Genomic DNA, 55166 nt, shown 5'->3' on the forward strand with positions numbered 1-55166 from the left:
AGAGCGTCCTGCGACAAATCTGTAGCACCGTGATTGCTCTGGAAAGCCCTGTGGCGAGACGCGGCGCGCAGCGCGGGCTGGTTGCCCCGTGCAAGCGACGCAACGCTGACACGGGGCTTTCCAGAGCAACCCCTTCGGGGCGGGCCGCTTTTGGCCCATTGCTACGTCGAGATGGCTTGAGCCAAAGGCCAGCGCAGCTAAATATTCCCGATATTCCTGCGCCATCCCTCCTTGCACTGGGCCAAAATCGGCTCCGTCACGGTGCTACAGATTTATCGCAGGACGCTCTAGGACCGCTTGGGGCAGCCTGGTGCTCAGGCGGCGACTGAGGGGACCATTACCAGATTGCCCGATCCGGGCGGTGTGGCCAGTCGCAGCGCGTCGGAAATTTCGATGATCGTCTGGATCGCGCGCGCCTCGTCATCATTCAGCCCTTCAAAATCGGGCAGGAACGCGCGGCAGGCCTGCAACAGGTTGCCCGGTGACCGCTGCAACTCGCCGCGATATACCTCCACACTGGTGCAGCCATCGATGTCCGCCCAGCGCAATCCGCTGGGAGCGGGGCGCTCGTGAAACGCCCACAGCGCGGCGACCGCGCGTTCAACCGCATCGCGCGTGCGATCGGCCAGCGCATCGCCTGACGCACGCGCCTTGAGTTTTTGACGGTAACGGCGTTGCCGTTCGGCATTGGACATGGCCATGGCGCAAACGATGCGCCGATGGGGCGGGCCCGGCAATCCGGGACAACCCGGTTACGTAACCATCCTTATCCGCCGCGCCTGGGACGATCGACGGCCATCAGTTGGATGTGTCGCTGACTGCCAGCAGCGCGAGTTCGGTGCGGTTGTCGATGCCCAGTTTCTGATAGATCGCATGAAGGTAGACTTTGACCGTGCCTTCACCGATGTTGAGTTCTGCGCCGATGTCGCGATTGCGCATGCCGCGTGCGACCAGCCGGGCGATGCGGCGTTCGCGCGGATTGAGTCGATCGAGTGGCCCGGCCGCTTCGGGATTGAGCGACAGGTCGAGCGCGCGTTGCAACAGCGAGGGCGGGATGGCCCGCTCACCCGAGGTAACTTTTTCAAGCGCATCGAGCAGTTCATCGCCCGCGCCATCCTTGGCAACGATCCCCTCGACGCCCGCGCGCATCACGCTGAGCAACTGGCGATCGTTGATTTCGGCGGTCAGCAGCACCACCGGGCGCCGGTCGGCGCGTCGCCGCAGCGTTTCGAGTGTCTGCACGCCGTTCAGTCCGGGCATGTTGATATCCAGCACCACGATCGCCGGATCGTACGTGGCGATCGCATCGAGCGTTTCCTCGCCGCTGGCCGTGCCCGCGACCATCCGGAAGCGGCTGTCGCGCAGCACCGCTTCGACCCCCGCGCGGATATAACTGTGATCATCGGCCACCAGCACCGATACTGTGTCTGCCCTGTGCATGTCCATGATTGCCCCGTATCCCACCCTGTTTGGCGACCCCCGTCACCCTTACGCCGCGATCGGCAACGGCAACGCGATATCGAGCCGCGCGCCGGAGACCCCGCTGGCAATTCGCAATTGCCCGCCCAGCATCTCGATGCGTTCGCTGATCGAACGCGGCCGATGCGTGCGACGGGCCGCCGCGAAGCCGCTGCCGTTATCGTCAATCGAGATTTGCAGCAAATTGTCTTTGGTATGGTCAAGCACCAGGTCGACCCGGCTGCATTGGCCGTGACGCACTGCATTGGCGACCGCCTCGCGCACGAGTTGCCGCAATTCGTGGGCCATGTCGATCGATACCGGCAGCCTGGGGCACGAACTGGTGATCGTGGTGGTGATCTGCCAGTGCTGGCCCATTTCGCCAATCAACGACGTCAGTTCCTCGACAATGTCGGTCGTGCGGTTGCCATCAATCCCCCGGCGCAGGCGGTCGATCATCGTGCGCACGTGCTGCTGTTCGCTGCCCAGCGCTTCACGCATGGCGACGATTTCGCTGTCGGGATCGCGCCCTTCGCGGATCCCGCGCCGCAACGCTTCCAGCCGGAACAGCGTTCCGGCCAGCAATTGTGCCACGCTGTCATGCAGATCGCGAGCCAGCGCATTGCGCACGCTGGAAACGGCAATTGATTGTGCGAACGCCGCCATTTCCTCGCGATCAAGCGCCAGGCCGACATCGCGCGACAGTATCGTGATGACCGGCAAATCATCGATACAGGCATCGGCCACGCCCCACACCAGCATCTGGCCATGGCCGGATGCCGATGTCATGCGTGCCAGCAAACCACCCGAAACATCGCACGCATCGGCCAGCGCATGGCCAAACGGGCCGGTCTTGGGTTGCAGCCGGTAATCGCTCAGGGCCAGGATCCGGCGGCACCGCTTGATGTCGAACAAAGCGGCATCGGCGTCGGGGTCGAAATCCTCGGTCAGCGGTCCAGGGCCGACCCGGTGGTGCGTGAACACGCCGTCGCGATCACAATAGAGGTCGACCCAGGGTTCTTCCGAGGTGGTTACCGCAATCGCGGCGCTGTGGGCGTGGAAGGTGCTGCGCGCATAGGCCAGCGCTCCGGCGAGGATCTGGTCACGCCGCCTGCCCGGGATGCCGCCGGGTTCGGGCATTGGCGACACGCGCGTGACGCGCACATCGGCGGCAAGCCACACGATCATCAGCGACAGTGCGGTCATGTTGGCCATCCGCCTTCCGAACTGGTAACTATCGATCGTGGGGCCAAACGCGTCGAACAGTCCGCCGACCAGCCCAAAGGACAGCACGAGCGCGCATGCAGTCAGCAAGACGCCCCGCTGACCCCACCGGGCCAGGGCGGTGATCAGCAGAAATGCGGTAAAGCCGATGAACGGGCTGCTGGCATAGTTCCGGTCGACATCGGCCAGGCTGATCGCGCTCAGGAACACCACCATATCGACAACATGGACGGCAATGGCGACCCGGAAATCCCACCACCAACTGCGCCAGACCAGCGCCACGAGCAGTGCGCTCCACCCCAGATAGAGCGTCAGTTCCCGGCACAACAATCCGTGCATGAGGGTCCTGCGGGAGGGATCGAGCATGATGGCGGTCAGGAATACCGCAGCCAGGATGGCGCGGCTCGCGGCCAGGACTTTGGAAGTCCGTCTGATCGTTATCCGACGCCTTGGCAACCAGCGATTCCCGTTCTTGTACTTTCGGAAGTCTGATACCTGTCAATTGGGGAAGGAAGCAAACATTCTATGCGATAATGCACCATAGCGCCAAAGCTGACCGGATGATTCGGTTTGCCCTGACGGATTAAGTAACACTTTTTTATCGTTGGTTACGCTTTACCGCTAGGTGTAGATAGTGGGGACACGTACTGTTGAGTGGGTCCATGGCGGCGGATGCGACTGGGGGACAGGCGTGATCCGCTTGGTGTGCGGCAGGGGATTTGCGAGTTGATCAGTTCATCCGATCAGATTGCAGTCGACCCGTTTCAGGGGTTGACGGCAAAGCAATGCGAAGTGCTGGATCTGCTGATCGAGCACAAGACCTCCAAGGAAATCTCGCGTTTGCTGGGTATTTCCCCGCACACGGTGGACCAACGCATCATGCTGGCCCGTGCAAAATTGCGCGCCTCCACCCGCAGCGAAGTGGCCCAGGCCTATCGCCGGTTGCGTAGCGAAACCGAAAAGTCAGTACGTTCAGATACATATGAACAATCCATATATGGGTCTTCGCAGGTCGCATCGCTGATTGAAACCGGCCAAGACGGTTGGCGGGAAGGGGCTGATAGGACATCGTCGGAGGCTTTTCCGGTACCATTGGAAGCAATGGAAACATCGCCACAACAGAGGGCGGAGTTTCGGCCGGATTATCCCCCGCGAGAGTATTATCATGTCCTTCCCGAGGCGTTTGACGGTCGGATCGGCACGTTGATGCGTCTGGGGGCGATCGCGATGATTACCGTCTTCCTGACCCTGATCATTCTGGGCGGGCTGGCGATTTATTCCGAACTCTCTCACATGCTGGATGGCTGAATCGCTGACAAATGAACGGTGTCCTGCCCGGACGTCACTGCGCCTCGATTGTTGGCAACAAAGCTCGATGCCGGGGGGCATCGACCGGAGGCATGACATGACGACCACTGCAATGACCACACACGTAGCACAGCAACGCATCACCCGCGATCTGCGGAGTGCGGAGAACGCCCTCGACGAAGCCCTGCTGCGCCAGTCGCAGCTTTTGTCCACGATGGTCCACGCCCGGCGCGAAACCGGTGTTGCGCCCTATATGGGGCAGGATGCCCTGATGCGGCTGGTGCGCAGCCAAGCGGCGATGCTCAACGCCGGGGGCGAACTGGCCCGGGTACACGGGCGGCTCAACGACATTGCGGTCGAAACCGGGGTTGGCAACGATCCCAAACCGACGCCCGCCTTTGGGCTGTCGGATTCCGCTGCCGAAGCGGCCGAACTGGCGGGGCCGCTGTTTGCGGGCCATGCGTCGGCTGTCGATGGTGTGGCCCACCCGCGCGCCGCGTGATCGGTTTGCAGGGGCCGGTCAACTCATGATCATGATAGCCTGATATGCTGTTTGTCTGGTTGACCCGGCTCCTGCTGTCGCTTGCCACCGTGTTCGCGGTGCGCAAGGGCGACGAACCCGAACGCCTGGTGGCGATCATCTTTGTGGCGATGATCGCATTCGACTTCGTCAATCACCTCATTTTCGGAGACCCGACATGGTTCGAGGTCAATCCCGGTCACTTCGTGATCGACAGCTGGGCCCTGCTGACGCTTACATGGGTCGCACTGAAGGCCAATCGTGGCTGGCCGTTGTGGATCAGCGCGCTGCAACTGATTGCGGTCATGGCGCATTTCGCCAAGTTGCTGGAAATCGACGAGGCCCGGCGCAGTTACTGGATGATGACGCAACTGCCCTATATCATCGAAATCTGCACGCTGCTGATCGGGACGTTCGCACACGTCCTGCGGCTGAGGCGGATCGGTCACTATGCTGCATGGCGCCCGGCCTGAACCGGTCAACCAACGATCGGAGGGTGGCATGACGGTTCGTCCGGTCGGTCCGCGCGGCAGTCTTTCAGGACGCCCCGGCAAAGTCGAACGCGCCTTGCGCGCGGCACCGGTGTCATCGATGCCAACTGCGCCAGCCGATGCCGGGGCGCTGGTGCGGCGCCAGCGGCTGGCACTGACGCTGGCGCGCGAGTTCTATGCCGGAAGGCGCCGACGCGCCCGCTATCTCAGTGTCGACCTGTTTGGCGAACCGACCTGGGATATCCTGCTCGACCTCTATGTCGCGGCGCGCGAGGGGCGGCGGGTGCCCACTACCAGTGCCTGCATCGGCGCGCATGTGCCGCCGACCACGGCGCTGCGCTGGTTGCGCATTCTGGAAATGCGCGCGCTGGTCGAGCGTGAGGACGATGGTCGCGACGGGCGCCGCACTTTTGTGCGCCTGACCGATCGGGGCAGCGCAGTGATGGAAGCGTTCCTGGGCTCGATGGCCGAGACTTTGCTGGTGGCGCTGGCCGATGCCGGGCGCGTGGACGATCACGAAGCGGCATTGGACGTGGCAGCGCAATAGCGCGCCAGGATCTGTGTGACGGCTCTGCCCGGGTCGAGGTCGATCACCAGATCGGCGCGATCGGGCAGATCGGTCAGCAAATGCCGCGTCAGGCGTTCATAATGGGCGACAAAGCGGATCACCGCCGTGTCGTCCATGACACCTGGCGCGTTGCCTGCCACGCTGCGCAAGGCGGCCTCCTGCTGTTGCCGCCAGGCGACCACAGTGGCGACATCGGGCGCGCGCAACTGGGCCATGGTGTCGATCTGTGCCCACAGATCGGCATAGTCGCCCGCCAGCGCGGCGTTGACGTGGCCGCGCCAGATCGCGTCGGGGTCTTCTTCGGCCTCCAGCGCGTTGATCGGTTGTTCCAGCGCGGCTGCTGTCTGGGCACGCGCGCCAAGGCACCAGCCCTCGAATAGCACCAGCCGCGTGTGCGCAGGGGCCCGGTCCCACGTGTCGACCGGGCGGCGGTCATCGCGGGCCTTGTCAAACCGGGGCACAGGCACCCGCTCGCCCCGTGCCAGGGCCGCAAGCGTCGCCAGCCCCAGTGCGACATCATGCGTGCCGGGCACACCGCGCGTGATCAGCAGCGGGTGCACGTGTTCCGCCAGTCGCTGGCGCTCGGCCCGGGTGCGATAGAGATCGTCGAGCGACAGCGTGACGGTGGCGATCGCACGCGCTGCCATATGCCGATGCAGCGCGGCGACCAGCGTCGATTTGCCCGACCCCTGCGGCCCCGACAGGCCCAGCACAACCATGCCGGGCCGCAGCGCCAGCGTGTGGTCGGCCAGCGCGATCAGCGCAGCCATCGCGGATTGGTCGGGGTCTGGCGCCATTCCCTAAGGTCTCCCGCTTGCCCGGACCTGCGGCGCAGGTCATGCATGCACCTCTTGCAAGGGAATCGCCAAGTTCGCCAGCCTGTGCTTGGTGCCTGGCCAGGGTTCGGGGAGTTTCGATGGTCTATCGCAGCGATTTCGGCGGAGAGCGCCACAGCTTCGGCACGCTGGCGGCGGTTCTGGCCGCTGCCTCGCCGATGCGGTCGGGCGATGCGCTGGCGGGACTGGCGGCGGACAGCGCGGCGCGGCGCGTGGCCGCGCGCGCCGTGCTGGCGGATCTGCCGCTGCGCCATTTTCTCGATGTCGCGCTGGTGCCCTATGAAGACGATGAAGTCACCCGGCTGATCCTCGACAGCCATGATGCGCCGGCGTTTGCCCCGCTGGCGGCGATGACCGTGGGCGATCTGCGCGACTGGTTGCTGTTGCCGCAGACCGATGCGCCGGCGCTGGCGGGTGTGGCGCGCGGACTGACCCCGGAGATGGTCGCGGCGGTGTCAAAGCTGATGCGCAACCAGGATCTGATCGTGGTGGCGCAGAAAGTGCGCGTGATCACCGCGTTTCGCAACACCATCGGGCTGGCCGGGCGGCTGTCGACCCGGTTGCAGCCCAACCATCCGGCCGACGATCCGCGCGGGATTGCCGCGGCCGTGCTCGACGGGTTGATCCACGGGGTGGGCGATGCGGTGATCGGCATCAACCCGGCGACCGACAGTGTGCCCGGTGCGTTGCGGCTGTTGACCATGCTCGACGATGTGCGCCAACGCTATGCCATCCCGACGCAGACGTGCGTGCTGACCCATGTGACCAATGCGATCGAGATCATTGCGCGCGGCGGGCCGGTCGATCTGGTGTTCCAGTCGATCGCCGGCAGCGAAGTCGCCAATCGCGGGTTCGGCATCGATCTGGCGCTGTTGCGCGAGGCGCAGGATGCGGCGCTGGGTCTCGGGCGCGGCGACGTCGGGCACAACGTGATGTATTTCGAGACCGGGCAGGGCGCGGCGCTGTCGGCCAATGGCCACCACGGCATCGACCAGCAGACGATGGAGGCGCGCGCCTATGGCGTGGCGCGCGCGTTCGATCCGCTGCTGGTCAACACCGTGGTCGGCTTTATCGGGCCCGAATATCTCTATGATGGCAAAGAGATCATCCGTGCCGCGCTGGAAGACCACTTCTGCGGCAAGCTGCTCGGCCTGCCGATGGGTTGCGATGCCTGTTACACCAACCATGCCGAGGCCGATCAGGATGACATGGACACGCTGATGACCGTGCTGACCGTGGCGGGGTGCACGTTCCTGATCTGTGTGCCGGGCAACGACGATGTCATGCTCAGCTATCAAAGCCTGTCGTACCATGATGCGCTGGCATTGCGCGCGATGACCGGGGTGCGCGCCGCGCCCGAATTCGAGGCCTGGCTGGCGCAGATGGATCTGGTCGCGCCCGACGGGTCGATCCGCGCGCTCGACGGCGGCGCGGCGGGCCTGGTCTATCGTCTGATCGGCAGCGGACTGGCGGCATGACCGATGGCGTGACCGATGCCGCGTTGTGGGCGCGGTTGCGCGCGGCCAGTCCGGCGCGGATCGCGTTGGGGCGGGTGGGCAACACGCTGCCGCTCGATGCGGTGCTGCGGTTTCAGCTTGATCATGCACGGGCACGCGATGCGGTGCATGCGCCGTTCGATGCCGAGGCGCTGGCCGCTGCGTTGTCACCTTTGCCGGCGATCGTGGTGGCCAGCGCCGCGCCCGATCGTGCGACGTATCTGCGGCGGCCCGATCTGGGCCGTGCGCTGTCGCCAGCGGGCGCGGCACGGCTGGCCCAGGCGGTCGAGCGCGATCCGGCGGTGGCCGATTGCGATGTCGCGATTGTGGTGGGCGATGGCTTGTCGGCCACCGGGGTCGCGGCGGGCGGGGTCGCGCTGGTGCGGGCGCTGGTGGCGCAATGCGCCGGGCTGCGGCTGGCCCCGGTGGTGATCGCAAGCGGGGCGCGGGTGGCGCTGGGCGATGCGATCGGCGCTGCGCTGCGTGCGCGCGCGGTGGTGATGGTGATCGGCGAACGGCCTGGGCTGAGCGTGGCTGACAGTCTGGGCATCTATATGACCTATGCCCCGCGCATCGGCCGCGCCGACAGCGAGCGCAACTGCATCTCCAACGTGCACGCGAACGGCGGGCTGACCCCCGAGGCGGCGGCGGCGACGCTTGGCCGTCTGTTGCGCGAATCGCTGCGGCGCGGGCTGTCGGGGGTGGATCTCAAAGATTCCGGCGAGGCTTTGCCTGCGCCCTTTTCGAAAACTGGACAGCATGGATGAATGAACCGCATTCCGATGGCTTGCAACAACGGCTGAGCGTGTTCCACTTGTGGGGCATCGCGGTAGGGCTGGTCATTTCGGGCGAATATTTCGGCTGGAGCTATGGCTGGGCCAGCGCGGGCACGCTGGGGTTTCTGGTCGCGACGCTGGTGGTTGCGGCGATGTATGTCGCGTTCATCTTTTCGTTTACCGAGCTGACCACCGCGATCCCGCACGCAGGGGGGCCGTTTGCTTATGCCAATCGCGCGTTCGGGCCGGTCGGCGGGGCGATTGCCGGGTTTGCCACGCTGGTCGAATTCGTGTTTGCGCCCCCGGCCATCGCGCTGGCGATCGGCGCCTATCTCAAAGTGCAGTTTGCCTGGCTCGATCCGGTGCACGCAGCGACGCTGGCCTATGTGGTGTTCGTGGCGCTCAACATTGTCGGCGTGCATATCGCCGCAACGTTCGAACTGTTCGTCACGCTGCTCGCGGTGGGCGAATTGCTGGTGTTCATGGCCGTTGTCGCGCCATCGTTCCGCTGGTCGAACTTTGTGGCGGGCGGCTGGGCCGGGCATGATCATTTCAGCCTGGCCGCGATCGGCGGGATGTTTGCCGCGCTGCCCTTTGCGATCTGGTTCTTCCTGGCGATCGAGGGTGTGGCGATGGCCGCCGAAGAGGCGCGCGACCCGCGCCGGACGATCCCGCGTGCCTATATCAGCGGCATTGTCACGCTGGTCGCGCTGGCGTTCGGGGTGATGCTGCTGGCGGGCGGGTCGGGCGACTGGACGCAGATCGCCAATATCAACGATCCGCTGCCCCAGGCGATGAAGCGCAGCGTGGGCAGCAGCGGCGGGTGGTTGCACATGCTGGTGTGGCTGGGCCTGTTCGGGCTGGTCGCCTCGTTCCACGGCATCATCATGGGCTATGCGCGGCAGATCTTTGCGCTGGCCCGCGCCGGGTTCCTGCCGCGTGTGTTTGCCCGGCTGCATCCCCGGTTCCGCACCCCCGATCTGGCGACGATTGCCGGGGGCGTGGTCGGGGTGGCCACGATCTGGTCCGACAGCGTGGTGCATATCGCCGGGCAGTCGCTGACCGCCAGCGTGGTCACGCTGTCGGCGCTGGGGGCGCTGACGATGTATATCGTGGCGATGGCCGCGCTGTTTCGCTTGCGCGCGATCGAGCCCGGCCTGGTGCGCCCGTTTGTCGCCCCCGCCTATCCCTGGGCGCCGGGCTTTGCGCTGATCATGGCCGCGGTGGCGCTGGTGATGATGGTGTGGAACAATCTGGAGATTGCCGCGATCTATGTGGTGGTGATGATCACGCTGGTCGGCGGTGCGCTGTTGTTCCGGCGGCGCACGGCGGCGTGATCATTCCTCTTCCAGTTCGTCGGCGGGCGCGTTGAGCCCGGCGATGATGTCGCGGCGCTGGTCTTCGGGAATTGCGCCGGGCCGCGCCAGCCAGCGGCGCAGGGCCCACAGCTTGCCCGGATCGACCCGCCCGTCCTGCCACTGGTCGACCAGATAATCGCCTGCCTCGGGAATGCCTGCCTTGATCGCGACAAACAGATAGGCCAGCGCGTCGTTGGGCACCTGGATATCGCGATTGATGTCGATCAGTTGCACCGCCTGCCACGCCCCGACCGCAGAGCCCCGGTCGGCGGCCAGCCGATACCAGTGGATCTGGCGCCCGCGCCGGTCGATCAGCGGCAGCGTGCTGGGCGCGGTGCGATAGAAATCGCCCAGCCGCAGTGCGGCAGCGACATCCCCGGCCTCTGCGCGCGTGGCCAGGCATTGCCCAACAGGCGTTGCCTCGACCGGGGTGCCTTGCGCGGGCGCGGCGGCGGACAGTACCGCATCGGCTGGACAGCGCGGCGGCACCGGCGCCGGCTGGCGCACGCAGCCGAGCAGCAGCGCCGTCGCGCCAAGCACGCAAAGTCTGCGCCCGGTCACTTGCCGCGCCTTTCGAGCGCCGCCTGATAGGCAAAATCGCCGACCGTGCCGGTGCAGCCGCCGGGCCGGACATAGAGGCATTGCAGCCGGTCGCCGATGGCATAGCCATCCTGCCCCCAGCAGGTGACGCGGTGGAACGCGGGCGGCAGGTTGGGCCCATACAATTGCGCCGCCTCGACCACATTGAACCGGGGGACCATGGCGCGCACTTCTTCGGCAGCTTCTGGCCCGTCAAACAGCAGCACCGGCACCGGGCGGTTGAACAGGCTCATCGCCAGCGCGGGATGCGCGGGCTGGTCGACCATGGCAAAGCCGCACAAGCCGGGCTGTTCCCCGGCGAGCACCAGCGTCGTGAACGGCACGTCACCCTGATCCCAGTATTCGGCGAAAACCGGCATCGCGCCGACCGCCACGCTCAGCGCGCCCCACCCCAGACACAGCGCGATGACTCCGGCACGCCCGTGGGGGCTGCGGCGCATGCGGCGCAGCACGGCATCCCACAGATCGACCGAGCCGATCGCGGCGAGCAGCACGAAAGTGGTCGTGCCCAGCAGGACAAAGCGGTATTCCTTGTGCGCGATCAGCGAATGGGTGGCATAGACCGCGACCGCAATCGCCAGCAGCATTGGCCGCCGCCGCGCGCCGATCAGCATCAGCGGCACGATCGCCAGCGCGGCCCAGCTCCAGGTGCCGATCTGGAAGGTGACGAACCACCATGGCGGCTGCGTGCCAAACAGACTGCTGCCGCCTTGCACCAGATTGAAGGCGATGCTGCGCCAGACCCACAGCAACGGCGGATGGCCGGTGAAGATGTCGGCCAGCCCGCCCAGCATCAGCCCGGCGGCAAAGCCGGGCACCAGTCCGACCAGCACACGCCGCCAGTCACGCCCAAGGCTCCACAGCGCGATCAGCGCAATCGCCGGAAGATAATGAAACCGCACCACAAAGCCGAGCGCCAGCAGCAGGCCCAGCGCAACGGCAGGCGCCATCCGGGGGCGCTGGCGCAGGCGCGCGGCCAGCGCCATGGCCGGAAACAGCAGCGACAGCCCCAGCCCTTCGGCCGAGGGGCGCACGCCGAAATAGAACACTTCGCACCATACAGCGCCGACCCATGCGGCCACCAGCGCATGGCGCCGGCCGAGCGGGCGCGCCAGATCATACCAGGCGATCGGGATGCCGAGCGACACCACGGACAGCATCGCGCGCACCAGATAGATGTGCAACTGGGTCTGCGGTGCGATTGCCTGACCGATGGCAATCGGGATTGACAGCACCAGCGGCACGAACCAGCCGCGAATGCCGGCATGGAATTCCCACGCGCGCACCCACTGGCCGGTTACCAGGCCATAGGCGGGTTCCAGATATTGCCACACTTCGTCGGCGTGAAACACCGTCATCCGGGTCGACAGGATCAGCCGCAAGGCCAGCGCAACCAGCACGATGCCGACCAGCGCGGCATGGCGTCGGGCGAGATCTTTCAACGAAACGGGCCCGATATCGTGGTCCCCCAATCCGACCCCCCAGCGGTTGCGACTTGGCCATGCGCATATCGGTCTACGGGGGCAGGGGCAAGCGTCTTGGCCGGATGGTCCGGCCCATTGGCGCGCGACACGAAACGGCATGGGTGACAACTGTTTGAGTGACAGCGCCCGAATTATTGTGATGATGCAAACCAGCCGCAGTTGGCACAGGAGGTTTCGCAGGTGGCCATGCACCGTTTCATCGGCTTTGTGTTCACCGTCATGGCGCTGCTGACAGCGGGGGTGGCTGCTGCGGTGACGGTGCAGCCGCCGTTGCCGGGCGACAGCGCCTATCCGTTCTACATGCCGATGGCGGGCTTGCGGCGGCCCGCGATCCGCCTGGTGGTCAAATGCGATGCATCGCGCGCGGCGGGCCGCGAAGTCTATGCCGGGACCGATGCCGCCTCGCTGTACGGTCGGGCGACCGGCGGGATGGAATTCATCTATGAGGCGCTCGATGGCACCGGGCGACCGTGTGTCTATCCGTTTGCGCCGTGGATGCCGCAGATCGCCGCGCCGTTGCAGGGCACGCAATATATCCTGCGTTCATCGATCCCGGGGCGGCGGGTCACCTTTCGCACCGGCAACGAATGGGCGACGATTGACCTGAGGATATTCGATTTCGGGCGGCAGCGGGTCCATTTCGAAATGCGCGACATCGATCTGGAATTCCCCGGCGGAGTGCAGGGGATGGGCGCACTCCACCTCGAAGCGTTCGGCGGCGTGCGTCCAGGCCTGTTTAGCGCGGTGCTGCGCCGGTGCCGGATCTATGGCGGCAAGAACGCGCTGTTCGTGCCCGGCGGCCAGACCATGCTCTATATCGAAGACAGCGATATTGCGGGCAATGTCGGCGGCAACGCCGATCAGGAACACACGACCTATATCAACGGCACGCTGGTCACCCATTTGCGCAATTCGACCTGGCACGGGCAACATGCCTGGTCAAACGTGGCGAGCGGGCACCAGTTGAAAGACAAGGCCTATCTTCGCATCTATGAAAACGTCACCGTCTCGAACCGGCCCGAAGGCACCACCGCATCGGCGATGCCGCTGATCGATGCGTCGGAATTCGGCTTTACCTGGACCAACAATCTGCATCTGGTGCGCCAGGCCCCCGCACAGGCCGCGCGCGACGCGCTGGTCGATCTGCGCACCGAAATGCTCTATGGCGCGCCCGCCAACTATCCGTGGAGCGTGCTGGCCGGCCCGGCCTGGCGCATGCCGCCCGATCCGCTGGGCGTGCTCGACAAAGTCTATCTGTCGGTGTTCCTCAACACCACCGTCGACAGCTTTCGCGCCGAACCTTATGTCTTTGCGTTACGCCCGCAGGGCACCGGGTTTGCGCCGGGCACCGATCACATTGTCGGCAATGACCAGACCCCGCGCGCCTGGCAACGCGCGGTATCGATCGCCATCCACACCACCGGGCGCATGGCGCGGGTCTATTCGCGCGACGGCTGGACTTATACCGACCCGCACCTGCCGCCACAGGACCAGTGGATCACCGACCGCGACGCCTTTATCCGCCACGCGCTGGGCCTGATCGGTCGTTAGAACAACCGCCAGAGCGACGCGGCACCGAGCACCACCACCAGAGGTGCCAGGGCCAGCAACACCGGGCGTTTGCGCGCGGCGGTGGGCAAGGTGCGAAGATCGCTGAGCATGATCATCAGCGCGATCGCGGTGGCGATCATCGTCCACAGATAATAGCGCAGTTCCGACGCGACGCTGAACACCGCATAGCCCAGGCCATAGAGCAGGGCCGACCCCGCCAGCATGCGGATCGCCAGCCGTTGCGGCAGCGGCCCCGATGCCAGCACCAGCCCGAGCGCCAGCGCGATATAACAACATGGCCAGCCCAGTGGACCGAGCCCGACCGTCATCGCCACGCTGTCAACCGTGGCGAGCAGCGGCCCGCTCGATACCTTGAACCCGACATCATTGGGCGCCGTCTCGCGCTGGACCGGGCGATCGACCATGTCCTTGACCAGAAACCGCGTGGCAATGTTCCAGTGCGTCAGGCGGTGTTCGACATAGGCCAGCGGATGCGCCGCGATCTGCCGCGCCAGATAGCCATAGGGGCTGATCTGCCGGGCGTGCACGGCCGCGCGCACGTGGTCAAAGCTGATCGGGCACAGCGGATCGACCCACCACGAATAGGTGTCCCATTTGACCGGGGAATAGCATCGGCTGATGACCGGCGCCGCGTTGGCAACGCCCAGCGGCGGGAACACATCGTGCCCGGTGTGGGTGGTGATCCCGGCCAGATCGAAAATGACGAGCGACAGTTCGACATCGCTGTGCCGGGCGCCCAGCGCGCGGTTGGCCAGCGGCATCGCCGCCAGCAGCAGCACGGTCGCCAGCAGTGCGGCCACCCCCATCCGCCACCACGACACCCAGCAGCGCGGCCCGGCCAGCACCAGGATCAGCGGAACCCCGGCCAGAAACGCGTTGAACCGCAAGGTGGCGGCAAACACCACCAGCACCAGTGCGGCCAGACGCAGGCCCCTGTGCCGTTCGTGCCGATCGCCCAGGCCCAGCAGCGCCAGGCTGGCCGCCGCCGTCAGGGCGCCCGCCATCAGGCAGTCCTTGAGCACTTCGCCCATCAGCGCGGCGGGCAGCGGCAGCAGCGTGGTGGCGCAGATCGCCATGCCCAGACCGGGACGACCCCGCCGCCAGGCCCACACCGCCAGCCCGGCCATGCCCGCGCCATAGAGCAGCAATTGCAGCACCAGCATCGGCGCCGGGCCATGCGCCAGCGGAACCAGCCATCGCCAGATCCATTCCATCATCGGCGGATGCCAGTCGTCGAATTGCCCGCTCAACGCCTGATCATATTGCCGCAACCCGTCATAGGTGACGAGGCCCGGCCAATAGACCAGCGAGATCGCGATCCCGCCCAGCAACGGCAAGGCCGCCAGCGCAAGCCAGGCAGCCGCGACTTTACGTGTGGCGTCCGGCATGCTTTCCTCCCACAACCCCCAAAGCGCGCTCCATAATCGCGGCATGCCCCGCCTGTCCAACCTGTTCGATCCGGCCCGGTCGCGCAACCGGCGCAGGACCGTGCTTGACCTTGGTGTGCTTCATGCGTAAGGGCCCGCTCTTCCGGGGCATGGTTGCACGCTGCGACTCTGCCCCAGACCGTTTGAGCTGAACATTGGCGCAGCGTGCGGAGCGGGGGTAGCCCCGATCGCGCAAACCGCCAAAGTAACCCGGTGCTGCGGCACGGGTGGAGTGTTTTTCGGCTCGTGACTGGATCAGGCGTCCGGCCCCTGTGGGGCAGGGGCGCCTGCGATTTCAGCCGCGACCCTTGCGCTTCACCGGTGTGGCAATGCCAGAACCAAGGTGAAGTCTTCAAGATGCCCACGATCAACCAGCTGGTCCGCAAGGGCCGCGTTCCGCAGAAGGCCAAGAGCAAGGTCCCTGCAATGGAACAGAACCCGCAAAAGCGCGGCGTCTGCACCCGCGTCTACACGACGACCCCGAAGAAGCCGAACTCGGCGCTGCGCAAGGTCGCCAAGATCCGTCTGACCAACAGCCGCGAAGTCATTTCGTACATCCCGGGCGAAGGCCACAACCTGCAGGAACACTCGGTCGTGCTGATCCGCGGCGGCCGCGTTCGCGACCTTCCCGGTGTGCGTTACCACGTCCTGCGCGGGGTGCTCGACACCCAGGGCGTCAAGGATCGCAAGCAGAGCCGTTCGAAGTACGGCGCCAAGCGTCCGAAGTGATCGCTGCCGGCGCCCGCTACGGGCGCCGCAGATGATCCAGCGGAATCAGCCTGGCCCATACCTGGTTTGCAGGTTGCGCGGTCCGGCCCAGTCAGAAGGAATACCCCATGTCACGTCGTCGTCGTCCGGAAAAGCGGGTCATCCTGCCCGATCCGAAGTTCGGTGATCAGGTCCTGTCGAAGTTCATGAACAACCTCATGTACGACGGCAAGAAGTCCAATGCCGAAGGCATCGTTTACGGTGCGCTCGATACCATGCAGACCCGCGCCAAGGCGGACCCGCTGCAACTGTTTCATGACGCGCTCAACAACGTCAAGCCGCAGATCGAAGTGCGTTCGCGCCGCGTCGGTGGTGCAACCTATCAGGTTCCGGTCGAAGTCCGTCCCGAACGTGCGCAGGCGCTGGCCATTCGCTGGCTGATCACCGCCGCGCGCAACCGTTCGGAAACGACGATGGCCGCGCGCCTGTCGGCCGAACTGCTCGACGCTGCCAACAACCGTGGCAACGCGGTCAAGAAGCGCGAAGATACCCACCGTATGGCCGACGCCAACCGCGCGTTCAGCCACTACCGCTGGTAAGCGTGCGATTGCCGGGCGGCTGTGTCGCCCGGCGATAACGTCACACAACGGTCATCGAATTGAACCAAGGGGCGTGACGCGGCCAAAGTCCGCCATCGCCCCAAGACCGCAAGGAACCTACCATGGCCCGCAGTACGCCGCTCGAGCGCTATCGCAATATCGGCATCATGGCGCATATCGACGCCGGCAAGACGACGACGACCGAGCGCATTCTCTATTACACCGGCAAGTCCTACAAGATCGGCGAAGTCCATGACGGCGCCGCGACGATGGACTGGATGGAGCAGGAACAGGAACGCGGCATCACGATCACGTCGGCCGCGACGACCTGCTTCTGGGGCGATTATCGCATCAACATCATCGACACCCCCGGCCACGTCGACTTCACCATCGAAGTTGAACGCAGCTTGCGCGTGCTCGACGGTGCGGTGGCGTGCTTCGACGGCGTTGCCGGTGTTGAGCCGCAGTCGGAAACGGTGTGGCGCCAGGCCGACAAGTACGGCGTGCCGCGCATGTGCTTCATCAACAAGCTCGATCGCACCGGTGCCAACTTCAAGTACTGCGTGCAGTCGATCATCGATCGCCTGGGCGCGGTGCCCGCAGTGCTCTATCTGCCGATCGGCGCCGAAAGCGATTTCAAGGGCCTGGTCGACCTCGTCCACAACCGCGCCATCATCTGGCATGATGAAAGTCTGGGCGCCAATTTCGATTATGTCGAAATCCCCGCCGACCTCGCCGACGAGGCCGAGGAATATCGCCAGACCCTGATCGAACTCGCCGTCGAACAGGACGACGAGGCGATGGAAGCCTATCTCGAAGGCAACCTGCCCGACGTCGCGACGCTCAAGGCGCTGATCCGCAAGGGTGCGCTGGCGCAGAAGTTCGTGCCTGTGGTGTGTGGCTCGGCGTTCAAGAACAAGGGTGTGCAGCCCCTGCTCGACGCCGTGGTCGACTATATGCCCTCGCCGCTCGACATTCCCGACGTGCAGGGCATCAATCCCGACAACGATCAGCCCGACAGCCGTCCGACGGCCGACGATGCGCCGTTCTCGGGCCTGGCGTTCAAGATCATGAACGATCCGTTCGTGGGCAGCCTGACCTTCCTTCGCGTTTATTCGGGTACGCTCGTCAAGGGCACCTACCTGAACTCGGTGAAGAACAAGAAGGAGAAGGTCGGCCGTATGCTGCTGATGCACTCCAACAACCGGGAAGACATCGATGCGGCCTATGCGGGCGACATCGTCGCGTTGGCCGGTCTGAAGGAAACCACCACCGGGGATACGCTCTGCGCAGAACGGTCGCCGATCATCCTCGAACGGATGGAATTCCCCGATCCGGTGATCGAACTGTCGGTGGAACCCAAGACCAAGGCTGACCAGGAAAAGATGGGCATCGCGCTGCATCGCCTGTCGGCCGAAGATCCTTCGTTCCGCGTGTCGACCGATCACGAATCCGGCCAGACGATCATCAAGGGGATGGGTGAACTTCACCTCGAAATCCTGGTCGATCGCATGCGCCGCGAATTCAAGGTCGAAGCCAACGTCGGTGCGCCGCAGGTGGCCTATCGCGAATCGCTCGGCCGTGAAGTCGAACTCGACTACACGCACAAGAAGCAGTCGGGCGGTTCGGGTCAGTTCGGCCGGGTCAAGGTTCGTCTGGTTCCCGGCGAACGCGGTTCGGGCATCCAGTTCTTTGACGAGGTGAAGGGCGGGAACATTCCGCGCGAATATATCCCGTCGGTCGAAAAGGGCATGCGCGAAACGGCTTCGACCGGCAGCCTGATCGGCTTCCCGATCATCGACTTCAACATTCACCTGGTGGACGGCGCCTACCACGACGTCGACTCGTCGGCGCTGGCGTTCGAAATCGCCGGTCGTGCAGCAATGCGCGAAGCGGCGCAGAAGTCGGGTATCAAGCTGCTCGAACCGATCATGAAGGTCGAAGTCGTCACCCCTGAAGACTTCATGGGCGACGTGATCGGGGATCTCAACTCGCGGCGCGGGCAGATCCAGGGCACCGACAGCCGGGGCAATGCCCAGGTCGTCGAAGCGATCGTGCCGCTGGCCAACATGTTTGGCTACGTCAACACGCTGCGCTCGTTCACGCAAGGCCGTGCGCAGTATACGATGCAGTTCTCTCACTATGACGAAGTCCCGGCGAACGTCGCGACCGAGCTCAAGGAGAAGCTGGCTTGACGCCGGTTTGCGCCAAATTCGCACCATGCGGACGCGGCGCAAACAATCCTGCCAACGAGACGCTTGCTTGATCGGAACGATCACGCTAGGGGCGGCGCCTGAATTTCTGGCGCGAGTCCGGCTGGTGCCGCCTCCAACAGCAATCATCCAAGTTTGAAAAGAAGGTTTGAACAATGGCCAAGGCTAAGTTTGAGCGGAACAAGCCGCACTGCAACATCGGCACCATCGGTCACGTCGACCATGGCAAGACCACGCTGACCGCAGCGATCACCAAGGTGCTGGCTGAAACCGGCGGCGCGACGTTCACCGATTATGCCAACATCGACAAGGCGCCGGAAGAACGCGAACGCGGCATCACCATTTCGACCGCACACGTCGAATATGAAACCGCCAACCGTCACTACGCGCACGTCGACTGCCCCGGCCACGCCGACTATGTGAAGAACATGATCACCGGCGCGGCGCAGATGGACGGCGCGATCCTGGTGGTGAACGCTGCTGACGGTCCGATGCCGCAGACCCGCGAACACATCCTGCTTGCGCGTCAGGTCGGCGTGCCTGCGCTGGTCGTGTACATGAACAAGGTTGACCAGGTCGATGACCCGGAAATCCTTGAACTGGTCGAACTCGAAGTGCGCGAACTGCTGTCGTCGTACGATTTCCCGGGCGACGACATTCCGATCGTCATGGGTTCGGCGCTGGCCGCTCTCGAAGGTCGCAACGACGAAATCGGCAAGAGCTCGATCAACGCGCTGATGGCCGCTGTCGACAGCTACATCCCGCAGCCGCCGCGCCCGACCGACAAGCCGTTCCTGATGCCCGTCGAAGACGTGTTCTCGATTTCGGGTCGCGGCACCGTGGTGACCGGCCGTATCGAAACCGGCATCATCAAGGTGGGTGAAGAAGTCGAAATCATCGGCCTCAAGAACACCCAGAAGACCGTCGTGACCGGCGTCGAAATGTTCCGCAAGCTGCTTGACCAGGGTGAAGCCGGCGACAACGTCGGTGCGCTGATCCGTGGCATCAAGCGTGAAGAAGTCGAACGCGGCCAGGTTCTTGCCAAGCCGGGCACTTGCACCCCGCACACCGAATTCTCGGCCGAGGTCTATGTGCTGTCGAAGGACGAAGGCGGCCGTCACACGCCGTTCTTTGCCAACTATCGTCCGCAGTTCTACTTCCGCACCACCGACGTCACCGGTGAAGTGGTTCTGCCCGAAGGCACCGAAATGGTCATGCCCGGCGACAACCTGACGCTGAGCATCAAGCTGATCGCGCCGATCGCGATGGATGAAGGTCTGCGCTTCGCAATTCGCGAAGGTGGCCGCACCGTCGGTTCGGGGGTTGTCAGCAAGATCACGAAGTAATATAGGCGCCGCTCCGGCGGGAGATTCGCTCTCCCGCCGGACGGAGTTTTTGCAATCAGCTTACCCGCTTTTCCCCCGCAGGCGCCGAATGGTGCCGGGGTTGGCAGCGGCGGGGAAGCTGGTTTTTGTTTTCGCTCTTTCGCATCGGTAAACGGACATGGACGCCCAGAATATCCGCATTCGCCTCAAGGCATTTGATCATCGTGTGCTCGACCAGGCCACCGGAGAAATCGCGGACACCGCCCGTCGCACCGGCGCCTTGATCCGTGGTCCGATTCCGCTGCCGACGCGCATCGAAAAGTTCTGCGTCAACCGTGGTCCCCACGTCGACAAGAAGTCGCGCGAACAGTTTGAAGTGCGTACCTACAAGCGCCTGCTGGACATCGTGCAGCCCAACGCGGCCACTGTCGATGCGCTGATGAAGCTGGACCTTGCGGCCGGCGTGAACGTCGAGATCAAGCTCGCCTGAGCGGGCTGGTCGCTTCCCCGGCCAGGCCGGGGGCAGTGACCCAAGTTTCGGAAAGCCTTCGGGTTTTTCAAAGTTCCTTACGGCTCTGCGGGGCCGATTAAGCGACCCAAGGGTCGCTCTGACAAAGGGATACCTCCGGCATCCGCCGTTCCTTTAGGGGAAGGGCACTTGGCCGGGAAAGCGTCCCCCGTTGGTTCTTGCGTTTGCGCGCAGGGACATTCAGCCCGGACGGGGGCGCGCTTCACATTACGGGCTGAACACGCCTGCTGGGGATGGTCCCCTTCAGGCCTCTGTTTAGGAGTATGGGTCATGCGCACCGGCGTGATCGCGAAGAAGGTGGGGATGACTCGCCTTTTCCAGGAAGATGGTCGGCACGTGCCGGTTACCGTCCTTTCGCTTGAAGATTGCCAGGTGGTTTCGGTTCGCACCGCTGATCGTGACGGTTATGTCGCGGTTCAGCTCGGCGCGGGCGTTGCCAAGCAAAAGAACGTTGCCAAGCCGCAGCGCGAACACTTCGCCAAGGCGGAAGTGCCGCTCAAGGCCGAGGTCGCCGAATTCCGCGTCGCTGACGATGCGGTGCTCGATGTCGGCTCGACCATTGCGGCGTCGCACTTCGTGATCGGCCAGCTGGTCGACATCACGGGCAACACGCAGGGCAAAGGCTTTGCGGGCGCCATGAAGCGCTGGGGTTTCGGCGGTATGCGCGCCACGCACGGCGTGTCGATTTCCCACCGTGCCCACGGTTCGACCGGCAACCGCCAGGATCCGGGCCGCGTGTTCAAGAACAAGAAGATGGCCGGCCACATGGGCGACCGTCAGCGCACCCAGCAGAACCTCGAAGTTGTCCGTACCGACGACGAACGCGGCCTGATCTTCGTCAAGGGCTCGGTGCCCGGTTCGAAGAACGGCTGGCTGCTCGTGCGCGATGCGGTCAAGGTCGATCGCCATGGCGATGCGCCCTATCCCGCCGGCATCAAGCAGGCTTCCAACAACAATGACGTCGCACCTGCTGCGACCGATGGCCAGGAGGGCTAAGTCGTGAAGGTTCAGGTCCTCAATCTGGACGGGACTGCCGCTGGCGACGTCGAGCTGTCGGATGACGTGTTCGGCCTCGAGCCGCGCGCAGATATCCTGCATCGTGTCGTTACCTGGCAGTTGGAAAACCGTCGCGGTATCGCCCGCAAGGCGCGTGAGCGCAGCGATGTTGCCCGCACCGGCAAAAAGTTCGGCCGCCAGAAGGGTGGTGGTACCGCCCGTCACGGCGACCGCAAGGCCCCGATCTTCATCGGCGGCGGCAAGGCGCACGGTCCGCGCGTTCGCGAATTCAACATTTCGCTGAACAAGAAGGTCCGCGCGCTTGGTCTCAAGATGGCGCTGTCGTCGAAGGCGAAGGGCGGCCTGGTGGTCGTTGAAAGCCTGGAACTGGCCGATGCCAAGACCAAGGTTCTCGTCGGCACGCTGGCGCAGGCCGGTTTCGGCAAGAAAGTGCTGGTTGTCGATGGTGATGCGGTGAACGAGGGCTTTGCCCGCGCAGCCCGCAACCTGATCGGCATCAACGTGCTGCCGGCGATCGGTGCCAATGTCTATGACATCCTGAAGCATGACACGCTGGTGCTGACGCGCGCTGCGGTCGAAAAGCTGGAGGCGCGCTTCAATGGCTAAGGAAGCAATCGACACGCGGCACTATGACGTGATTGTGGCTCCCCACATCACCGAAAAGGCAACGCTGCTGTCCGAACACAACGCGGTTGTGTTCAAGGTCGCGGGCACCGCGACCAAGCCCCAGATCAAGGCGGCCATCGAAGCGATCTACAGTGTTAAGGTCGCTGCGGTGAACACCCTGGTCCAGAAGGGCAAGACCAAGCGCTGGAAGGGCAAGCCCTACACGCGCTCCGACGTCAAGAAGGCCGTTGTGACGCTGGCTGCTGGCCAGTCGATCGACGTGACCAGCGGTATCTGAGGGCGCAAGGATCATGGCACTCAAGAGCTATAACCCGACCAGCCCCGCACGCCGCGGCCTGGTTCTCGTCGACAAGGCGTCGCTGTGGAAGGGCAAGCCGGTCAAGGCATTGACCGAAGGCAAGTCCAAGACCGGCGGCCGCAACAACAAAGGCCATGTGACCAGCCGCGGTATCGCGGGCGGTCACAAGCAGAAGTACCGCTTCATCGACTTCAAGCGTCGCAAGTGGGATGTGCCGGCCACGGTTGAGCGTCTGGAATATGACCCCAACCGCACCGCGTTCATCGCGCTGGTCAACTACGCCGATGGCGAACAGGCCTATATCCTGGCGCCGCAGCGTCTGGCCGCTGGCGATGTCATCGTCGCGGGCGAAAAGACCGACGTGAAGCCTGGCAATGCCATGCTGCTGTCGCAAATGCCGGTCGGCACCATCGTCCACAACGTGGAGATGAAGCCGGGCAAGGGCGGTCAGATCGCACGGTCGGCAGGCACTTATGTGCAGGTCGTCGGGCGTGACCGCGGTCTCGTCATCGTTCGTCTGAACTCGGGCGAACAGCGTTACCTGCGCGGCGATTGCATGGGCACGGTTGGCGCGGTGTCGAACCCCGACAACGGCAACCAGAACCTGGCCAAGGCCGGCCGCAACCGCTGGTTGGGCAAGCGCCCGCTGACGCGTGGTGTGGCCAAGAACCCGGTCGACCACCCGCATGGTGGTGGTGAAGGCCGGACTTCGGGCGGCCGTCACCCGGTTACCCCCTGGGGCAAGCCGACCAAGGGTGCCCGCACCCGCCACAACAAGCGCACGGACAAGATGATCATCCGTTCGCGCCACGCGAAGAAGAAGAGGTAACACCCCATGGCACGTTCCGTCTGGAAGGGCCCCTTCGTCGAGCTGCACCTGCTGAAAAAGGCGGAAGCCGCGCAGGACACTGGCTCGCGCGCTGGCCCGATCAAGACCTGGTCGCGTCGTTCGACCATTTTGCCGCAGTTCGTTGGTCTGACGTTCACCGTCTACAACGGGCACAAGTTCATCCCTGTCTCGGTTAACGAAGACATGGTCGGCCACAAGCTTGGCGAATTTGCGCCCACGCGCACGTTCCCGGGCCACGCCGCTGACAAGAAGGGCAAGCGCTGATGAGCAAGCCTGCAGCCCCCCGCCGCGTCGCCGCCAATGAGGCGCTGGCAGTCGGTACGCAGATCCGTGGTTCGGCCCAGAAGCTGAACCTCGTGGCTGCGCTGATCCGCGGCAAGCGCGCCGAAGACGCGCTCAACATCCTGTCCTTCTCCAAGAAGGGCATGGCGGTTGACGCCCGCAAGGTGCTCGCCTCGGCGATCGCCAACGCGGAAAACAACCACAACCTGGATGTCGACGCGCTGGTCGTTGCCGAAGCCAGCGTTGGCAAGTCGATCACGATGAAGCGCTTCCACACCCGTGGTCGTGGCAAGTCGACCCGGATCCTCAAGCCGTTTTCGCGCCTTAGGATCGTTGTCCGCGAAGTCGAGGAGGCCTGATCATGGGTCACAAGACCAACCCCATCGGTCTGCGTCTGCAGATCAACCGCACCTGGGACAGCCGCTGGTTCGCCGAAGGGCGCAGCTATGCTCGCCTGCTCAAGGAAGACCTGACGATCCGCAAGTTCATCGTCGAAAGCCTGCCGCAGGCGGCGATTTCGAAGGTGGTGATCGAGCGTCCGGCCAAAGTGTGCCGCGTGTCGATCTATGCGGCGCGTCCCGGCGTGATCATCGGCAAGAAGGGCGCAGACATTGAAAAGCTGCGCGCCAAGCTGTCGAAGCTGACCGCGAGCGACGTCAAGCTGAACATCGTTGAAATCCGCAAGCCGGAAATCGATGCGAAGCTGGTTGCCCAGGGCATTGCCGATCAGCTCGTGCGTCGTGTGGCGTTCCGCCGTGCGATGAAGCGCGCGGTGCAGTCGGCGCTGCGGCTTGGTGCCGAAGGCATCAAGATCACTTGCGGCGGTCGTCTGGGTGGCGCGGAAATCGCGCGCGTCGAATGGTATCGCGAAGGTCGGGTGCCGTTGCACACGCTGCGCGCCAACATCGACTACGCCGAAGCCGAAGCCCACACCGCCTATGGCGTGATCGGCATCAAGACCTGGATCTTCAAGGGCGAGATCCTGGGTCACGACCCGCTGGCGCAAGATCGCCTCATGCTCGAGGCACAGACCTCGGGCGTGCGTCCGTCACGCTGAGGGTGAAGGTTTAGACCATGTTGCAACCCAAAAAGACCAAGTTCCGCAAGGCGTTCAAGGGCCGTTTGCACGGCAACGCCAAAGGCGGCACCGACCTCAACTTCGGCTCGTACGGGCTGAAGGCGCTCGAACCGGAACGCGTCACCGCGCGCCAGATCGAAGCGGCGCGTCGTGCGATCACCCGCCACATTCGCCGTCAGGGCCGTCTGTGGATCCGCGTGTTCCCCGATCTGCCGGTTTCCAAGAAGCCTGCCGAAGTCCGTCAGGGCAAGGGCAAGGGTTCGGTGGAATACTGGGCCGCCCGCGTGAAGCCCGGCAAGATCCTGTTCGAACTCGACGGGGTCCCCGGTCCGCTTGCTGCCGAGGCGTTCAGCCGCGCAGCGATGAAGTTGCCGATCAAGACCAAGGTCGTGGCCCGTCTGGGCGACACCTCGCATCTTGGCGGCGAGTAAGGAGGAAAGACGATGTCCAAGTTCGAGGACCTGCGCCTCAAGAGCGACGACCAGCTTTCTGCTGATCTCGCCGAACTGAAGCGCGAACAATTCAATCTGCGGTTCCAGGCGGCGACCAGCCAGCTGGAGCGCCCGGCCCGCATTCAGGAAGTGCGTCGTCAGGTTGCCCGCATCAAGACCCTGCAGACCGAACGGTCGCGCGCGGTCAAGGCCTGAGGAGAACCAACGTGCCCAAGCGTATCCTGGTCGGGACGGTGGTTTCCGACAAGAATGAAAAGACCGTGGTGGTCAAAGTCGAGCGCAAGGTGAAACATGCGCTGTACGGCAAGATCATCCGTCGCTCGAAGAAGTACCACGCCCACGACGAGGACAATTCCTTCAAGCTGGGCGAAACGGTGCGCATCGAGGAAACCGCGCCCTATTCGAAGCAGAAGACGTGGAAGGTCATCGACCGCGTTCTGGCCGGCAAGGTCGCTGCCATCGAAGCGGACGTCTGATGCGCTAGTGGCACCGGCCCTCTCCCCCACCCGACTATCCATAGGGTACAGTGGTCGGGTGAGGGAGAGGGCCGGAGCCGCCAGGCAGAAGTGAGCGCTTTTAAATTTGGAACTGCCGGACTGGTTTCGGCAAGCCACTGAGAAGGAACCGGATCAATGATCCAGATGCAATCCAATCTCGAGGTCGCGGACAACAGCGGCGCGAAGCGCGTCCAGTGCATCAAAGTGCTGGGCGGGTCGAAGCGTCGGTTCGCGGGCGTCGGCGACATCATCGTGGTGTCGATCAAGGAAGCGCAGCCGCGTGCCCGCGTCAAAAAAGGTGACGTGCACCGTGCGGTGATCGTGCGCACCCGCAAGGACGTGCGCCGCGCCGATGGCAGCGTCATTCGTTTTGACACCAACGCTGCGGTGCTGGTTGGCAAGAACGAAGAGCCGATCGGCACGCGTATCTTCGGACCCGTGGTGCGTGAACTGCGCTCCAAGGGCTTCATGAAGATCATCAGCCTTGCGCCGGAGGTGCTGTGATGTCGGCTGCCAAGATCAAGAAGGGTGACCAGGTCGTCATCCGCTCTGGCAAGGACAAGGGCCGTTCCGGCACTGTCGTCCAGGTTCTCCCCAAGGAGGACAAAGTGGTCGTCGGCGGCGTGAACATCGCCACCCGTCACCGCAAGCCGAGCCAGGCGAACCCGCAGGGCGGTCTCGACCGCTTTGAGGCGCCGCTGCACATTTCGAAGGTCGGGCTTGCCGACAAGGATGGCAAGGCCACCCGCGTCCGCTTCGAAACCAGGGATGGCAAGAAGGTCCGCGTGGCCGTCAAGTCCGGGGAGGCGATCGATGTCTGAAACGTACATTCCGCGTCTGAAGACCAAGTACGACGCTGAAATCGCTGCGGCGATGACGGCGAAGTTTGGCTACAAGAACGCGATGGAAATTCCCCGGATCGAAAAGATCACGCTCAACATGGGCGTCGGTGAAGCCAGCCAGGACAAGAAAAAGGTCCAGACGGCGGCGTCCGAGATGGAATTGATTGCCGGTCAGAAGCCGGTGATTACCAAGGCGAAGAAGTCGATCGCGCAGTTCAAGCTGCGTGAAGGCATGCCGATCGGTTGCAAGGTGACCTTGCGCCGCGAACGCATGTACGAATTCCTGGACCGTCTGATCACTGTCGCAATGCCCCGCATCCGTGACTTCCGTGGGTTGAACCCGAAGTCGTTCGATGGCCGTGGCAACTATGCGATGGGTCTCAAGGAACAGCTGATTTTCCCGGAAATCAGCTATGATCAGATCGACAAGGTGCGTGGCCTCGACATCATCGTCACCACTTCCGCAAAGACCGACGACGAAGCGCGCGAGCTGCTGCGTCTGTTCGGTTTCCCCTTCCCGCAGGATGCCGCCGAACAGGCGAAAGCTGCCTGATTAGCCATTCTGGAAGAAAGAGCTTAAGTCCATGGCGAAACTGAGTTCGATCAACAAGAACGAGCGGCGCAAGAAGCTCGTTGATAAGTATGCGGCAAAGATCGCCGCGCTCAAGGCCAAGGCCAACGACAAGTCGCTCGACGATACCGAGCGCCTGATCGCGCGCTTGAAACTGGCCGAAGTCCCGCGCAACGGCAACCCGACCCGGGTGCGCAACCGTTGTGCGACCACTGGCCGCCCGCGTGCGTATTATCGCAAGTTCGGGCTGTGCCGCATCGAGCTGCGCGATCTCGCCAACAAGGGGTTGATCCCCGGCGTGACCAAGTCGAGCTGGTAAGGATAGAGCGATGGCATTGACCGACCCCCTGGGTGACATGCTCACCCGCATCCGCAACGGCCAGCGCGCAAAGAAGGACACCGTCCTTTCGCCCGCGTCGAAGTTGCGTGCACACGTGCTCGAAGTGCTTCAGCGCGAAGGCTATATCCGTGGTTTCAGCGAAGACACCACGGGTCAGCATCCGTTGCTGCGCATCGAATTGAAGTATTTTGAAGGCCAGCCGGCGATCAAGCACGTGGCACGTGTTTCAAAGCCGGGCCGCCGCGTCTATTCCGGTTCGAAGGAATTGCCGGTGATCCGCAACGGCCTTGGCATCACCATCGTCTCGACGCCGCGCGGCGTGCTTTCGGATGCCGAAGCGCGCGCTGCCAACGTCGGTGGCGAAGTGCTGGCGGAGGTGTTCTGATGAGCCGCATCGGCAAAAAGCCGGTGGCTATCCCTGCTGGGGTTAGCGCCGATATCGCCAATGGCGTGTTGACCGTGAAGGGCCCCAAGGGCACCCTGACTCTCACGCTGGTCGAAGACATCAGCTATCAGGTCGAAGGGTCCACCATTCTGGTGACCCCGGCGAACGATACCAAGCGTGGTCGCGCCTTTTGGGGCATGCAGCGTACGCTGGTTTCGAACCTGGTGACCGGTGTGACCGAAGGGTATACCAAGACCCTGCAGATCACCGGTGTCGGTTATCGTGCAACGGCGCAGGGCAAGAACCTGAAGCTGCAGCTCGGTTACAGCCACGATGTCGATTTCGCAGTGCCAGAGGGCATCGAGATCAAGACTCCGGACAACACCACGATCCATATCATCGGGATCGACAAGCAGAAGGTCGGCCAGGTTGCGGCCGAGATCCGTCGCTGGCGCAAGCCCGAACCCTATAAGGGCAAGGGTATCAAGTACCAGGGCGAGTTCATCTTCCGCAAGGAAGGGAAGAAGAAGTAATGGCCAAGCTGTCTCTCTTCGCGCGCCGCCGCCGCCGCGTTCGCACCGCGCTCAAGGCGAATTCCGGTGGGCGTCCGCGCCTGTCGGTTCATCGTTCGGGCCGCCACATCTATGCCCAGATCATCGACGACGCCGCCGGCCGCACCGTGGCCGCTGCTTCGACGCTGGTGAAGGGCGAGAAGTCGCTCGGTGCGAACATCGACGCCGCAGTCAAGGTGGGCAAGGATATTGCCGAGAAAGCCAAGGCTGCCGGCATCACTGCTGTCGTGTTCGATCGCGGCGGTTTCCTGTTCCATGGCCGCGTCAAAGCGCTGGCCGACGCTGCCCGCGAAGGCGGGCTGGAGTTCTAAGGCATGGCTGACGAAACCCAAGTGGAAGGCGAAGTCGCCGTTGAAGCGACTTCCGCTCCCGAACCCCGCGAAGGTCGGGGCCGTGGCCGTGGCCGGGGCAACGATCGTGGCGGCAACAACGGTGGCGATCGTGATCGCGGCCGTGGCCGTGGCGGCGACCGCGATCGTCGCGGCCGTGGCAACAACGACGATGACGGTGGTGAGGAGCTGATTGAAAAGCTCGTGCACATCAACCGCGTGTCGAAGACCGTAAAGGGCGGCAAGCGCTTCGGCTTTGCTGCGCTCGTCGTGGTTGGCGATGGCAAGGGCCGGGTCGGTTTCGGCCATGGCAAGGCACGCGAAGTGCCCGAAGCGATCACCAAGGCGACCGCGTCGGCCAAGAAGAAGATGGTCCGCATCCCGCTGAAGGAAGGCCGCACGCTGCACCATGACGGCAAGGGCCGTTTCGGTGCTGGCAAGGTCAACCTTCGCTCGGCTCCGGCCGGGACCGGCATCATCGCCGGTGGTCCGATGCGCGCCGTGTTCGAAAGCCTGGGCGTTCATGACGTGGTGACCAAGTCGGTCGGCACCTCGAACCCCTACAACATGATCCGCGCCACGTTCGACGCGCTGACCGATCAGACTTCGCCGAAGTCGGTCGCCCAGCGTCGCGGCAAGAAGGTCGCCGACCTGCTTGGCCGTGGTGGCGCCGCGCCGGTGGAGGCAGAAGCCGCCGCCGAAGCCATCGTGGAGTAAGCGATCATGGCCAAGATCAAGATCAAGCAGATCGGTTCGCCGATCCGTCGTCCCGAAGCCCAGCGCAAGATGCTGATCGGCCTGGGGCTCAACAAGATGAACCGCATCGTCGAGCTGGAGGCCACGGCCGAAGTTCTCGGCACTGTGGCGAAACTGCCCCATCTGGTGGCGGTGATCGACTGAACCACCCGGTTCGGCTGAACGACAAGACCCCGGTGGCAACACCGGGGTTTTTCGTTTTGCGAAATCCACCCCGGCACGGGGAGGAAAGGGGTGACAAATGGGGGTGATGCCGCTAAGGGCCCACCTCCATCAAGCGCGACTCAAAGCGAAAGCGAGTGCTCTATCATGACCAAACTCAACGAACTTCGTGACAATGACGGTGCCCGCAAGGGTCGGATGCGCGTCGGACGCGGCATCGGCTCGGGCAAGGGCAAGACCGCAGGCCGCGGCCAAAAGGGCGCCAAGGCGCGCTCGGGCGTGTCGATCAACGGTTTTGAAGGCGGCCAGATGCCGCTCCACATGCGTCTGCCGAAGCGTGGCTTCAACAACATCTTCGCCAAGGACTATGCCGAAGTGAACCTGGGCATTGTCCAGCAGGCGATCGACGCGGGCAAGCTCGATGCCTCGGCCGTGATCGACCATGCCGCGCTCAAGGGCGCCGGTCTGGCACGTGGCGGCAAAGACGGCGTACGCCTGCTTGCCAAGGGTGCGTTGACCAGCAAGGTCAGCTTCAACGTGGCAGGCGCTTCCAAGGGCGCGACCGCTGCGGTGGAAGCGCTGGGCGGCACGATCACGCTGATCGTCAAGGTCCGCGCGGAAAAGGTGTCTGCTGAAAAGGGCGCGTCGAAAAAGACCGCCTGAGCCTGATTATATCCGACATTGTATAGGGCGCAGGGGTGTTGCATCCCTGCGCCCGTACTATATGGGCTTTCAGATATCCGCGAGAGGCAGGGCGCGCGGGAAGCCGTGCGCCCGCCTTGCGGTCCGATTATAATGCGTCCGAAAGGTCTCGGTTCCGGTCATGGCAACACGCGCCGACAACATCGCCAGCAATCTCAATCTGGCCAATTTCTCCAAGGCGACCGATCTGCAAAAGCGGATCTGGTTCACGATCGGCGCGCTGATCGTGTTCCGCTTCATGAGCTTTGTGCCGTTGCCGGGCGTCAACCCGCTGATTCTGGAATCGCTCTACAGCAAGACCCAGGGCGGCGTGCTCGACATCTTCAACACCTTTTCGGGTGGGTCGCTGCAACGCATGAGCCTGATCGCGCTTGGCGTGATGCCCTATATCACGTCGTCGATCGTGGTGCAGTTGGGTGCTTCGCTGCACCCCGCGCTGGCCGCCTATAAAAAGGAAGGCGAAAGCGGGCGCAAGAAGCTGAACCAGTACACCCGTTATGGCGCGGTGTTCCTGACCGCGTTGCAGGGCTGGTTCCTGGCGACCGGGCTGGAAAGCTATGGTGCGTCATCGGGGCTGCAGGCCGTGGTTGACCCCGGCCTGATGTTCAAGATCGGTGCGGTGATCAGCCTGGTGGGCGGGACGATGTTCCTGCTGTGGCTGGGTGAACAGATCACCAGCCGCGGTATCGGCAACGGCGTGTCGCTGATCATCATGGCCGGGATCGTCGCGCAGATGCCGAAGTTTTTCGGCAACTTGTTCGAACAGGGCCGCACCGGATCGCTGAACGCCTTTGCCATTATCGGCGTGATTGCCTTGCTGATGGGCATTGTGGTGTTCATCTGTTTCATGGAGCGTGCCCAGCGCCGCCTGCTGATCCAGTATCCGCGTCGCGCCACGCAAAACGGCATGATGGCCGCCGATCGCAGCCACTTGCCGCTGAAGCTCAACACCGCCGGTGTGATCCCGCCGATCTTCGCCAGTTCGCTGCTGTTGCTGCCGCTGACCATCACGCAGTTTGCCGGAAAGTCTGTCTCGCCCGACACCAGGCTGGGCCAGGTGATCGTCACGCTCAACCAGTATCTTGGCCATGGCAAACCGCTGTACATGCTGTTTTATGCGGCAGGCATCATCTTCTTCAGCTTTTTCTACACCGCCGTGGTGTTCAATCCCGAAGAAACCGCCGACAATCTCAAGCGCAACGGCGGGTTCATTCCGGGCATCCGTCCGGGCCGCAACACCGCGGTCTATCTGGATTATGTGCTGACCCGCATCACCGTGCTGGGGGCTGCCTATATTACTATAGTCTGTGTTGTGCCCGAATGGATCATGGCCGAAACGGGGATGGGAACGCTGTTCTTTGGCGGCACCAGCCTGCTGATCGTCGTCAATGTCACGGTGGATACGATTACCCAGATTCAGTCGCATCTGCTGGCGCACCAGTATGGCGATCTGATCAAGAAGGCGAAGCTGAAGGGCCGCATGCGCTGAACAATCAGCGCAGTTGACGGGAAAAGGGGGACTGCTGGCAGTGAATATCATCCTGTTGGGGCCGCCGGGTGCGGGCAAAGGCACCCAGGCGCAGCGACTGGTCGATCGTTACGGGTTCAAGCAATTGTCGACAGGTGACATGCTCCGCGCTGCGGTCAAGGCGGGGACCCCGGTCGGGCTGCAGGCCAAGGCCGTGATGGAAGCGGGTCAACTGGTGTCTGACGACATTGTTTCCGCACTGATCGGTGACGAACTCGATGCACTGGCGCCGGGGCAAGGCGCCATCTTCGATGGCTATCCGCGCACCGCGCCGCAGGCCGAAGCGCTCGATGTGATCCTGACCGCGCGCGGACGCAAGCTTGACCATGTGATCGAGCTTGATGTCGATGAAGACGCGCTGGTTGAACGCATAACCGGTCGGTTCACCTGCGCCCAGTGCGGCAAGGGCTATAACGATCATTTCGAGCTGCCCAAAGTGCCTGGCACTTGCGACAAATGCGGCAGTCACGAATTCAAGCGCCGTCCCGACGATAACGAGGCCACGGTGCGCACGCGCATGGCCGAATATCGCGCCAAGACTGCGCCGATCCTGCCGATCTACAACGCGCGCGGAATCGTTTCGCACATCGACGGCATGGCCGCGATGGACGATGTGACTGCTGCAATCGAGGCCGTTATCAAATAGGCCGGACGGACGTTCGCGAACGACAAAACAAGCCCGGCGAGTGGGACTCGCCGGGTTTTTTCGTTATGGCAGAAGCGCAAGGCGCAGGAGATCGAGCATGGGTGCATGGCGTGGGATCTGGGCGGGGGCTTTGGGCGGTGTGCTGGGGATCGTCCTCGCGGTGCCGGCGCGTGCCGATGTGATCGCGCAGACCGACCAGGGGTTTGTCTCGCGCAATGTGATGGTCATGGCGGGCAGCCCGGGGGTGGTGTGGAAACGCCTGGTTACGCCTTCGGGGTGGTGGTCGTCGGATCACACCTTTTCGGGCGATGCAGCAAACTTGTCGCTCGATCCGGTCGCTGGGGGCTGTTTTTGCGAAAAGCTGCCCGCCGACGAAGAGGGGCACGCCAAGGCCGGTGCCGCCGCGCATGCCCCCACGCGCGGCGGGGTGGAGCATATGCGCGTGGTGTTCGTCGATCATGCCAAGGCCTTGCGCATGGTGGGGGCGCTGGGGCCTTTGCAGAGCGAGGCCGTCAATGGCACGCTGACCATCACGGTGACGCAAGTCGATGGCGGCACGCGCGTGATCTTTGAATACGTCGTCGGCGGCTACATGCGCTATCCGCCCGACAAGATCGCCACCGCGGTCGATACCGTGATGTACAACCAGTTGCTGAGTCTCGCGCGCCAGTTCGGCCCGGTGGCAGAGCCGCGCAGCGAAGGTGGCACGGCAGGGCCGCGCGATCAGGGCGGCGTGGCGGGGCCGGCGGCGCCCTCTGGGCAACCTGCCGCCGGCGGGCTTGACCGGAATGGCGTGCTGTTGCCGCGCGGCAAAGTGTGGAGCCTGCCGTCGGGGCCGCCACCCGAAGCGCCCGCGCCGATTGCCGATGCACCGGTTGTGGCGCCTTTGCCGACTGCGCCGGTGCAGGATGACAGTGCGCCGTCGGGCGGCACTACCCCGGCCAGGAAACGCGCGCAGCACAAGCAGGCTGCCCCGGTTCCTCCGCCAGCCCCCGCTCCCGCGCCCGAGCCGCAGCCGACGGCACCCGCGCCTGATAGCCCGCCCGCGCCTGCGGTAGAGGCCCCGGCGGAACCGGCGCCCGCGCCCGAGCCGAAGGCCAAGGCAACCGCGAAGAAGAAGGCGGCGAAGCCCGCGCCCAAGGCCAAACCCGCGTCGGAACCGGACGAACCATCGAAAGACGCGGTCGATTCGGCGTTTGATGCGGCCTTTGGCGGCGGCGCACGCCCGGCTGCCAGCCCGCAATAGTCAGGCGAGTTCGGGGTAGCCTTGGTCACGGGCTTGCGCGGCAAGTGCGGGCACCGCGTCATAGGCGCTGCGCTCGACCACGGTGATGTCGATCAGCCGCAGCGCGGCGCGGGTTTCGCGAAGGGCGGGATCGGCAAGAACATCGGCGAGCGCCCGGCGCAATGCGTCTGGTGAACGTCCCGCGCGGGTGATCAACGGCAGGCCGGGTGTCTCCGCCGTCCAGTCGAGCACGCGCACGCGTCGGTCGAGCGCGGGATAGCGATCGCGCAGCAACGCCAGCGTCACCGCATCGATCGCGGCAAGATCGGCCCGGCCCCCGATCACCGCCCACAGGCTGCGCGCATGGGCGCCAGTTTCAAGCACTGCACCGAAAAAGCGTCCAGCGCGCGCGTGCGGGGCCACGGCGGCGCGCAGCAGGTTCATGCCGGTGTTGGAATCGCGCGCATTTATCGCGGCGCGCCGCCCGAACAGCGCGGCCATGTCCTGCGCCGGATCGTCGCGGCGCACGATCAGCGCCGACCGATGCCAGGCACCCTGGCACCCTGGCGCATCATAGATCGGTGTGGCGACCAATGTGACGGCCCCATCCAGCCGGGTGGTCAGCGGATAGCCGCAAGTCTGGCCGAGCAACAAGTCGGATGCGGTCCAGATGGCATCGAGCGGTCGATCGCGCGACAATCGCGATGGCACATCTTCCATGCCCAGATCGCGCAGACGCGTGGCGATCGCCTGCCACAACCGGTCATTGGCATGATGCAACCAGCGCGGGTCGTACATGCCCAGCGATGCGATCATCGTCCGGGATGGATCAGGCTGTCGTGCGCACGAAACGCGAACCGGGCAAACACTGCGCCATAACCGGAATAGCGCGGTGCGCGGGGAAATGCCTGGGGATCTGCGTGGTAGAGTGCGGGCAGATCATACCACGGCACGCCGGGGTGGGTGTGGTGCCAGGGGTGGAGGTTGTTGTTGAGAAACAGCAGTGCCAGCGGCCCGAAATCGGCCACCACGGCGGTACGCGCTGCCGGGTCGGGGCTGGCGCGGTGTTCAGCGAACGAGCGGATCAGCAGCAGGCCGGTGCCGGGCCAGACGAAGCACAGCATATAGGTGACCAGCGACAGCCCGACATGATCAAACCAGGCCAGCAACAGCGCGACGCCGATCAGATGCGGCACCCATTCACGCGCCACGGTCAACGGTGCGGCGGTCGCGCGGCGCATTTCGGACCACCAGAACCGTGCGACGCGGATCGGCGGGCCAAACACCATGCGCCCGATCAGCGTGGCCTCCAGCACGGATAGTGCGTGTGGCAATCCGCCGGGTCGGGGCAGATAATTGCTTTCGGTGTCGTCCAGCGGATCGGTCAGGTGCGGCGTGGTGTGGTGTGCAGTGTGTTCGCGCGCATAGACCGCATAGGGCAACCACAGCGACAGCGGGATAAAGCCGATCGCATTGTTGATCCAGCGATGGCGGGTCGGATGGTCATGGATGACTTCGTGTTGCAGCGAACCCTGCCAGGCCACAACCCATGCCCCGCCGACCAGCAGCACCGGCCATGGCAATGTGGCGTGCCATGCCGTCAGCGCCAGCCACCCACCATAGACAAGCACTGTCAGCGCGACGGTTGGCCATTCGATTGCAGGTATGTCGGTCTGGTCGGGGCGGCCTGGTTCCATACGCGAAAGCTATCGAATGGTCTTATATATGTCTAGACATCTTGTTGCAAAAGGGTGGCGCGCCCGGGCTATGCCAGGGCGCGCAAGGCCGCGATATGGTCCGGCCCGATGCCGCAGCAACCACCCAGGATCGTCGCACCCGCTGCCTGCCAGCTTTGCGCGAACGCGGCATAACCGGCGGGATCGAGATCGGCGCGGATATCGAGCAGCACCGCATTGGCCTCCGTCTCTTCGGGCTGCGGTGGAAAGGCATTGGCATAGACCCCGATCGGCAGCGGGCAGGCGGCACGCGCCGCGCGCACCGCATCGGCCATGACTTCGGGCTGGCTGCAATTGAACAGGATGGCCTGTGCGCCCAGCCGTTGCGCCAGCACCGCGGCGTCGGTCACGCTCTCGCCCGAGCGCAATTGCGCCACGGCACCGGGATGGGTGTCGTCGAGCGTGAATGACAGCCACAGCGGTTTGCCGGTGGGGGCGATCAATTCGCCGACCAGTTCGGCCTCGCTCAGCGAAGACAGCGTTTCGGCCTGCCAATGATCGACATGGGGCGCCAGCGCGGCGATCAGCACCGCCAGGATCGGTCGGGCGCGGTCGATATCGACCAGATCGGGGCGGTATGATCCGCAGATCGGCGGCAGCGACCCCGCCACCGCGACCCGGCGCGGTGCGGCATCGGCCACCGCGCGCGCCAGGGATCCGGCCAGTGCGGCCAGCGTTGCCCCCTGGTCCGCAAAACGGTCTTCGCCGATGTGGAACGGCACCACCGCATACGTGTTGGTAGTGATCACGTCGGCCCCCGCATCGACATAGCTCTGGTGGACGCGGGTGACGTATTCAGGCGCTTCGATCAGCGCGAGTGCCGACCATTCGGGTTGCTGGAACGGAGCCCCGATCCGTTTGAGTTCGCGACCGGTGCCGCCATCGAGCACAGTCACGGGCGAGGGGGCAGTCTGGGTCACGGGAACATTCTCCGGCAAATGGATTTGCCGGGGTTTTCGGGATCGGGCGGCGATCGGTCAAGCCCCCCTTGCGGTGTATCCAGGGATTGGGGGGATCGGCACTGCCGCCCCCCAATCCCATGACGCAGATCAGGAGTGATCGGGTTTTTCGTGATGGTCCCTTGGCGGTTCCGAAGGCTTTGGCGCGGCAGGCCTGGGTGGCGGCGGTGCGGCGTGCGGTGCCGGTGCCGGGTGGGCCGCCGGTGCAGGCTGTGGCGCAGCGCGCGGTGCCGGAACCGGGCGCGCTGGCGCAGCGGGCGGCGGTGCCGGGTGATAGGCGTTGGGTGCGCTCGGGCCATGTGCGGGCACGGCCTGGCGAGTGCCGCCGGCTGGGGGCGCAACCCGCGCGGGCGCCACTGCGGGCTCACCCATATGGACCGGTGCCCCAGCCGGATGATTGTTCGCCGGTGCCCCGGTCGGATGATAGTTTGCCGGGGCCCCGGCGGTGGCGCCGCCCTTGGCCAGCGCAGCGGCGCGCGGGATCGGCGCGCCGCTGGCATCGACGCGGTGTACCGCTGGCGGATGCCAGCCGGTGGTCATCTGCGATGCGGCGGCATGCGGGTTGCTGGCTGCCTGTTGTACGCGCTGTCGCTGGGCCGGGGTCGGCGCAATGTGCGGCGCCTGGGTGGCCCGGATTTCTTCGGGACTGGGCCGCGCCGCGATCCCACCGGCGCCGCCGTTATAGCTGACGCGCGGTCCGTTTTCACGCACCGAGGGCGGATGGTAATAGACATTGGTGATGTGGACATTGGTCACATTGATGATCGCGCCGTTGTAGGCGATGTGACCATTCTGCCAATATCCGCCTTCCCAGCCATGGCCGTGATAGCCATAGCCATAGTCGATCCCGCCGTACCAGCCGACTTCGTGGCCCCAATAACCTTCGTGATAGCCGAACGCGCCATTTTCCCAACCCCACCACGCCGGGGTCCACAACAGGCCAGGCTGCGGCGGCAGCTCCCAATAGCCCGGCACCCAGTAATAGTCGTCGACGTAGTCGCTCCACGCCCAGTGGCCGGGCACCCAGATATAGTCGGGCGCGGGCAGTGGCGGCTGAACATAGACCGGCATTGGCGGCGGGGCATAGCCGATGCGGATGCCCACGCCCGCATCCGGGCCGCCGAAATTGATGCCGATCGAGATCTGGGCCAGCGCCTGCGCAGGCGTCAGGCCAATTGGCAGCGCGGGAACGGCGGCGGCCAGTACGGGCAGGGCCCGTGCGAATAAGGCGGGATAATGTCTGCGCATGTGAAAGCCCCTCTGCCACTCGAACACGTGGTATGACATAGGTGTAGCGTAACAATCCAGTCTGGCGGATGAACGGCGGCGCGGTGGATTCGCGGCTTTGACCTTTGCGGCCGAATCCTGTATTTTGTGCATCGTTCATCGACTCTCGTCATCCGTTTGCGCACGGATGGGGTGCGCGCGCCGGTTTGCGCGCCGATTTTCAGTTGACGACCCAAGCGAATCCGCTTAAGCGCGCCTTTCACTCGAAACCTGTGGAAGGGAATCCGGCCAAGTCAGCGCGCAATGGGCACTGGCTGGAGCGCGGTCTTTTCTGCATCGTCTCGGGTGTTTCGCGATGAGATAGGGCCCGGATCGGGCGTTGTCGGACAAGGCCCGGTCGGGCAAGGTGCGGCGCAAGCGATCACGGTTCCTGTGGAGCTGAACGGAGATACAAGTGGCTCGTATTGCCGGGGTAAACATCCCCACCAACAAGCGCGTTATCGTTGCGCTGACCTACATTCATGGCATTGGTGCGTTCCAGGCTCGGCAGATTGCCGACAAGCTGGGGATCGACCACAGCCGCCGCGTGCAGGACTTGTCCGACGCGGAAATCCTGCAGATCCGTGAAACGATCGACGCCGATCACACCGTCGAAGGCGACCTGCGTCGCGAAACGGCGATGAACATCAAGCGCCTGATGGATCTCGCCTGCTATCGCGGCCTGCGTCATCGCAAGGGCCTGCCGGTCCGTGGCCAGCGCACGCACACCAATGCGCGCACCCGCAAGGGCAAGGCCAAGCCGATCGCCGGCAAGAAGAAGTAAGCCGGTGCGGGGCTAGACAGCCCCCCGGTTTCCCCACGGTTTTTCGACAGGATTACACAAGACAATGGCTCGCGAACCTCAGCGTATCAAGCGGCGGGAGCGCAAGAACATCACCAGTGGTGTCGCGCACGTCAATGCCAGCTTCAACAACACGATGATCACCATCACCGATGCCCAGGGCAATGCCATTTCGTGGTCGTCCGCCGGCATGATGGGCTTCAAGGGCAGCCGCAAGTCGACTCCCTATGCCGCGCAGGTCGCTGCCGACGATGCTGGCAAAAAGGCCGCCGAACACGGCGTGCGCACGCTCGAAGTCGAAGTGAAGGGCCCGGGTTCGGGTCGTGAAAGCGCGCTGCGTGCCCTGCAGGCGGTCGGCTTCACGATTACCGCAATCCGCGACGTGACGCCGATCCCGCACAACGGTGTGCGGCCGTCAAAGCGCCGTCGCGTCTGACCTGTCGGCAGGCGACTGGCGCAGCGGTACCACTGCGCCAGCCTCGCCCAATATCTGACCGGTCGCAGCTTTATGTGCTGACGCCGGCGTACTCGATCAACCCCAGGGGAATTCCATGACTGTCAACATCAAGAACTGGCAGGAACTGAAGAAGCCCAACTCCCTCGAGGTCAGGCCCGGCAACGACCCGCAACGCCGTGCGACCTTCATCGCCGAACCGCTTGAACGTGGTTTCGGCCTGACGCTCGGCAACGCGCTGCGCCGGGTGTTGTTGTCTTCTCTGCAAGGTGCGGCCGTCACTTCGATCCGCATCGAAAACGTGCTGCACGAATTTTCATCGCTTGCCGGTGTGCGTGAAGACGTGACCGACATCGTGCTGAACGTGAAGCAGATCGCGCTCAAGATGCAGGGCGAAGGCCCCAAGCGTCTGCAGCTTTCGGCGACCGGCCCGGGCGAAGTGCGCGCCGGTGACATTGCCGTGACCGGCGATATCGAGGTGCTCAACAAGAACCTCGTGATCTGCCATCTCGACGAAGGCGCGACGTTCAACATGGAACTGACCGCCGACACCGGCAAGGGCTATGTCCCGGCGGTGTCGAACCGTCCGATTGACGCGCCGATCGGCCTGATCCCGATCGATTCGCTCTATTCGCCGGTGCGTCAGGTTTCGTACAAGATCGATGCCGCCCGCATCGGTCAGGAACTCGACTATGACAAGCTGAACCTGACGGTCGAAACCGACGGTACGGTTACCCCCGAAGATGCCGTGGCCTACGCCGCGCGCATTCTGCAGGACCAGTTGTCGCTGTTCGTGCACTTCGACGACCAGTTGCCGACCGGCCATGTGGCGACGTCGACCGGTCTTTCGGCGCATGCGCCCGAAGAAAGCGATGCCAACCAGCTCAACCGCTATCTGCTCAAGAAAGTGGACGAACTGGAACTGTCGGTGCGTTCGGCCAATTGCCTCAAGAACGACAACATCATCTACATCGGTGATCTCGTTCAGAAGACCGAAGCCGAAATGCTGCGCACGCCGAACTTCGGCCGCAAGTCGCTGAACGAAATCAAGGAAGTGCTGTCCTCGATGGGGCTGCGTCTCGGGATGGATATCCCGGGCTGGCCGCCGGAAAACATCGAAGAGATGGCCAAGAAGCTTGAGCAGGAGCTTTTGGGCTAACCCCCACAAGCACCTGCTTTCCAGCGGGGCCCCACGGCCACCCCGTCCAAAACATCGGCCAGCTCTGGGTTACCTGATACGGACCCACAACGAACGGAACTGAACCATGCGTCATAAACTTGGCCAGCGTAAGCTGGGTCGTACGTCCGCCCACCGTATTGCGCTGCTGCGCAACCTGGCGGCGGCGCTGATCAAGCACGAACAGATCACCACCACTTTGCCCAAGGCAAAGGAACTGCGTCCCTATGTCGAAAAGCTGATCACGCTGGCAAAGCATGGCGGCCTGTCGAACCGTCGTCTGGCGCACGCGCGTCTGCTCGAAGAAACGCAGGAAAAGAAGCTGTTTGAAGTGTTGGCCAGCCGCTACGCCGACCGCGACGGTGGCTATACGCGCATCATCAAGGCGGGCTATCGCGCCTCTGACGCGGCGCCGATCGCCGTGATCGAACTGGTTGACCGCGACACTTCGGCCAAAGGCCTCGATTCGGGTCCGGTGCAGACCGCCGATGAAGACGAGTTTGAAGCCGCCTGATCCACAAGATCAGACCGGTTTTGATGGGGGGCGGTGCCGACGGGCACCGTCCCTTTTCGTTTGCGCAGGGCCCGTTCGCTTTTAAAACAGCACCGGAAGCATTGGTGGGAGAGCGGGATGATGCAGCGCAGGGATCTATGCCGGGGTGGCCTTGCCATGACCGTGATGGCACTGGCACAGGGTAGCCCGCTTCGCGCCGAGACAGGATTGACCGTGACTGACCCTGCCGCCTTTCCGCCTTTGCCGCCATATCCCGCTTCCCCGCAAGTTCCGCTCGAAGAGCATGTGTTCGGCCAGACCGTGTCCGATCCCTGGCGCTGGCTGGAGGCCGACGTGCGCCATGATGACAAAGTGGGCCAATGGGTTGGCGCACAGAGTCGTTTTGCCGAGACCTATCTGGGTGCTTTACCCGAGCGCCCGGCGTTCGAGGCGCGCATGAAGCGGCTGATCGATTATGAACGCTTTGGCCTGCCGGTGGCGCGCGGGGCCCACGTGTTCCACCGCTGGAACGCCGGGCTGATGAACCAGTCGCAATTGCTGGTGACCGATGGCGAGGCGCCCGCTGGCGCCAAGGGGCGCGTGCTGCTCGATCCCAACACTTGGGCAGGCGATGGCGCAACCGCGCTCGATGACTGGCAACCGTCCGACGATGGCAGCTTGATGGCCTATTCGGTGCAGGACGGCGGATCAGACTGGCGCACGGTGCAAGTGGTCCGCGTGGCCGATGGCGCGGTGCTGCCCGACCGGCTCAAATGGGTGAAATTTTCCGGCCTGGCGTGGGTGGGCGATAGCGCGCTGGTCTATTCGCGGTTTGCCGAACCCGGCAAAGATGCGGCATTCCAGGCACTCAATTACAACCAGACGGTGTGGTTGCATCGGCTGGGTACGTCGCAAAGCGATGACGTGCCGATCCACGCCACACCCGATCTGCCCAAGCGCGGCCATGTTGCCACTGTCAGCAGCGATGGCCGCTGGCTGGTGATTGCGTCGAGCGATGGCACCGATCCGGTCAACACCGTGTCGATTGCGCCGATCGAGGGCGGACAGATCGGTGCGGTGCGGCCGCTGATTGCCGAGATGACCGCAGAATGGACTTTCCTCGACGCGGTCGGGGACAGCCTGTGGTTCCTGTCGGGCGCGCAGGCACCCCGGCGCAAGATCGTGCGGGTCGATCTGGCACGCCATGGCGAGGCGCCGCCGCGTTTCACCACGGTGGTGCCCGAACACGACGATACGTTACAATGGGCGGCGATTGTCGGGCACCGACTGGTGCTTGGCTATCTGCACGATGCCCATTCGCTGGTGCGGTTGGCCGCGCTCGATGGGGTGGCCGCGGGGGAACTGGCGCTGCCCGGCCTTGGCGCGGTGGGCCGTGTGAGCGGGCGGCCCGACGACACCCATGGCTATCTGTCGTTTGCCAGCTTCACCACGCCCGACACCGTCTTGCGGTTCGATCCGGGCAACGGAACCCGCACGGTCTGGCGCGCGCCAAAACTGACGTTCCGGCCCGACGATTATCGCGTGACACAAGTGTTCTACCCCTCGCGCGACGGCACGCGGGTGCCGATGTTCGTGGTGCGTCATGCCGATGTGCATGGCCCGGTGCCGACGCTGCTCTATGGCTATGGCGGGTTCAACATTGCTCTGTCGCCGTGGTTTTCGCCGACAACGATGGCCTGGCTTGAAAGCGGCGGGGCCTATGCGGTGGCCAATCTGCGCGGGGGCGGCGAATATGGCGATGCCTGGCACGATGCCGGGCGGCGCGCGCACAAACAGAATGTGTTCGACGATTGCATTGCGGCGGGGGAATGGCTGATTGCCAACGGCATGTGTCCCGCCGGCGGCTTGTCGATCCAGGGCCATTCGAACGGCGGCCTGCTGGTTGGCGCGGTGGTCAACCAGCGGCCCGACTTGTTTGCGGCTGCCAATGCCGGGGTGGGGGTGATGGACATGCTGCGGTTCGATCGCTTCACCGCCGGGCGCTATTGGGTCGATGACTATGGCTATCCCGAAAAGGAGGCCGACTGGCACGTGCTGCGTGCCTATTCGCCCTATCACAATGTCCATGCCGGGGCGGTCTACCCGGCGATTGTGGTCACCACTGCCGATACCGACGATCGCGTGGTGCCGGGACACAGCTTCAAATATGCCGCCGCGCTGCAAAATACCGCGATCGGCCCCAAACCGCACCTGATCCGCATCGAAACCCGCGCGGGCCATGGCAGTGGCAAGCCAATCGACAAAGTGATTGCCGAAGCCGCCGATGTGCAGGCGTTTCTGGCGCACTGGAGCGGATTGATCCCCCGCGCGTGAACGCCCGCGATTTGCGCGTCGGCCCTGGTCTGTGCTAAATCACCGCAGAATAAAGATGATGCAGTGGGACAGGATCAGACTGAGGCGCGCGTTGCCGGGCATCGCGATGGGCTTTGCCGCATGGGCGGCGCCGGTGTCGGCAAAAACCGACGCGGTGGGCATCGATGCGGCCGAGATCGCCGCGCCGCGTGCGCCTGCCCCGACCACCCAGACCACGCTGCCGACCCTGGTGCACTATCCCATGGCGCGGCGCGACAGCGTGAGCGACCACGTGTTCGGCGAAGTGGTGGCCGATCCGTGGCGCTGGCTGGAGGCCGATATCCGCACCGATCATGCCGTGGCCGACTGGGTGGGGCAGGAAAATGCGATGGCGCGGACCTATCTGGCAGCGCTGCCGGGGCATGACCGGTTTGCCCAAAGTTTGCGCGAACTTTATGATTACGAACGCTATTCGCTGCCAAAAAAGGCCGGACACCGCTATTTCTTCCTGCGCAACAGCGGGTTGCTGAACCAGTCGGTGCTCTATGTCCGCGATGGGCTCGATGCGCCCGATCGCGTGCTGGTCGATCCCAACCGGGGCGCGGGCGATGCCTATGCGCTCGATGCCTGGGTGCCCTCGCACAGCGGCCGGTATCTGGCCGTGGGCGAACAACGTGAAGGCAGCGACTGGCGCACGATCCGGGTAATCGATGCCGCCTCCGGGGCGCGGCTGACTGATCGGCTGGAATGGGCCAACGACACGCTGATCGGCTGGGTCGGCGATCAGGGTTTTCTCTATTCGCGCTATCCCGCGCCGCGTGGTGACGATGCCTATCGTGCGCCCTTGCACGACAAGGCCATTTGGTATCATCGGATCGGCACCGGGCAGGACGCCGATGTGCTGGTCTATGCCACGCCCGATCACCCCGATTGGGGGCACAAGGCGCAAGTGACATCCGATGGGCGCTGGGCGGTGATCACCACCGAGCCGAGCACGGCACCGCTGCGTGCGATCCATCTGATCGATCTGGCCGCGGTTCGCCGCAGTGGCACCTGGGCGGTGCTGCCGCTGGTCGACCAACCGACGCATGACTGGAAACTGGTCGATGGCGAAGGCGATCGCCTGTGGTTCATCACCAATGATGGCGCGCCCAACTATCGTCTGGTGCGGATCGACTTTGGCGCGCGGCCCGGCGCGCATGTGGTGGTCAGCGGCGGGCGCGGATTGCTCGAAGCCGGACGGATCGTCGGCGACCGGCTGATCCTGTCCTATCTCGACGCAGGGCAGCGGCTGGCGGTGGTCACCGATCTGAACGGGCGACCGGCGCGCGCAATCACCATTTCGGCGAATGGCGCGGCCAGCGGGTTCGACGGCCGCCCCGGCGATTTCGAAACGTTCTACCAGTATTCCAGCTATAACCAGCCCCCGGCGATCTATCGCATGGATATGCGCAGGGGCACGGTGGCGCCCTTTGCGCGGCCGGCCGTGCCGTTCAATCCGGCCGACTATGTCATCGAAAACCGGCAATATCCGTCGCGCGACGGCACGATGGTGCCGCTGACCGTGGTGCGCAAGCGCACGCTGGCCGCATCGGGCATGTCTGCGCCGACGCTGCTGTACGGGTATGGCGGGTTCGATATCGCGCTCAACCCCGGTTATTCGCCATGGCGCATGGCCTGGCTGGAGGCGGGCGGGGTGTTCGCGGTGGCGGCGGTGCGCGGCGGTGGCGAACTGGGCCCGGCATGGTATCAGGCGGGCCGGGCTGGGCACAAACAGAACAGCTTTGACGATTTTATCGCGGCGGGGGATTACCTGATCAAATCGGGCATTGCCCGCAGCGGCAGCCTGGCCGCGCAAGGCGGATCGAACGGCGGGATGATGGTCGCCGCGGTGATCAACCAGCGGCCCGATCTGTTTGTTGCCGCCAATCCCGATGTCGGGGTGATGGACATGCTGCGGTTCGACCGGTTTACCCAGGGGCGATCGTGGATCGACGATTACGGCGATCCGGCGCGGGCGGCAGACTGGCACACGCTGCGCGCCTATTCGCCCTATCACAATATCCGCGATGGCGAACGCTATCCGGCGATCCTGGTCACCACCGCCGACACCGACGATCGCGTGGTGCCCGCGCACAGCTTCAAATATGTGGCGGCCTTGCAGGCGGCGCAGATCGGCGACCGGCCGCACCTGCTGCGCGTCGAGAGCGATGCCGGGCACGGCACGGGAAAACCGCTCGACAAGGCGATTGCCAGCGGGGCCGACGTGCTGGCATTTCTGGCGGCCTGGACCGGATTACCCGCGCCGTCGCCCTGATACGACGAATGTCCGATGCGCATCGGCGCTTGCGACATTGCTGCGCTCTGACTATCGCAAATGCACGATGTATCACAAGGAACCGCCGCGATGACCTCGTTCGAAGATCGTGAAAGCGCCGAAGAAGCCAAGTTTGCGCACGATGCGGATGTGCTGTTCCGCATTCAGGCACGGCGCAACAAGCTGCTGGGCCAATGGGCGGCGGAACGCATGGAGCTCGATGCGGCAGAAACCGAATCCTATGCGCGCGGCGTGGTCCAGGCCGAATTCGAGGAAGCCGGCGACGAAGACGTGATCCGCAAGGTGCTGGGCGATCTGCTGATGGCCGGGATCGAAGTGACCGAGGCGGAAATCCGCAAGGCACTCGAAGCCAAGTCGATCGAGGCGCGGCGCCAGTTGCTGGGCAATTTCTGATGGCGATGGCTGCCGACGAGATCGCGGCGATGATCTGCGCCGCCTTGCCCGATGCCGACGTGTCGATCACCGATCTGGCTGGCGATGGCGATCACTATGCCGCGCATGTCGTGTCAGAGGCGTTTCGCGGGCTGAGCCGGGTGGCCCAGCACAAGGCGGTCTATGCCGCGCTTGATGGCCGCATGGGCGGTGTGCTCCATGCCTTGCAATTGACCACTGCCGTGCCCACCTCGGGCACCTGATACCGATTTCCCCTTTCGCGCAAGGACCGAGCACCACCATGTCCCAGACCAGCAGCCCGACCCCCCGCATTGCCGAGATCGTCCATGGCAACGATGTTGTCCTGTTCATGAAAGGCACGCCGCTGTTTCCGCAATGCGGATTTTCCAGCAAGGCAGTGGCCATTCTCGAACGGCTGGGCGTCGAATATGCCAGTGTCGACGTGTTGCAGGACATGGAAATCCGCCAGGGTATCAAGGCCTATTCCGAATGGCCGACGATCCCCCAGCTCTATGTAAAAGGCGAATTTGTCGGCGGCTCGGACATCATGATGGAAATGTATGAAGCCGGCGAACTGGAAACCCTGGTGACCGAGGCGGGCGTCGCGCGCGCCTGACCCCGATCGGCACACCGACCAAGAAAAACGCGGCCCCTGCATCGTGCAGGGGCCGCGTTTTGCGTTTGGGGCCATGAAGCTGCCGGGGGGACACCGGCGGAAACCTGGGGGTGAGAGGCGGAGCCGGGGAATTGGGGACTGGCTCCGCCTCGACACATTGGGGCATCTAGGGACAAATATAACATAGCATGATCCGTGCCAATTTGTCGGATTGGCGGAATTTCGGATGATTTGGCGGGGTGGCGACTGGTGCGCATCGCTTTTGTGTAAAGCCTGCCGACAGTCGTACGCGTGCACAGCCCCTTGGCAAGCGCATGAACAGGCTTCATCGTGGTGCGGCCAGGAACGATAACGGAACAGCACAATGGATATGGCAGAGGATGTACCCGCCGCGCGCCCTGCGGCAACCGTGGTGGTGTTCAGGCGCAGCATGGATGGCGGCCCGCCCGAAATCCTGCTGCTCGAACGATCGGGCGCGATGGCTTTTGCCGGCGGTGCGACGGTGTTTCCCGGTGGTGCGGTCGATGCCGCCGATCGCGTGCTGGCCGCCACGACCCCGGGTGCGGAATTGCTCGATCCCGATGATGCGGCGGCGCGCGTGGCCGCCGTGCGCGAGGCGCTGGAAGAAAGCGGTCTGGTGGTGGGTGTAAAGGGAGCCGTCACTGCCCCGCGCGCCATCGCGGCGCGGCAGCGACTGCTGGCCGGTGAAGGGCTCGGCACCATTCTGGCCGACGAAGGCTGGGCGATCGATTTCGACAGTCTGGTGCCGTTTGCCCGCTGGTGGCCACGCCACCGCGAAATCCGCGTGTTCGATACGCGGTTCTATCTGGCCGATGTCGGCACCGGCGCGCTCGACCTGGTGGTCGATGCCACCGAAAACCGGCATTTGTTCTGGGCCAGCGCGCAAGAGGCGCTGCGGCTTGCCGATGCGGGACGCATCAAGGTGATCTTTCCCACCCGCCGCAATCTCGAACGGCTGGCACTGTGGCCCGATTTCGCGAGTGCGCGCACGCATGCGCTGGCCACCGAGATCCGGATCATTTCGCCCTGGCAGGAAATGCGCGAAGGCGTGCCCTGGCTGGTGATCCCCGCCGACGCGGGCTACCCCGTCGACGGCGAACCGCTCGGCAATGCGATGCGCGGATAGACTGATCGATAATGAAGCGATCCCCGGTTGCCGCACTGAAGCCGGCGACCGGGGCTGCCGCGCGTAATTCTGCGTAGGCCGTGCGGGCCGGGCGTTAGGCTGTATCGCGGTATCACCGGGCATGCCGAGGTGACGCCATGCCATTGCGCAAATACCGCTATCTGCCCGAAAGCCCCGATGACCCGCGCGCAGTGCCGCGCCTGGCCGTTGAACACGACGGCTTTGTGGTGTCGCCAGTGCACGCGATGCACGAGAATCTATGGGTTTTTGCCGAAGATCAGCCCTTGGCCGCCGCGCCGCTCTATCCGGGGTGGTTCAGGCTGGCCTTTCCGCTCGTCGCCTCGGGCGGATTGTGGGTGATCATATTCTGGGCGCTCGGCTATTTTCACTGATTGTGCGCTTGCGAGCGCAGCCCGGCACGTAACGGCTGGCCAATCGAACCGTCCCGGGTGTTTCCCCGCCTGACCGGCAGCACGCAGGCCTGCATCCTCTCTCATGTCTGGGCGCACCATTGCGGGCCGGACGTCCATGAGGGAGAATATCGTTGCACACCCGAATGCCCGTCCCGGCCGTCGCCGCCCAGCCGGCCTTTGACGAAGCGCCCGATGCGTCGGGCACTGTGCCCGGTGCGGTGTCCGTTCCGTCGCGTCTGGCCCCCGTGCGCGGTCCGACGATCGCACCGGCTGCTTCGCCTCGGCGCTATCGCGCCGACGAGACCGTGTTGGGACGGATTGCCGACGACGGCCTGATTCGCGTGCTCGATATTCTTGGTGCGCTGCTGGCGCTGGCGCTGGCCTTTCCGGTCATGGTGCTGGTGGCGCTGGCGGTCAAACTGACCAGCCCAGGGCCGGTGCTGTTTGCGCATCGGCGTGTCGGGCGCCATGGCAGGCGGTTCGCCTGCCTGAAATTCCGGACGATGGCGGTCGACGCCGATGCCCAGCTCAAGGCCCTGCTCGACCGTGACCCGGCGGCGTGCGCCGAATGGCAAAGCAGTCAGAAACTGCGTCGCGATCCGCGTGTGACTTCGATTGGCCGCTTTCTGCGGCGCAGCAGTCTCGATGAATTGCCGCAAGTGTTCAACGTGCTGATTGGCGACATGAGCCTGGTCGGCCCGCGTCCGATCGTGGAATCCGAAATTCCGCGTTATGGTCGCCATTTTGCGATCTATTGCCGGGTAAGGCCGGGCGTTACCGGATTGTGGCAAGTGCAGCGTCATGCCGACACATCCTATCGGCGGCGCGTGGCGTTCGATGTGTCATTTGCGCGCGCGAGATCGCTGCGACTCTATCTGGTAATTTTGGCACGCACAGTGCCGGCTGTGCTGACGGGACGCGGCGCCTGGTAGGCGCACCACAGATCAACGGCCCGGGCCAGCCTTCGCAAAGGCTGTCGTAGCGCTGGTCAATTCCAAATCCGATGGTTCGGATGGGGCAGGAAGGTCAGATCAGAAAATAGGCAAGTGCCAGCCAGAACACCTGGCTGATGGCCAACCCGATCAACAGCCCACGCGCCGCCTCAAGCCCGCCGGCTTCGACCATCGCGTGCCCTTGATCAGGCGAATTGTCGCTCCAAATTACCTTTTCCATCCTGCTTCCCCGCATTGAAACACGTCCTTTGGGCGCGCATTATTGGCGACAGATGCGGCATCCTTGCGGATAACGGACAAATGTCCGCATCCGCTGCCGTCTTCCATCCGCTATGCCTCCGGGGATGCCGATATGCTTAACGGATCTATTTACGGTCAATTCCCCAGTTAAGGAAAAAATCTCAACGACCAGTTAATCGCGCTTTAATTGTTTGGCAATCCCGTGGCAGATCAGAATATTGACTATGCGGCGAGTGCAGTTTGGTTAACCGAATATCGCAATGGATGTGTTGTGCATCTGCTTTGTGCGAGGGCAGCGGATCTCCAAAAATGGTGCATTGCTGCGATCGCAGCAGCGTGTGCACTGCGACATGGTGAGCTCTGTCAAGGCGTGAATATCGGTGAAGACAAGTGGGTCGCCTGCCGTCAAGAACCGAACTGGTTTTATTATCGCGTCAAATTGGATGCATTATCCACAGGGCTAAAGTTACGTTGCGCTCAAGGGCAAATGCCGGGATGCGCCATCGTCGCGCGAATCGCTGCGTCAATGGCGCTTTGTCCGCGCGGGCAGGCTGGCGGCAAGTGGCGGTCATCGCTCAGAAATAGCGCTCACCAATGCGGATCGTGTCGCCCGGTTGCACACCGATTGGTGCACCGCGCAGCGAAACACTGCCCTCGTCGGGGCCGTTGTTGCGCCGGACAAACACCACCCGACTGTTGGCGCGATAGGTAAAACCGCCCGCCAGCGCGACAGCCTTTTCGACGGTGAGTCCAGACGAATAGGGGTATTCGCCCGGTTTGTTGACTTCGCCCAGGATATAGAACGGGCGGAAATTCAGCACTTCGATACTGACTCGTGAATCCTGCACATAGCCGGCGTCGAGCCGCCGGGCGATATCGGTGGTCACCTGTTCGATCGTGTGATTGGCGACATCGACCGCGCCGATCAGCGGGAAGGCGACTGCACCGGCCGGTGTCACATTGTACTCTCCGGTCAAGGCGGGCTCGTTGTAGACCGTGATACGCAGCTTGTCGCCGGCCCCCAGATGATACCCCGACAGATCCGCCACAGCACCTGTGGAGGCCAGCGGAGCGACTCTGTCCGCCGTACAACCGGACAGAAACGGAAGGATCAGGGCTGCCGCTGCAACCGTATTTGTAAGCTTGCCCATTTGATTCCCCATGATTTCGCGAAATGTCCAAGAAATTGCGGCGAAGAAGCGGAGCTCATGGCATTGATCCTCGCGCGTGGCCGATGTCGGCTGTTTCTATGCCTGTCGGGGAAAAGCTCAATTGTGCGCGCCGTAACGAAAAGTCCGACTTGGAGGCATTCCCGCCATAACCGCGTCGTTCCAGGCGCCGTTGCCTGGGCGGCAATCGGCGTTCTTCATGGCCCGGGCCGGAGCGCATGAAACCGGCCCCATGGGCGGTTTCCTTAGCGCTTTTCCCGAGTTGCGCGCGCGCGTAACGGGCGTATCGATCCGCGTCGGGCAGCGCGCGCGGCTGCGGTTGCCCCGGTCATCGACCGTTTCGGCGGCATGGCCCAAATCCATCGCAAATCGGGCGACGGGTCGCCATGGCTTCGCGTTTTTCCCTCCGCTGCGGATATGCTTCGCCTTTCGCGACAGGCCGTGTCGCCTAGTCTGCCGGTCATGGCCTGCGGACATTTTGTCTGGGGGCACGAACCGCGGCGGATTGATCGATTCGTCCGGTTCTTGTGGGGGGCGCGCGGCGATCCGTGGCGCACACCCCGACGAACCGTCAGCGAAGGAGCACAAGCGTGAGCACGGCTGTCAACACTCTCGAACAGAACGCCGTCGGCGCGTTTCGTGGCCTGATTCCCGCCCTGCCGGGGGAGCCGCAAGTCGCGCCCGCCGCCAGCAACGATCGCATCGACCTGAAATTTCTGATCGGCATCTTTCGCCGCCGATCGGGCCTGTTCGTCTCGGTGTTGGGGGGATCGCTTGCGCTCGGCGCGGTGATCACCGCGATCCAGCCGCGCATCTATGTCGCGCATGCCGATGTCACGCTGAACAGCAAGACGGTGGCAATTGCACCGACCAGCACCAACGACCGGACTGTCGACCAGCAGGCGCCCAATGACGCCTTTGTCGACACCCAGGTCGCACAAGTCATGTCGAGCGAAAACATGAATGCGGTGATCGACCGGCTGAGGCTCGATCACGACCCGTCGATGATTGCGGGCGCCGCACCAGGTGCGGCGCGCAACACCGCCATCGATACGCTGCGCAAACATCTCAATGTCCAACGGATTGGCTCGACCTACGATATCGGCATCACTTACGAAAGCGCCAACGCCGCCGCCGCGGCGCGGATTGCCAATGCCTTTGCCGAACAGTTCACCAAAGGCGCGCTCGATGCCAAGCGCGAAGAGGCGCGCGCGACCACCGCGTTGATCGCGGCGCGGCTTGACCAGTTGCGCAACCAGGCGCTGGCCGACAGCGCGGCGGAACAGACCTATCGCATCGCGCACAACCTGCTCAGCACCAACCAGGGCACTCTGACCGAACAGGAAATCTCGTCCTACAACCAGGGCCTGGCTCAGGCGCGCGCCGAATCGGCCGAAGATGCCGCGCGGCTGGAAGCGGCGCGGCAGCAACTGGCGGGCGGCGCCTATGGCGGCAATGTCGGGGAAACCGTCGCCTCGCCCGCGATCGCCGCCTTGCGCGCACAACAGGCGACGGCGGCGGGCGAACTGGCCAGCCTTGAGGCGCGCTATGGTCCGCTCCATCCCGATGTGATCAAGGCGCGCGCAAGCTTGCGCGCGATCGATGAACAAGTCGCTGGTGAAACCCGCCGGGTGATCGCCGGGCTGGAAGCCAAGGCCCATGCCTCGCAACAGCGGCTGGCCTCGCTGTCGGGTTCGCTCAGCGTGTCGCGTGGTGCCCTGGCGCTCAGCAACTCAGCCAAGACCGGGTTGCAGGATCTTGAAAAGAAATCCGAAACCTCGAACGCGCTGTATGAAAGCTATCTCAACCGGTACAAGGAACTGACGGCGCGTGAAGGCACCGAACAGGCCGATGCCGACATGCTGCACCCCGCCAGTCCGCCGCTGGTGCCTGACAGCCCGCATGTCGTGGTCAACCTGATCCTGTCGCTGGCGGCCGGGCTGGGGCTGGGGATCGCGGCGGCCTTTCTGGCCGAGCTGAACTACAGCGGCATCACCACCGGCGATGATATCGAGCAACGGCTGGGGGTGCGCTATCTCGGCACGATCCCTTCGCTCGGATCGGTGATGGCGCGCGGCAACAAGCGCAGCCCGACCGACGCGCTGGCGGAAAATCCGCGCTCGGCCTTTGCCGAAAGCTTTCGCTCGCTGCGCGCCTCGATCGCGATGAACACGACCAAGGCCAAAGTGATCGCGATCACGTCGTCGCTGCCCGATGAAGGCAAGACCACCACATCGATCTGCCTTGCCCGGTCGATGGCGGCCTCGGGGGACAAAGTGCTGCTGATCGATTGCGACATCCGTCGCCAGGGGGTCAGCCAGTTCGTGCCCGATCGTGAAGGACGCCCCGGCCTGATCGAAGTGTTGCGCGGCGAAGTGACACTGGCCGATGCGGTGGTCATCGAACCTGCCAGCGGGCTGTCGATCCTGCCGGTTTCCACCCATTCGGCCCATGCCCACGAATTGCTGACCGGGGACGAGATGGATCGTCTGCTGGATGCGGCGCGCGCGCAATTCCACGCGGTGATCATCGATACCGCGCCGGTTCTGCCGATTGCCGATGCTCGGTTGGTGCTGGGCAAGGCCGATGCCTCGGTGTTCGTGGTGCGCTGGCGCAAGACCCCCGACAGTGCCTTGCGCGCTGCGCTGCGGCTGTTGCCCGGTAACCGGGTGCAACTGGCAGGCGTGGCGCTGACCCGCGTGGACATGAAGCGCCAGGCCCGCTTCGGCTATGGCGAGGATGCGTTCTACCACAGTTATCGCCGTTATTACGTTTGAAGGTTGCAGGGGTTGGCGGCCCGGCTCCCCCCGGGTCGGGCCGCCACACGGCATGGCCGCACGATATCGACGGGATTTCGCATCATGCAATTGACGATCATCGGCGCAATCCAGGTTCTGCTGGGGCTGGCGCTGTTCATGGCCGGCAGTGTCGAGGCGATGTTCGCCTTTCTGCTGGTCACCACGCTGTTTTCGGGCTCGGCGGCGATCGTGCTCGGATCATTGGGGTCGGGGTCGTCGATCCCGCCGCTGCATTTCGCGCTGTTGTTCATGGTCATGCGGCTGCTGGTGCCGGGGTCGGGTCAGTTGCGCGCAACCGGTCGCGCGATAGAGGCCAATGCCTGGCTGCTGGTGTTTGTCGCCTATGGCCTGATCATGGCATTTGCCGGGCCCCGCCTGTTTGCCGGGCAATTCGCGTTTGCGCCGCTGCGTGCCGAATCCGGCAGCAAATATACCAGCCACCTCAGTTTTCTGCTGGCAACGCGGCCGTTTGGCCCCACTCCGCAGAACCTGACATCGTCGGTCTATCTGGTGGGCACGCTGGTCACCGCGACGGTTGCCCATGTTGCGTGCAAGGCGCCGGGCGGGCGCCGCACGCTGGTGCGCACGATGGCCGCGGTGGGGATGATCCATTGCCTGCTGGGGTTTGCCTCGGTGGCCGGTCGCGGCACGGCGATCGACGACGTGCTCGGGTTTTTCCGCAATGGCAGCTATGCCCAGTTGACCCAGGACGTCGATGGCATCTCGCGCATGTCGGGCATTGATACCGAACCGTCGGTCTATGCCGGGTTCGGTGCGATCTGGTTCGTGTTCCTGGCCGAATGCTGGTTGCGCCGGGTCGAACCCTGGCTGACCGGCACGGCCGCGCTGTGTCTGGGCGCGGCGCTGATCGCGTGTACCTCGACCACCGCCTATGTCGCGCTGGCGGCGTGGTTCGGCCTGTTGATCGTGCGCAGCCTGTTCGTGCCCGGCGCTTTGCCCGCCGATCGCGGTCTGTGGCTGGCGGTGCTCGGGCTGGGCGGGGTGGTGGCGGGGTCGCTGCTGTTGTTGTGGCAGCCGCAACTGGTCGATCGCGTGGCACAGTTTGCGCAGCATCTGCTGGTCGACAAGATGTCGTCAGAATCGGGGGTCCAACGGCGGTTCTGGGCCTTGCAGGGGTATCAGGCGTTTGTCGGGACATATGGCATCGGTGTCGGGCCGGGCAGTTTCCGGTCATCCAGCCTGTTTACCGCGGTGCTCGGGTGCGTGGGCATAATCGGTGCGCTGGCACTCGTCGCGCAATTCATGATCGCGTTCAAACCGCTGCGCTGGTCGACCTATGTACCCACGTCTGATCCCGACATGGCGGTGGCCGGAGCCTGTGCCTGGGCGATGCTGATGGCGATTATCGTGGCCGGGGTGAATGCGCCCAGTTGCGATCCGGGCAGCGATTTCGCGCTGTTGAGCGGGGCTGCGCTGGCCCTGCGCGGGCGATCGCCGCACGCCGCGCGCCGTCCTGCGCTCGACTTGTCGCCGGTCACGGCGATGGCCGCGCCGTGATCCGACCGCCGCGCTCCCGGGGCACATGAGCGCAGCGCGGTTTGCCGTTGCGCGCGGCCCTGCAAGGCTCCATCTGCCACAGGGGCAACGGCAAAGAGGATGCTGGGAATGATCAAGGCGGCCGGATGGACGGCACTGGCGATGGTGCTGGCTCCCCAATGCGCGTGGGCGGATGGTCCATCCGGGCAGGGCGACATCGCGATCACGATCTATGCCAACAATCAGGCGCTGGTGCAGGATGTGCGCAGCATCAGTTTCAACGGCGGGCGACAGAAAATCGAATTCCGCAATGTTTCTGCCCAGATCCGTCCGGAAACCGCATCGCTGGTCGCGACGGACAGCCAGGTGGTCGAACAGAACTTCGACTATGACTTGCTCAGCCCGGCCAAGATCATGGAAAACGCGGTCGGCGAAACCGTAACGCTGGTTCGCACCAATCCGGCCAATGGCGCGGAAACCCGCGAAACGGCCAAGATCCTGGCGGCCAATGGCGGAGTGGTGCTGCAGATCGGCAATCGCATCGAAGTGTTGCGCGACGATGGTCTGCCGGTGCGGGTGATTTTCGACCATGTGCCTGAAAACATGCGCGCCGAACCGACCCTGTCGGTCACCGTCGATGCCAGCCCCGGCACGCGTCCGGCGACTTTGCGCTATCTGACGCCGGGTCTGGGCTGGCGCGCCGACTATGTCGCGCTGTTTGACGAAGCCAAAGGCCAGATCGATGTGCAGG

The 55166-nt window shown here is 64.1% G+C and carries 64 protein-coding genes (1 of these 64 running past the window's edge); 51 read left to right on the forward strand and 13 right to left on the reverse strand.

Annotation, left to right across the window (positions count from 1 at the left end; genetic code table 11):
* Positions 1 to 314 precede the first annotated feature (314 nt).
* The 3 genes from AQZ49_RS18250 to AQZ49_RS18260 form a co-directional block, all read right to left on the reverse strand.
* Positions 315 to 701 (reverse strand): hypothetical protein, encoded by a 387-nt coding sequence (locus tag AQZ49_RS18250; RefSeq protein ID WP_067619167.1) that lies wholly within the window; start codon positions 699 to 701, stop codon positions 315 to 317.
* 97 nt (positions 702 to 798) lie between these two features.
* Positions 799 to 1440 (reverse strand): response regulator, encoded by a 642-nt coding sequence (locus tag AQZ49_RS18255; protein ID WP_067619170.1) that lies wholly within the window; start codon positions 1438 to 1440, stop codon positions 799 to 801.
* 48 nt (positions 1441 to 1488) lie between these two features.
* Positions 1489 to 3021 (reverse strand): sensor histidine kinase, encoded by a 1533-nt coding sequence (locus tag AQZ49_RS18260; RefSeq protein ID WP_067619173.1) that lies wholly within the window; start codon positions 3019 to 3021, stop codon positions 1489 to 1491.
* A gap of 387 nt (positions 3022 to 3408) precedes the next feature.
* On the opposite strand from AQZ49_RS18260, the gene AQZ49_RS18265 reads away from it, so the two are divergent.
* The 4 genes from AQZ49_RS18265 (at position 3409) to AQZ49_RS18280 (ending at position 5548) form a co-directional block, all read left to right on the forward strand.
* Entirely contained in the window at positions 3409 to 3990 is a 582-nt protein-coding gene (locus tag AQZ49_RS18265) for a helix-turn-helix transcriptional regulator (protein WP_231739304.1), read from the forward strand.
* Between the two features lie 97 nt (positions 3991 to 4087).
* Positions 4088 to 4492, forward strand: coding sequence for a hypothetical protein (locus AQZ49_RS18270; RefSeq protein WP_231739305.1), 405 nt, complete (start codon positions 4088 to 4090; stop codon positions 4490 to 4492).
* 44 nt (positions 4493 to 4536) lie between these two features.
* On the forward strand, positions 4537 to 4983 hold the full coding sequence (locus AQZ49_RS18275) for a hypothetical protein (RefSeq protein ID WP_067619176.1): 447 nt from the start codon (positions 4537 to 4539) through the stop codon (positions 4981 to 4983).
* Between the two features lie 28 nt (positions 4984 to 5011).
* Positions 5012 to 5548 carry a helix-turn-helix domain-containing protein gene (locus AQZ49_RS18280; RefSeq protein ID WP_067619511.1) on the forward strand — a complete coding sequence of 179 codons (537 nt, stop codon included), beginning with the start codon at positions 5012 to 5014 and terminating at the stop codon, positions 5546 to 5548.
* Here the strand turns inward: AQZ49_RS18280 and AQZ49_RS18285 are convergent.
* A complete protein-coding gene (locus AQZ49_RS18285) occupies positions 5515 to 6366 on the reverse strand; it encodes a kinase (protein ID WP_197411117.1) in 852 nt (283 codons plus the stop codon). The genes AQZ49_RS18280 and AQZ49_RS18285 overlap by 34 nt on opposite strands.
* A 119-nt stretch (positions 6367 to 6485) precedes the next feature.
* Here AQZ49_RS18285 and AQZ49_RS18290 point away from each other — a divergent pair, with 119 nt between their 5' ends.
* The 3 genes from AQZ49_RS18290 to eat are packed head-to-tail and all read left to right on the forward strand — an operon-like array spanning position 6486 to position 10014.
* Complete coding sequence (locus tag AQZ49_RS18290; RefSeq protein WP_067619181.1) at positions 6486 to 7883, forward strand: ethanolamine ammonia-lyase subunit EutB; 1398 nt, start codon at positions 6486 to 6488, stop codon at positions 7881 to 7883.
* Positions 7880 to 8668 carry an ethanolamine ammonia-lyase subunit EutC gene (gene eutC / locus AQZ49_RS18295; protein WP_067619184.1) on the forward strand — a complete coding sequence of 263 codons (789 nt, stop codon included), beginning with the start codon at positions 7880 to 7882 and terminating at the stop codon, positions 8666 to 8668. The genes AQZ49_RS18290 and eutC overlap by 4 nt, the downstream gene beginning before the upstream one ends.
* Positions 8665 to 10014 carry an ethanolamine permease gene (gene eat / locus AQZ49_RS18300; RefSeq protein ID WP_067619188.1) on the forward strand — a complete coding sequence of 450 codons (1350 nt, stop codon included), beginning with the start codon at positions 8665 to 8667 and terminating at the stop codon, positions 10012 to 10014. Before eutC ends, eat begins: the two co-directional genes overlap by 4 nt.
* Here eat and AQZ49_RS18305 read toward each other — a convergent pair whose 3' ends face one another.
* Positions 10015 to 10596: a hypothetical protein gene (locus AQZ49_RS18305; RefSeq protein WP_067619191.1), complete on the reverse strand. Its 582-nt coding sequence runs from the start codon at positions 10594 to 10596 to the stop codon at positions 10015 to 10017.
* On the reverse strand, positions 10593 to 12077 hold the full coding sequence (locus AQZ49_RS18310) for a glycosyltransferase family protein (RefSeq protein ID WP_231739306.1): 1485 nt from the start codon (positions 12075 to 12077) through the stop codon (positions 10593 to 10595). Before AQZ49_RS18310 ends, AQZ49_RS18305 begins: the two co-directional genes overlap by 4 nt.
* 222 nt (positions 12078 to 12299) lie before the next feature.
* On the opposite strand from AQZ49_RS18310, the gene AQZ49_RS18315 reads away from it, so the two are divergent.
* Positions 12300 to 13670 carry a hypothetical protein gene (locus AQZ49_RS18315; RefSeq protein ID WP_156428392.1) on the forward strand — a complete coding sequence of 457 codons (1371 nt, stop codon included), beginning with the start codon at positions 12300 to 12302 and terminating at the stop codon, positions 13668 to 13670.
* On the opposite strand, the gene AQZ49_RS18320 is transcribed toward AQZ49_RS18315, so the two are convergent.
* On the reverse strand, positions 13667 to 15079 hold the full coding sequence (locus tag AQZ49_RS18320; protein ID WP_067619200.1) for a hypothetical protein: 1413 nt from the start codon (positions 15077 to 15079) through the stop codon (positions 13667 to 13669). The genes AQZ49_RS18315 and AQZ49_RS18320 overlap by 4 nt on opposite strands.
* Positions 15080 to 15475: 396 nt before the next feature.
* Here AQZ49_RS18320 and rpsL point away from each other — a divergent pair, with 396 nt between their 5' ends.
* From rpsL to AQZ49_RS18460, 28 genes are all read left to right on the forward strand, one after another.
* Complete coding sequence (rpsL, locus tag AQZ49_RS18325) at positions 15476 to 15847, forward strand: 30S ribosomal protein S12 (protein ID WP_028639302.1); 372 nt, start codon at positions 15476 to 15478, stop codon at positions 15845 to 15847.
* Between the two features lie 107 nt (positions 15848 to 15954).
* Entirely contained in the window at positions 15955 to 16425 is a 471-nt protein-coding gene (gene rpsG, locus AQZ49_RS18330; protein WP_067619201.1) for a 30S ribosomal protein S7, read from the forward strand.
* A gap of 122 nt (positions 16426 to 16547) precedes the next feature.
* Positions 16548 to 18620, forward strand: a complete 2073-nt coding sequence (gene fusA / locus AQZ49_RS18335) for an elongation factor G (RefSeq protein ID WP_067619204.1) — start codon at positions 16548 to 16550, stop codon at positions 18618 to 18620.
* Between the two features lie 173 nt (positions 18621 to 18793).
* Complete coding sequence (gene tuf / locus AQZ49_RS18340) at positions 18794 to 19984, forward strand: elongation factor Tu (protein ID WP_067619206.1); 1191 nt, start codon at positions 18794 to 18796, stop codon at positions 19982 to 19984.
* 157 nt (positions 19985 to 20141) lie between these two features.
* Complete coding sequence (gene rpsJ / locus AQZ49_RS18345) at positions 20142 to 20453, forward strand: 30S ribosomal protein S10 (protein WP_028639306.1); 312 nt, start codon at positions 20142 to 20144, stop codon at positions 20451 to 20453.
* 309 nt (positions 20454 to 20762) lie between these two features.
* On the forward strand, positions 20763 to 21488 hold the full coding sequence (rplC, locus tag AQZ49_RS18350; RefSeq protein WP_067619211.1) for a 50S ribosomal protein L3: 726 nt from the start codon (positions 20763 to 20765) through the stop codon (positions 21486 to 21488).
* Between the two features lie 3 nt (positions 21489 to 21491).
* On the forward strand, positions 21492 to 22115 hold the full coding sequence (rplD, locus tag AQZ49_RS18355) for a 50S ribosomal protein L4 (protein ID WP_067619213.1): 624 nt from the start codon (positions 21492 to 21494) through the stop codon (positions 22113 to 22115).
* On the forward strand, positions 22108 to 22413 hold the full coding sequence (locus AQZ49_RS18360; RefSeq protein WP_067619215.1) for a 50S ribosomal protein L23: 306 nt from the start codon (positions 22108 to 22110) through the stop codon (positions 22411 to 22413). Before rplD ends, AQZ49_RS18360 begins: the two co-directional genes overlap by 8 nt.
* Before the next feature lie 13 nt (positions 22414 to 22426).
* The gene (gene rplB, locus AQZ49_RS18365; RefSeq protein WP_067619216.1) at positions 22427 to 23263 is read left to right on the forward strand and encodes a 50S ribosomal protein L2; all 837 of its coding nucleotides are present in this window, start codon (positions 22427 to 22429) and stop codon (positions 23261 to 23263) included.
* 6 nt (positions 23264 to 23269) lie between these two features.
* Positions 23270 to 23548, forward strand: a complete 279-nt coding sequence (rpsS, locus tag AQZ49_RS18370) for a 30S ribosomal protein S19 (protein WP_067619217.1) — start codon at positions 23270 to 23272, stop codon at positions 23546 to 23548.
* Positions 23548 to 23925: a 50S ribosomal protein L22 gene (rplV, locus tag AQZ49_RS18375; protein ID WP_067619219.1), complete on the forward strand. Its 378-nt coding sequence runs from the start codon at positions 23548 to 23550 to the stop codon at positions 23923 to 23925. Before rpsS ends, rplV begins: the two co-directional genes overlap by 1 nt.
* A 2-nt stretch (positions 23926 to 23927) precedes the next feature.
* Positions 23928 to 24623: a 30S ribosomal protein S3 gene (gene rpsC, locus AQZ49_RS18380; protein WP_067619221.1), complete on the forward strand. Its 696-nt coding sequence runs from the start codon at positions 23928 to 23930 to the stop codon at positions 24621 to 24623.
* A 17-nt stretch (positions 24624 to 24640) separates the two neighbouring features.
* Positions 24641 to 25075 (forward strand): 50S ribosomal protein L16, encoded by a 435-nt coding sequence (gene rplP, locus AQZ49_RS18385; RefSeq protein ID WP_067619223.1) that lies wholly within the window; start codon positions 24641 to 24643, stop codon positions 25073 to 25075.
* A 12-nt stretch (positions 25076 to 25087) separates the two neighbouring features.
* On the forward strand, positions 25088 to 25291 hold the full coding sequence (gene rpmC / locus AQZ49_RS18390) for a 50S ribosomal protein L29 (RefSeq protein ID WP_067619228.1): 204 nt from the start codon (positions 25088 to 25090) through the stop codon (positions 25289 to 25291).
* Positions 25292 to 25302: 11 nt separating this feature from the next.
* The gene (gene rpsQ / locus AQZ49_RS18395) at positions 25303 to 25572 is read left to right on the forward strand and encodes a 30S ribosomal protein S17 (RefSeq protein WP_067619231.1); all 270 of its coding nucleotides are present in this window, start codon (positions 25303 to 25305) and stop codon (positions 25570 to 25572) included.
* 156 nt (positions 25573 to 25728) lie between these two features.
* Positions 25729 to 26097, forward strand: a complete 369-nt coding sequence (gene rplN, locus AQZ49_RS18400; protein ID WP_067619233.1) for a 50S ribosomal protein L14 — start codon at positions 25729 to 25731, stop codon at positions 26095 to 26097.
* A complete protein-coding gene (gene rplX, locus AQZ49_RS18405) occupies positions 26097 to 26414 on the forward strand; it encodes a 50S ribosomal protein L24 (RefSeq protein ID WP_067619235.1) in 318 nt (105 codons plus the stop codon). The genes rplN and rplX overlap by 1 nt, the downstream gene beginning before the upstream one ends.
* The gene (gene rplE / locus AQZ49_RS18410) at positions 26407 to 26988 is read left to right on the forward strand and encodes a 50S ribosomal protein L5 (RefSeq protein ID WP_067619238.1); all 582 of its coding nucleotides are present in this window, start codon (positions 26407 to 26409) and stop codon (positions 26986 to 26988) included. Before rplX ends, rplE begins: the two co-directional genes overlap by 8 nt.
* Before the next feature lie 31 nt (positions 26989 to 27019).
* The gene (gene rpsN, locus AQZ49_RS18415) at positions 27020 to 27325 is read left to right on the forward strand and encodes a 30S ribosomal protein S14 (RefSeq protein ID WP_067619241.1); all 306 of its coding nucleotides are present in this window, start codon (positions 27020 to 27022) and stop codon (positions 27323 to 27325) included.
* Positions 27326 to 27335: 10 nt separating this feature from the next.
* The gene (gene rpsH, locus AQZ49_RS18420; RefSeq protein WP_067619244.1) at positions 27336 to 27731 is read left to right on the forward strand and encodes a 30S ribosomal protein S8; all 396 of its coding nucleotides are present in this window, start codon (positions 27336 to 27338) and stop codon (positions 27729 to 27731) included.
* Positions 27731 to 28264 (forward strand): 50S ribosomal protein L6, encoded by a 534-nt coding sequence (gene rplF / locus AQZ49_RS18425; protein ID WP_067619248.1) that lies wholly within the window; start codon positions 27731 to 27733, stop codon positions 28262 to 28264. The genes rpsH and rplF overlap by 1 nt, the downstream gene beginning before the upstream one ends.
* Positions 28264 to 28614, forward strand: a complete 351-nt coding sequence (gene rplR, locus AQZ49_RS18430) for a 50S ribosomal protein L18 (protein ID WP_067619250.1) — start codon at positions 28264 to 28266, stop codon at positions 28612 to 28614. The genes rplF and rplR overlap by 1 nt, the downstream gene beginning before the upstream one ends.
* A gap of 3 nt (positions 28615 to 28617) precedes the next feature.
* Positions 28618 to 29349, forward strand: a complete 732-nt coding sequence (gene rpsE / locus AQZ49_RS18435; protein WP_067619252.1) for a 30S ribosomal protein S5 — start codon at positions 28618 to 28620, stop codon at positions 29347 to 29349.
* A gap of 6 nt (positions 29350 to 29355) precedes the next feature.
* On the forward strand, positions 29356 to 29532 hold the full coding sequence (gene rpmD / locus AQZ49_RS18440) for a 50S ribosomal protein L30 (protein ID WP_067619260.1): 177 nt from the start codon (positions 29356 to 29358) through the stop codon (positions 29530 to 29532).
* Positions 29533 to 29697: 165 nt separating this feature from the next.
* Entirely contained in the window at positions 29698 to 30213 is a 516-nt protein-coding gene (gene rplO, locus AQZ49_RS18445; RefSeq protein WP_067619263.1) for a 50S ribosomal protein L15, read from the forward strand.
* Positions 30214 to 30373: 160 nt separating this feature from the next.
* The gene (gene secY, locus AQZ49_RS18450; RefSeq protein ID WP_067619266.1) at positions 30374 to 31741 is read left to right on the forward strand and encodes a preprotein translocase subunit SecY; all 1368 of its coding nucleotides are present in this window, start codon (positions 30374 to 30376) and stop codon (positions 31739 to 31741) included.
* A 40-nt stretch (positions 31742 to 31781) separates the two neighbouring features.
* Complete coding sequence (locus AQZ49_RS18455; protein ID WP_067619277.1) at positions 31782 to 32426, forward strand: adenylate kinase; 645 nt, start codon at positions 31782 to 31784, stop codon at positions 32424 to 32426.
* Positions 32427 to 32523: 97 nt separating this feature from the next.
* A complete protein-coding gene (locus AQZ49_RS18460) occupies positions 32524 to 33672 on the forward strand; it encodes a hypothetical protein (protein ID WP_067619283.1) in 1149 nt (382 codons plus the stop codon).
* Here AQZ49_RS18460 and AQZ49_RS18465 read toward each other — a convergent pair whose 3' ends face one another.
* From AQZ49_RS18465 to AQZ49_RS18480, 4 genes are all read right to left on the reverse strand, one after another.
* Positions 33673 to 34467, reverse strand: a complete 795-nt coding sequence (locus tag AQZ49_RS18465; RefSeq protein WP_067619285.1) for a phosphate/phosphite/phosphonate ABC transporter substrate-binding protein — start codon at positions 34465 to 34467, stop codon at positions 33673 to 33675.
* On the reverse strand, positions 34464 to 35348 hold the full coding sequence (locus AQZ49_RS18470; RefSeq protein ID WP_067619287.1) for a fatty acid desaturase: 885 nt from the start codon (positions 35346 to 35348) through the stop codon (positions 34464 to 34466). The genes AQZ49_RS18465 and AQZ49_RS18470 overlap by 4 nt, the downstream gene beginning before the upstream one ends.
* A 68-nt stretch (positions 35349 to 35416) precedes the next feature.
* Entirely contained in the window at positions 35417 to 36307 is an 891-nt protein-coding gene (locus AQZ49_RS18475) for a homocysteine S-methyltransferase family protein (protein ID WP_067619289.1), read from the reverse strand.
* Between the two features lie 129 nt (positions 36308 to 36436).
* Positions 36437 to 37594: a YXWGXW repeat-containing protein gene (locus AQZ49_RS18480; RefSeq protein WP_067619292.1), complete on the reverse strand. Its 1158-nt coding sequence runs from the start codon at positions 37592 to 37594 to the stop codon at positions 36437 to 36439.
* 433 nt (positions 37595 to 38027) lie between these two features.
* Between AQZ49_RS18480 and rpsM the strand changes: the two genes are divergently transcribed.
* The 12 genes from rpsM to AQZ49_RS18540 all read left to right on the forward strand — a co-directional run bounded on the left by rpsM (position 38028) and on the right by AQZ49_RS18540 (position 48690).
* Entirely contained in the window at positions 38028 to 38396 is a 369-nt protein-coding gene (gene rpsM / locus AQZ49_RS18485; protein WP_067619293.1) for a 30S ribosomal protein S13, read from the forward strand.
* A gap of 64 nt (positions 38397 to 38460) precedes the next feature.
* Positions 38461 to 38850, forward strand: a complete 390-nt coding sequence (gene rpsK / locus AQZ49_RS18490) for a 30S ribosomal protein S11 (RefSeq protein WP_008065643.1) — start codon at positions 38461 to 38463, stop codon at positions 38848 to 38850.
* Between the two features lie 115 nt (positions 38851 to 38965).
* Entirely contained in the window at positions 38966 to 40027 is a 1062-nt protein-coding gene (locus AQZ49_RS18495; RefSeq protein WP_067619299.1) for a DNA-directed RNA polymerase subunit alpha, read from the forward strand.
* 106 nt (positions 40028 to 40133) lie between these two features.
* Entirely contained in the window at positions 40134 to 40559 is a 426-nt protein-coding gene (gene rplQ / locus AQZ49_RS18500) for a 50S ribosomal protein L17 (protein ID WP_067619302.1), read from the forward strand.
* 165 nt (positions 40560 to 40724) lie between these two features.
* Positions 40725 to 42872 (forward strand): prolyl oligopeptidase family serine peptidase, encoded by a 2148-nt coding sequence (locus AQZ49_RS18505; protein WP_067619514.1) that lies wholly within the window; start codon positions 40725 to 40727, stop codon positions 42870 to 42872.
* Between the two features lie 55 nt (positions 42873 to 42927).
* The gene (locus AQZ49_RS18510) at positions 42928 to 45168 is read left to right on the forward strand and encodes a prolyl oligopeptidase family serine peptidase (RefSeq protein ID WP_231739307.1); all 2241 of its coding nucleotides are present in this window, start codon (positions 42928 to 42930) and stop codon (positions 45166 to 45168) included.
* A gap of 90 nt (positions 45169 to 45258) precedes the next feature.
* Complete coding sequence (locus tag AQZ49_RS18515) at positions 45259 to 45582, forward strand: DUF1476 domain-containing protein (RefSeq protein WP_067619517.1); 324 nt, start codon at positions 45259 to 45261, stop codon at positions 45580 to 45582.
* Entirely contained in the window at positions 45582 to 45824 is a 243-nt protein-coding gene (locus tag AQZ49_RS18520) for a BolA/IbaG family iron-sulfur metabolism protein (RefSeq protein WP_067619309.1), read from the forward strand. The genes AQZ49_RS18515 and AQZ49_RS18520 overlap by 1 nt, the downstream gene beginning before the upstream one ends.
* Positions 45825 to 45862: 38 nt before the next feature.
* Positions 45863 to 46198 carry a Grx4 family monothiol glutaredoxin gene (gene grxD, locus AQZ49_RS18525; RefSeq protein ID WP_067619312.1) on the forward strand — a complete coding sequence of 112 codons (336 nt, stop codon included), beginning with the start codon at positions 45863 to 45865 and terminating at the stop codon, positions 46196 to 46198.
* A 364-nt stretch (positions 46199 to 46562) separates the two neighbouring features.
* Entirely contained in the window at positions 46563 to 47345 is a 783-nt protein-coding gene (locus AQZ49_RS18530) for an NUDIX hydrolase (protein ID WP_197411118.1), read from the forward strand.
* A 137-nt stretch (positions 47346 to 47482) separates the two neighbouring features.
* Positions 47483 to 47737 (forward strand): hypothetical protein, encoded by a 255-nt coding sequence (locus AQZ49_RS18535; protein WP_067619318.1) that lies wholly within the window; start codon positions 47483 to 47485, stop codon positions 47735 to 47737.
* Between the two features lie 164 nt (positions 47738 to 47901).
* The gene (locus AQZ49_RS18540) at positions 47902 to 48690 is read left to right on the forward strand and encodes a sugar transferase (protein ID WP_197411119.1); all 789 of its coding nucleotides are present in this window, start codon (positions 47902 to 47904) and stop codon (positions 48688 to 48690) included.
* A gap of 94 nt (positions 48691 to 48784) precedes the next feature.
* Here AQZ49_RS18540 and AQZ49_RS22650 read toward each other — a convergent pair whose 3' ends face one another.
* Together AQZ49_RS22650 and AQZ49_RS18545 are read right to left on the reverse strand one after the other, a co-directional pair.
* Positions 48785 to 48931, reverse strand: a complete 147-nt coding sequence (locus AQZ49_RS22650; RefSeq protein WP_197411120.1) for a hypothetical protein — start codon at positions 48929 to 48931, stop codon at positions 48785 to 48787.
* A 595-nt stretch (positions 48932 to 49526) separates the two neighbouring features.
* Positions 49527 to 50102, reverse strand: coding sequence for a polysaccharide biosynthesis/export family protein (locus AQZ49_RS18545; protein WP_067619324.1), 576 nt, complete (start codon positions 50100 to 50102; stop codon positions 49527 to 49529).
* 608 nt (positions 50103 to 50710) lie between these two features.
* On the opposite strand from AQZ49_RS18545, the gene AQZ49_RS18550 reads away from it, so the two are divergent.
* The 3 genes from AQZ49_RS18550 to AQZ49_RS18560 form a co-directional block, all read left to right on the forward strand.
* A complete protein-coding gene (locus tag AQZ49_RS18550; RefSeq protein ID WP_067619327.1) occupies positions 50711 to 52897 on the forward strand; it encodes a GumC family protein in 2187 nt (728 codons plus the stop codon).
* An 84-nt stretch (positions 52898 to 52981) separates the two neighbouring features.
* Positions 52982 to 54436: a hypothetical protein gene (locus AQZ49_RS18555; protein ID WP_067619331.1), complete on the forward strand. Its 1455-nt coding sequence runs from the start codon at positions 52982 to 52984 to the stop codon at positions 54434 to 54436.
* A gap of 108 nt (positions 54437 to 54544) precedes the next feature.
* Positions 54545 to 55166: the 5' portion of a DUF4139 domain-containing protein gene (locus AQZ49_RS18560; RefSeq protein ID WP_067619335.1), read on the forward strand. 773 nt of this gene lie beyond the right edge of the window; only the first 622 of its 1395 coding nucleotides appear in the window; its start codon is at positions 54545 to 54547; the stop codon falls past the right edge of the window.

The organism is Novosphingobium sp. FSW06-99 (assembly GCF_001519065.1).
Classification (GTDB): domain Bacteria; phylum Pseudomonadota; class Alphaproteobacteria; order Sphingomonadales; family Sphingomonadaceae; genus Novosphingobium.

Excerpts from the sequence above, each read along its gene's own strand:
- AQZ49_RS18250 (WP_067619167.1), bottom strand. The coding sequence starts at position 701 with ATGGCCATGTCCAATGCCGAACGGCAACGCCGTTACCGTCAAAAACTC.
- AQZ49_RS18255 (WP_067619170.1), bottom strand. The coding sequence starts at position 1,440 with ATGCACAGGGCAGACACAGTATCGGTGCTGGTGGCCGATGATCACAGT.
- AQZ49_RS18260 (WP_067619173.1), bottom strand. The coding sequence starts at position 3,021 with ATGCACGGATTGTTGTGCCGGGAACTGACGCTCTATCTGGGGTGGAGC.
- AQZ49_RS18270 (WP_231739305.1), top strand. The coding sequence starts at position 4,088 with ATGACGACCACTGCAATGACCACACACGTAGCACAGCAACGCATCACC.
- AQZ49_RS18275 (WP_067619176.1), top strand. The coding sequence starts at position 4,537 with ATGCTGTTTGTCTGGTTGACCCGGCTCCTGCTGTCGCTTGCCACCGTG.
- AQZ49_RS18280 (WP_067619511.1), top strand. The coding sequence starts at position 5,012 with ATGACGGTTCGTCCGGTCGGTCCGCGCGGCAGTCTTTCAGGACGCCCC.
- AQZ49_RS18285 (WP_197411117.1), bottom strand. The coding sequence starts at position 6,366 with ATGGCGCCAGACCCCGACCAATCCGCGATGGCTGCGCTGATCGCGCTG.
- AQZ49_RS18290 (WP_067619181.1), top strand. The coding sequence starts at position 6,486 with ATGGTCTATCGCAGCGATTTCGGCGGAGAGCGCCACAGCTTCGGCACG.
- eutC (WP_067619184.1), top strand. The coding sequence starts at position 7,880 with ATGACCGATGGCGTGACCGATGCCGCGTTGTGGGCGCGGTTGCGCGCG.
- eat (WP_067619188.1), top strand. The coding sequence starts at position 8,665 with ATGAATGAACCGCATTCCGATGGCTTGCAACAACGGCTGAGCGTGTTC.
- AQZ49_RS18320 (WP_067619200.1), bottom strand. The coding sequence starts at position 15,079 with ATGCCGGACGCCACACGTAAAGTCGCGGCTGCCTGGCTTGCGCTGGCG.
- rpsL (WP_028639302.1), top strand. The coding sequence starts at position 15,476 with ATGCCCACGATCAACCAGCTGGTCCGCAAGGGCCGCGTTCCGCAGAAG.
- rpsG (WP_067619201.1), top strand. The coding sequence starts at position 15,955 with ATGTCACGTCGTCGTCGTCCGGAAAAGCGGGTCATCCTGCCCGATCCG.
- fusA (WP_067619204.1), top strand. The coding sequence starts at position 16,548 with ATGGCCCGCAGTACGCCGCTCGAGCGCTATCGCAATATCGGCATCATG.
- tuf (WP_067619206.1), top strand. The coding sequence starts at position 18,794 with ATGGCCAAGGCTAAGTTTGAGCGGAACAAGCCGCACTGCAACATCGGC.
- rpsJ (WP_028639306.1), top strand. The coding sequence starts at position 20,142 with ATGGACGCCCAGAATATCCGCATTCGCCTCAAGGCATTTGATCATCGT.
- rplC (WP_067619211.1), top strand. The coding sequence starts at position 20,763 with ATGCGCACCGGCGTGATCGCGAAGAAGGTGGGGATGACTCGCCTTTTC.
- AQZ49_RS18360 (WP_067619215.1), top strand. The coding sequence starts at position 22,108 with ATGGCTAAGGAAGCAATCGACACGCGGCACTATGACGTGATTGTGGCT.
- rplB (WP_067619216.1), top strand. The coding sequence starts at position 22,427 with ATGGCACTCAAGAGCTATAACCCGACCAGCCCCGCACGCCGCGGCCTG.
- rpsS (WP_067619217.1), top strand. The coding sequence starts at position 23,270 with ATGGCACGTTCCGTCTGGAAGGGCCCCTTCGTCGAGCTGCACCTGCTG.
- rplV (WP_067619219.1), top strand. The coding sequence starts at position 23,548 with ATGAGCAAGCCTGCAGCCCCCCGCCGCGTCGCCGCCAATGAGGCGCTG.
- rpsC (WP_067619221.1), top strand. The coding sequence starts at position 23,928 with ATGGGTCACAAGACCAACCCCATCGGTCTGCGTCTGCAGATCAACCGC.
- rplP (WP_067619223.1), top strand. The coding sequence starts at position 24,641 with ATGTTGCAACCCAAAAAGACCAAGTTCCGCAAGGCGTTCAAGGGCCGT.
- rpmC (WP_067619228.1), top strand. The coding sequence starts at position 25,088 with ATGTCCAAGTTCGAGGACCTGCGCCTCAAGAGCGACGACCAGCTTTCT.
- rplN (WP_067619233.1), top strand. The coding sequence starts at position 25,729 with ATGATCCAGATGCAATCCAATCTCGAGGTCGCGGACAACAGCGGCGCG.
- rplX (WP_067619235.1), top strand. The coding sequence starts at position 26,097 with ATGTCGGCTGCCAAGATCAAGAAGGGTGACCAGGTCGTCATCCGCTCT.
- rplE (WP_067619238.1), top strand. The coding sequence starts at position 26,407 with ATGTCTGAAACGTACATTCCGCGTCTGAAGACCAAGTACGACGCTGAA.
- rpsN (WP_067619241.1), top strand. The coding sequence starts at position 27,020 with ATGGCGAAACTGAGTTCGATCAACAAGAACGAGCGGCGCAAGAAGCTC.
- rpsH (WP_067619244.1), top strand. The coding sequence starts at position 27,336 with ATGGCATTGACCGACCCCCTGGGTGACATGCTCACCCGCATCCGCAAC.
- rplF (WP_067619248.1), top strand. The coding sequence starts at position 27,731 with ATGAGCCGCATCGGCAAAAAGCCGGTGGCTATCCCTGCTGGGGTTAGC.
- rplR (WP_067619250.1), top strand. The coding sequence starts at position 28,264 with ATGGCCAAGCTGTCTCTCTTCGCGCGCCGCCGCCGCCGCGTTCGCACC.
- rpsE (WP_067619252.1), top strand. The coding sequence starts at position 28,618 with ATGGCTGACGAAACCCAAGTGGAAGGCGAAGTCGCCGTTGAAGCGACT.
- rpmD (WP_067619260.1), top strand. The coding sequence starts at position 29,356 with ATGGCCAAGATCAAGATCAAGCAGATCGGTTCGCCGATCCGTCGTCCC.
- rplO (WP_067619263.1), top strand. The coding sequence starts at position 29,698 with ATGACCAAACTCAACGAACTTCGTGACAATGACGGTGCCCGCAAGGGT.
- secY (WP_067619266.1), top strand. The coding sequence starts at position 30,374 with ATGGCAACACGCGCCGACAACATCGCCAGCAATCTCAATCTGGCCAAT.
- AQZ49_RS18460 (WP_067619283.1), top strand. The coding sequence starts at position 32,524 with ATGGGTGCATGGCGTGGGATCTGGGCGGGGGCTTTGGGCGGTGTGCTG.
- AQZ49_RS18465 (WP_067619285.1), bottom strand. The coding sequence starts at position 34,467 with ATGATCGCATCGCTGGGCATGTACGACCCGCGCTGGTTGCATCATGCC.
- AQZ49_RS18470 (WP_067619287.1), bottom strand. The coding sequence starts at position 35,348 with ATGGAACCAGGCCGCCCCGACCAGACCGACATACCTGCAATCGAATGG.
- AQZ49_RS18480 (WP_067619292.1), bottom strand. The coding sequence starts at position 37,594 with ATGCGCAGACATTATCCCGCCTTATTCGCACGGGCCCTGCCCGTACTG.
- rpsK (WP_008065643.1), top strand. The coding sequence starts at position 38,461 with ATGGCTCGCGAACCTCAGCGTATCAAGCGGCGGGAGCGCAAGAACATC.
- AQZ49_RS18495 (WP_067619299.1), top strand. The coding sequence starts at position 38,966 with ATGACTGTCAACATCAAGAACTGGCAGGAACTGAAGAAGCCCAACTCC.
- rplQ (WP_067619302.1), top strand. The coding sequence starts at position 40,134 with ATGCGTCATAAACTTGGCCAGCGTAAGCTGGGTCGTACGTCCGCCCAC.
- AQZ49_RS18505 (WP_067619514.1), top strand. The coding sequence starts at position 40,725 with ATGGCACTGGCACAGGGTAGCCCGCTTCGCGCCGAGACAGGATTGACC.
- AQZ49_RS18510 (WP_231739307.1), top strand. The coding sequence starts at position 42,928 with ATGATGCAGTGGGACAGGATCAGACTGAGGCGCGCGTTGCCGGGCATC.
- AQZ49_RS18515 (WP_067619517.1), top strand. The coding sequence starts at position 45,259 with ATGACCTCGTTCGAAGATCGTGAAAGCGCCGAAGAAGCCAAGTTTGCG.
- AQZ49_RS18520 (WP_067619309.1), top strand. The coding sequence starts at position 45,582 with ATGGCGATGGCTGCCGACGAGATCGCGGCGATGATCTGCGCCGCCTTG.
- grxD (WP_067619312.1), top strand. The coding sequence starts at position 45,863 with ATGTCCCAGACCAGCAGCCCGACCCCCCGCATTGCCGAGATCGTCCAT.
- AQZ49_RS18530 (WP_197411118.1), top strand. The coding sequence starts at position 46,563 with ATGGATATGGCAGAGGATGTACCCGCCGCGCGCCCTGCGGCAACCGTG.
- AQZ49_RS18535 (WP_067619318.1), top strand. The coding sequence starts at position 47,483 with ATGCCATTGCGCAAATACCGCTATCTGCCCGAAAGCCCCGATGACCCG.
- AQZ49_RS18540 (WP_197411119.1), top strand. The coding sequence starts at position 47,902 with ATGCCCGTCCCGGCCGTCGCCGCCCAGCCGGCCTTTGACGAAGCGCCC.
- AQZ49_RS22650 (WP_197411120.1), bottom strand. The coding sequence starts at position 48,931 with ATGGAAAAGGTAATTTGGAGCGACAATTCGCCTGATCAAGGGCACGCG.
- AQZ49_RS18545 (WP_067619324.1), bottom strand. The coding sequence starts at position 50,102 with ATGGGCAAGCTTACAAATACGGTTGCAGCGGCAGCCCTGATCCTTCCG.
- AQZ49_RS18555 (WP_067619331.1), top strand. The coding sequence starts at position 52,982 with ATGCAATTGACGATCATCGGCGCAATCCAGGTTCTGCTGGGGCTGGCG.